The sequence below is a fragment of the Pseudoclavibacter terrae genome (genome assembly GCF_008831075.1).
Lineage (GTDB): Bacteria > Actinomycetota > Actinomycetes > Actinomycetales > Microbacteriaceae > Pseudoclavibacter > Pseudoclavibacter terrae.
This window is the reverse complement of record NZ_WBJX01000002.1, coordinates 112,587-168,121: the sequence shown is the minus strand read 5'-3', so window position 1 is coordinate 168,121 and position 55,535 is coordinate 112,587. Positions and strand designations below refer to the sequence as shown.

Below are 55,535 nucleotides of genomic sequence, written 5' to 3'. Positions count from 1 at the left end.
CCACCGGAGCGCGAGCCGGTGAACCCCACGGCCTTGATGCGCGGGTCGGCGACGAGCCCCTGTCCGATGACTCGGCCCGATCCGAACAGCTGCGAGAACACGCCGCTCGGCAGCCCGGACGCCTCGACGGCGCGCGCGATGGCGTGGCCGACGAGCGATGCGGTGCCGAGGTGGCCGCTGTGGGCCTTCACGATGACGGGGCTGCCGGAGGCGAGCGCCGACGCGGTGTCCCCGCCTGCGGTCGAGAAGGCCAGCGGGAAGTTGCTCGCCCCGAAGACCGCGACGGGGCCGAGGGGAATCTTGCGCTGGCGGATGTCGGCGCGGGGCAGCGGGGTCCGATCCGGCAGTGCCTCGTCGATGCGGGCGCCCTGCCAGCCGCCTTCGGCGACGACCTTCGCGAAGAGCCGGAGCTGGCCCGTGGTGCGACCGACCTCACCGGTGAGCCGCGCGACGGGCAGACCCGTCTCCTCGTGGGCGCGGGCGATGATCTCGTCCTTGTCCGCCTCGATCTCCGTGGCGATGCGTTCCAGGAACGCCGCCCGGTCGGCCGGTGACGTCGCACGGTAGACATCGAACGCGTCGTGCGCGGCCTGCACGGCCAGCTCAAGCTCCTCCGCGGTGTTGCTGCGGAAGGCCGGTTCGAGCACCGCCCCGTCTGCGGCGCGACGGGCGACAAGCTCGTCGCCTCCCCCGAGCTCGCTGCTTCCGGCGATGAGCGAATGTGGTGCCAGCGTCATTGCGTGCCTTTCGTCGTGCGTTGGAGCCTCGTGCGGTGACGAGCCTCGTGCGGTACTGAGTCCTTCTTCGAGGCTATGGCCGTCCGCCGACACTGGCGCTTCAGATTCGGCATGACCCGATGCAGTTTCGACATGCTCACGGCCTCCGCGCCGAGCGAAGAGACGGGCGCATGCTCGCTGCGCCTCTGGCGCGCGAGCGAAGGGACACCGGCACCACCCACCGCCCCAGAGCGACCAAACGGTGGGTTTTGTCGTACACTTCAGAGTCGATTCAGCGGGAACGATCCCCCAGGCGAGCCCTGGGTCGTGGGACGAGCATCCTCGTTCCCGAGATCAACGCGCGGCGAGAATCCAGGTTCCCGCCGCCCACCCTCCTAGGAGCATCCATGACCACCGATGTTGCAATCGCCGACGTCGCCATCGACCGCGCCCCGTCGACGGCCAGCCGCCTCGCCGCCGAGTTCTTCGGCACCTTCCTGCTCGTGTTCGGCATCATCAGCGCCGCGAACGGCGTCGCCGAGACCGGGATCGGCTGGGTCGGCGTGTCGCTCGCCGTCGGGATCACCGTCATCGCGGGCGCCTACGCGGTCGGCCACATCTCCGGCGGTCACTTCAATCCGGCCGTCACCGTCGGTGCCGCTGCCGCCGGCCGCTTCGCGTGGAAGGACGTGCCCCTGTATGTCGTCGCGCAGATCCTCGGCGGCATCCTCGCCACGACCGTCGTCTTCCTCATCGCCGCCAACGGCCCGGACGGCTTCCTCGCCGCAGCACAGGAGGGCGGCTTCGCGTCGAACGGCTACGGCGAGGCATCGCCAGGCGGGTTCGGTCTCGTCGCCGTCATCGTGACCGAGGTCGTCGCGACGGCGCTGTTCCTCTCCGTCATCCTCGGCGTCACCGACCGCCGCGCGCCGAGCGGCTTCGCTCCTCTCGCGATCGGCCTCGCGCTGACGCTCTTCCACCTCATGACGATCCCGGTGTCCAACGCCTCGCTCAACCCGGCCCGCTCCATCGCCACAGCCATCTTCGGCGGGTCGGTGCCGCTGTCGCAGCTGTGGGTGTTCATCCTCGCCCCCATCGTGGGCGCCCTCATCGCTGGCTTCGCGTACAAGCCCCTCTTCGAGGGGCTCCGCACGTAGCGACCTCCGCCTCGGGCGAGACGGCCGCGGGGCGGCACCAGTTCATGCTGGTGCCGCCCCGCTCTCGTTCACTCGCCGTTTCAGGCGTCAACATCAGCGTCAGCGTCAGGCGTCCACGTCAGGCATCGGTGCCGACGGTGCCCGCCGCGTACTCGGGCAGCTCTCCCGCCTCGCTCTCCCACGCCTCGAGCACGGGCGTCACGATGCGCCACAGCTCCTCGGCGACGTCGCCACGCACCGAGAGCAGCGTGTTGCCGGTGAGCAGGCCGGCGATGACCCGCGCGTACGGGTCGGCGCTGCTGTCGTCGGCCGGGGCGCGGAGCGGGATGCGCGTGGGCGCCGCCCCGTCTCCGGGTGTCAGCACGATCTCCTGCCGCGCCTCGCCGATGGCCTTCGCGGAGCGCAGCACGAACGGCACGCCGCGCCACCTGGGGGTGTCGACCCGGAGCGTGAGCTCGGCGAGCGTCTCGGTCCCCCGGTCGGCATCCACGTCCTCTTCATCGGCGTAGGCCGGGAGACGGTTCCCGTCGACCTCCCCCGCCGCGTAGCGGGCACGGCGGGCCGACACTGGATGCTCGTCCCAGACGCGGGTGGCTCGCAGGACGACCGCGAGGGCGTCGTCGAGCGCACCGGGCTCCTCGCCCGGCTGCTCCATGGCCGTCAACGCGAGCATGAGCATGAGGTGGCTCTGCAGCATGTCCCGCAGCGCCCCCGTGTCGTCGTAGAAGGCGCCCCGACCCTCGATGCCGAGGCCCTCCTCGAAGATGATCTCGACGCGGCCTCGCGACTCCGCGTCCCGCGTGTCCCCCGTGCCTTTCGTCGTCGACCCGACGTCGCCAACCGGCACACCGCTCGCCTCGATCCGTTCCCGTGACCGGATGAGCTCGACTGCGGCGGGGGTGCCGAGGAAGTGGTCGATGCGCCAGAGGCGATCCTCCGGCACGACGGCGGCGAGCGCCTCGTTGAGCGCCCGTGCGCTTTCCTCGCTCTCACCGAACGGCTTCTCGATCGCGATCCTGACGTCGTCGGGGAGGTCGAGTTCGGCGAGCGCCGCCGCGACCTTCTCGCCCATGACGGGCGGCAGCGCGACGTAGAGCAGCGGCGAGCTCGGGCACGCTTCGAGCAGCTCGCGCAGCTCCTCGGCCGAGGAGGCGTCTGTCGCCACGAACTCCGAGCGCGACACGAGCGAGTCGATCGTGCGCTGCGAGACCCCCGCATCGTCGAGGCTCTGCCTGACGACGTCCCGCCACTCGTCGCGCGTCTGCGGCGTGCGGGCGGCGCCGATGATGTGCAGCTCGACGTCGGGGCTCGCGTCGGCGACCTTCGCGATCCCCGGGAGGAGGAGGCGCTCCGTCAGGTCGCCACCCGCGCCGAGGATGGCGATCGTCCGCTTGACCTGGCCGCCGATGGCGACCTCTGGAATCTCGGTGCTCGTCTGCATGTGACCTCCGGGTGCTTGCTTCCGCGGTTGGGCTGTTCCGGCGCGAGACTACGCGTTCGCGCCCGAGAATCCGCCGGTCGTGTCAGGCTCGCTCGCGGGCACGACGGCGTACTCGAACTCGCCCACGTAGCGGAACACATCGCCGATGATCGGCGACCGCAGGCGCACGTCGACGCACTGGCGCCCGCTGCCGTCGGGGTGCGCCCGTTCGTCGAGCGTCATCGTGACGACCCGGGGCAGCGGCAGGCGTAGCACCGCTCCGCGCGGCTCGATGCTCCTGGAGGTCACGCTCCCGGCGGGCACAGCTGCGGTGCTCACGGTGGCAGCGGTGGCAGCTGGCACGTCCCGGGCAGGCACTTCTGCGCCAGTGACATCCCCGAGCGGCGCGACCTTCACACCCGCCGGCCACAGCGATCTGGGGGCGCCCGGGACCCGCATCCGCAGCCACAGGCGCGTCGAGCGCATCCGCAGGGCGCCCTCGTGCACGCTGACTTCGAGCTCGACCTCGAGCCCCCTTCGGCGCCCGAGCCGGTCGACGAGCCGCGGCTTGCCGCCCGCCCCGGGGACGACCCTCATGGTGTCCTCCATGACGCGGGTGACGAGCGGGAACGTGAACTCGCGCCTGGCGGAGAGCGCGCCGTCACCCTCCGGCCGGTTGCGGATGGTGAAGGGCACGTTGCGGCCGCGCTCGGGGAACAGGACATGCCGCCAGGCGAGCCAGGCGAGGACAGGCCGCAGCATCGAGTGCCGGCCTCCCGCCCACGAGTAGACCCCACTGCCCCGTCCCTCGTGCCCCGCGGGGATGGGGCCGAAGTAGCGGCGCAGCTGCGGGTGGAGGAGTTCGATCCGCGGCCCGAGGATCTGCTCGTAGACCGACTGCAGCGGCTTGGCGTCGTTCTCGTCGGCCGCGCTGCGTCCAGACAGGGCCGCGCTGCGTCCAGACAGGGCCGCGCTGCGTCCGGACAGGGAGGGCCGCATCAGGCGCGCACCTCCCCCGCGAGCGCGAGCAGCTCCCGCAGCGGGGCCCGAACGACGGGGATGCGCGTGAGCGGCAGCGTCATGCGCAGCAGGTTGAGGGCACGGTCGAGGATGCGGTGCGTGCGCTCGCGCCCCGGTGACGAGTCGTAGACCCAGAGGAGCGCCAGCAGCAGGTGGCTCAGCACCAGCACCTGCGGGAGGCCGGCCTTGAACTCGTCGGGGAGCGGCGACTTGGCGCCGTCGACGGCGCGTTCGAAGAGTCCACGGATCACCGCGAGCGCGGGCGCGGACTCCTCGGAGAGCGGGTTGATGGGTGAGCGGGGCGAGACCGCGGCGGCGAGGAACTCCGGTGCGTGCGGATGGTAGGGCTCGAGCTGCTCCAGGCCGGTGCGGTAGACGATCGCGAGCCGTTCGGTGAGCTCGCGGACGCCCTCCAGCTGCCCGATCGCAGCGTCTGCGTGCGATTCCTGGACGTCGAGGTACAGCTCCTGCACGAGGTGGTTCTTGGTCGCGAAGTGGTAGTTGGTGGTGCCGACCGACACGCCGGCCTCTTCGGCGATGCGACGAATGGTCGTCGCGTCGTAGCCGCGCTCGCGGAAGGAGCGGAGAGCGACGTCGCGGATGAGCGCTCGGGTGCGCTCCCGCTTGGTGGACGGCAGCGCTGGTCCTCGCTCTCCTCGGGGTGCCTCGCCGTCGGGGCCGTCCGAGTCGTCGCTGTGGCCACCGGGCTCAAAACTGAACATGTTCAGAAAGTACTACACTCAGCCTCATGGAACAGCACAACCACGCCAGCCGCGGGCAAGAGCGACCGCACGCGCGCCGCGTCGTCATCGCCGGGGCGAGCGGATTCGTCGGGCGAGCGCTCGCGTCCGACTTCGAGGGCGAAGGCTGGGAGGTCGTCCGCATCGGCAGGCGCGAGACCGTCCGATGGGGTGATGCAGACGCCATCCAGAACGCCATCGACGGCGCCGAGGTGCTCATCAATCTCGCCGGCAAGTCCGTCAACTGCCGGTACAACGACGCGAACCGGAACGAGATCCTGCGCTCCCGCGTGGAGACGACAGCCGAGCTGCGGCGCGCGGTCGCAGCCGTGCCGAACCCGCCGCGAGTGTGGTTCAACGCCTCCACCGCAACCATCTACCGCCACGCGACCGACCGGCCGAACACGGAGTCCGAGGGCGAGCTCGGGCAGGGCTTCTCCGTCGACGTGGCCCGCAACTGGGAACGTGCGTTCTTCGAGGGCACCCTCCCGAAGACGCGTCGCGTCGCGCTGCGCATGGCCATCGTGCTCGGCGACGGCCCAGCCGCGAGCACCCTCTTCACGCTGGCGCGCCTGGGCCTCGGCGGCCCGAACATCGACGGCTGGGCCCCGAACCACCGGCGCTACCGCGGCATCGGTCCCGCACCGAGCGGCGACGGGCGCGCCCCGCAGTACCGAACGCGGGGCCGTCAGAAGTTCAGCTGGGTGCACGTCGACGACGTGATCGGCGCCGTCAGGTTCCTGATCGAGCGGGACGACCTCGACGGTGCCATCAACGTGAGCAGCCCCAACCCGAGCGACAATCGAACGCTCATGGCAAGCATCCGCGGCGTCGTGCGTGCCCCGTTCGGGCTGCCGTCCTGGCGGTGGATGCTCGAGCCCGCGATGGCCGTGCTGCGCACCGAGCCCGAGCTCGTCTTGAAGAGCAGATGGGTCACACCGCAGCGGCTCACGGAGGCCGGCTACCACTTCGTGCACCCGGAACTCAACCCCGCACTGCGCCAGGTCGCGCGGGAGCTAAGATAACTCGCCCCCACCCACCTCGGCAGGTTCGGAGATCTCTCCCCTCGATGACGCACGCCACCGCACGCCTCACGCACTACGCAGACTTCTTCACGTCGGGAGGCGCCCCGGACCCTGCGGGCGACGACCGACCCATCGGTCTCACGATCGGCAACTGCCAGGCGGAGTCGCTGCGCCTCGCCCTCGGCGATGACGTGCGCTTCATCCGCACACCGCCCGTGCACGAGCTCGAGCCTGCCGACCTGCCGCACCTGGAGGCGTGGCTCGCCCGCGCCAGCTTCCTCGTCGCGCAGCCCGTGCGCGACGACTACCGTGGGCTGCCCGTCGGCACGAAGCAGCTCACCACCCGACTGCGGGCTGGTGCACGCACCGCCCTGTTCCCCGTCATCAGGTTCGCGGGGCTGTACCCGTTCCAGGCGATCGTCCGGCCACCGTCCGACACCTCGCTCGTCCCTCCCCTGGTCCCCTACCACGACCTCCGCACCCTCGCAGAGGCCGCGGGTCTGGATGCGCTGCCCCAGTCGCCGTCGCGCACCGCGATCAGGGCGGTCGGCGCCGACTCGATCGTGCAGCTGCGGGAACGCGAGGACCGACACGGCACCGTGCGCGTCTCCGAGCTCTTCGCCCGCCCCTCGTTCGCGCAGGCTCGCACGATCAACCACCCGGGAAACCCCATCTGGCTCGCGACCGCGGAGCGCGTCCGCGACCGCCTCGGCCTCCCGGAGCGGGAGCTCACGCTCGACCGGGAGATCCTGAACTCGATCCACGCGCCGCGCGAGCAGGCGGTCATCGACGCCTGGGGCCTCGACGCGGAGCCGACCGAGTCGTGGACACGCGACGGCGAGCCGATCGACGCCGACCGCATCCGGGCCGCGCACCTCGAGTGGTACGCCGAGCATCCCGACGCCGTTGCCGCCGGATTCGCGAGACACGGTGCGACGATCGAGACGTTGAGGGCCGCGTGAACGCCCCTCCGCTCCTGCTGCACCGCGACGACGAGACCCACGGTGTCGACCAGTACGCCCGCGCCGTGGCGACGGCCGTCGCGAAGCTCGACTCAGCCGTGACCTACCGCAGCGCGCACGGGCTCGTCTCGTCGCAGCTCGCGCACGTCCACTTCACCGACCGCCTCTGGGGCAGCACGCCCGAGCGGGCGGCCGAGCGGTTCGAGCGTCTCGCCGCGCGGGGACCCGTGAGCGTCACGCTCCACGATGTGCCGCAGGCTTCTGACGGAGCGAAGGGCTTCCCCCGCCGCTCCGAGTGCTATCGCCGAGTCGTCGCGGCAGCAGCCGGCACCGTCGTCAACAGCACGCACGAGCAGCGCCTCCTCGAGGCCGCCCTCGGCAGCCGCGTGCAGGTGCACGTCGTGCCGCTCCCCGCGCAGCCACCCCAGCCGCGGCCCGACGAGTGGCTCCCCACCGACGAGGTCGCCGTGCTCGGCTTCTACTACCCGGGCAAGGGGCACCTCGAGGTCGTCAACGCGGTCGCCGCCATTCCGAGCGAGCGGCGGCCGCGCGTCGTCGCGCTGGGATGCGCGTCCGCGGGGCACGAGCAGGAGCTCGCGGATCTGGAGCGGTACGCGCGCGGGCTTGGCGTGGAGTTCTCGAGCACCGGCTTCCTCTCACCCGAGGAGCGCCTCGAGCGCAGCCGCAGCGTGGCCGTCCCGATCATCGCCCACCAGCACGTCTCAGCCTCCGGTTCCCTCACCGACTGGCTCTCCGCGGGCCGCAGGCCGTTGACCGTGGACTCCGACTACTTCCGTGAGATGGACGCCATCCGGCCAGAGACCATGCATCTCGTTCGCTCCGGTGAGCTCGCGACGGCGCTGCAGCTCGCGCTCCTGCGGCCCGAGTCGACGTGGCTCGACGACGGGACGTCGACCTCCCCGAGCATCGACGAGATCGCCCGCGCCTACCTCAGCTGGTGGGCGGCGCTGTGACCCGCGGTGCTCCGAGGCTCCCGCCGTTCGGACGAACGGTTCCGGGCAACCGGTGGGATCTGGTCGACGCTCAGAGCGAGACCACAACCGCGACGCCGCGGTCGGTGTCGGTCATCGTCGCGCATTTCGAGCAGCAGGCCGAGCTCGACCGCACGATCGCGGCGCTCGCCAGGCAGACGCATCCGGCGCACCTCATGGAGGTCATCGTCGTCGATGACGGCTCCCTCGTGCCCCCGACGGTCCCGGTCGGCGTCCGCGTGCTGGCCCAGGAGAACCGCGGGTTCCGGGCCGGGTCCGCCCGCAACCTGGGTGCGAGGGCCGCGACGGGCGACATCCTGTGCTTCCTGGACGCCGACACGTCCCCGGAACCCGACTACGTGGCACGCATGGCGGCGCTTCCCTCGCTGCTGCCGGAAGCGGTCGTCGCGGGTCACCGCAGGCACGCCGACTTCACCGGCGCGGATGCGGATGCGCCCGTCGAGACCGCGGGACCGGCGCGGGAGCTCCCCGAGCCCAGCTGGCTGGCTTCCGCCTACCGCGCGTCGAGGAACCTGCTCGACGCTGACGACCGCTCCTACCGGTTCGTCATCGGGGCCGTCTTCTCCTGCACCAGGTGGTTCTTCGACGAGACCGGCGGCTTCGACGAGGACTTCCTGGGCTACGGCGGTGAGGACTGGGATTGGGCGAGCCGCGCCTGGCTAGCCGGCGCCGTGCTGGCATACGAGCCCCTCGCCGTGGCCTGGCACGACGGTCCGGACTGGGCGGGCAGGAGCTCGGCAGACGCCCGACGGCAGGAGCAGAAGAACCGAGAGACGATGCTGCTGGCGCAGAAGATCGGCGTGGCCGGCTCCCGCCCGCGTGCCCTGCACGGCGCGGCCCACGACGTCGTCGTCGTGCTGGATGCGGCGCCGAGCGACGGCGCGGCCTTCGTGTGCGTCGACACCCTGCTCGAGCAGCTGCCGCACGCGAGCGTCGTCGTCCCGGCCGGGACGCATCCCCTGTTCGCGGCGGACCCGAGAGTGCTGTCTGCCGCGGGGCCGACGCCGCGGGGCCGCGTCCGCATCGACCTCGACACCGCCGTGCACTTCGATGGCCGCGCTGAGGCTGTGTCGGGCACAGGGACAGCCCGGCTCGCGTCGACGGCCCTCCAGGACGCTGCGGCCAGCGTCGGCAGCTCCGACCTGGGCGCCGTGCGCATCGGCGAGCACGTCCTCGTGCGGTCCGAACGCGCGCTGCGCCGAGAGGAACGCTGGGGCGAGTCAGCGGGCTGGCGCACCGAGCAGGTGACGGACGACACGATTCGACCGCTCCCCGGCGATGTCAGCGTGGCAGCCCACCTCGGCGGGTGGCTTTCGCTCGACTGAGCGGGGGCGGCGTCTCGACCGCCTCATCCAGTCGCACGCCCGCGGGGAGGGGGCGGAATTCGCGAATGTAGGGAAAAATGGGGAGGTCGCCCTCACCACGGGCGTCGCTCGTTGCGGCTTCGCGCATCCGGAGCGCCCCGACCGAAGCCGCCAGGAGGCCGCCGCATGCCAGCAGCAATGCCAGCAGCCGCTCAGACGACGGGGCCGCGCCGCCTCATCGTGCAGACCGCGCTGAGCGTGAAGCGCTGGCTGGTGCCCGCGACCACCCTGTTCGTCTCGCACCAGCTGTGCGAGGTGGCGGTGCCGGTTGTGGTCGGGCTCGTCATCGACCGTGGCATCGTCGACCGCGACCTCCCGCAGCTCGCGGTCTGGGCCGCGGTGCTCGTCGGTGTGTTCGTGCTCCTCGCCTGGTCGTACCGGGCCGGCGTGTACTTCCTCGTCAACGGCATCCAGCGCGCCCACCACGAGCTGCGCATGCGCGTGAGCGAGCGCTCCCTCGACCCGCGCGGCTTCGGCGACCGGCAGCGGCCCACCGGCGAGCTGCTCGGCATCGGCGGCTCGGATGTGCAGCGCGTCGCGTTCGGCGGGCTCCTCTTCGTGCACCCGGTCGCCGAGCTGGCGGCGGTCGTGGCCGCCGGTGCAGTGCTGATCAGCATCGCCTGGCCGCTCGGCCTCGCCGTGATCCTCGGCGGGCCCGTGTTCCTGCTGCTCCTCGACCGCTTCGGCAGGCACCTCCGCTCGAGGGCAGAGCACCAGCAGCGGCTCACCGCGGACTCCGCGTCGCTGGCGGCGAACGCCATCGCCGGCTTCCGCACGCTCACCGCCCTCGGGGCCACTGGCCGCGCCTCCCGCACGTACGCGGACGCCAGCGAGCGCGCCAGAGTCGCCGCGATCGCGACGCGCAGAGCCGAGGCATGGTTCGTCGCCGTCTCGAGCACGGCGACCGGCATCTTCGTCGTCGCGATCGGCGTCATCGCCGCGCTCCTCGCCTTCCAGGGCGCCATCACCGTCGGCCAGCTGATCACCGTCGTCGGCGTCGTGCAGGTCGTCATGGGCCCGATGGAAGCGCTCGCCGTGAACGTCGGCGCCGTCTGGGCGCGGGCGGGCGCCTCCGCGAAGCGCGTGCTGTCGCTGCTGGAGGCGCCGTACGCGCGCGACACCCGAGCGGGCGAGCAGGCAGGACCCGCAGCGACCGTCCCGCCCGCGCCCGCGCTCGCGGTTGCCGGGCTCGCCGGGATCCACCTCCGTGGGCTCGACTTCGCGGTCGAGCGGGGCGAGATCGTGGGCGTCGTCGCGGAAGCCCACGACGCGGCCGAGCTGGTCGAGCTGCTGGGCGGGCGCATCCACCCGCCACGCGGCACCGTCAAGGTCCACGGCCTCCCGCTCGACGAGGTCGACGCCGACCGCCTGCACGAGCTCGTGACGGCCGCCCCGCATGCGGCGCACACCGTGCCCGGCACGGTCGCGGCCAACGTCGTCGGCATCGGGCGCGCAGCCAGCTCCCCGGGCGACGCCCTCGCGGCGGCTGCCTTCGACGACGTGCTCGAACAGCTCCCCCAGGGCATCCGGACCCCGCTCGGCGGCGCCGGCCGCACGCTCTCCGGCGGGCAGCGGCAGCGCCTCGCTCTCGCCAGGGCCCTCGCCGCCCCGGCACCCGTGCTGGTGCTCCACGAGCCCACGGGCGCGATCGACGCCGTCACCGAGCAGCACATCGGCGAGCGCATGCGCACGGCGACGGCAGGCAGAGCGACCGTGGTCGTCTCCTCCAACCCGCAGCTGCTGGTGCGGGCCGACCGGGTGCTCGTGCTCCGCGACGGGATGCTCGCCGCGGAAGGCACCCACGACGAGCTGCTCGCGACGCACCCCGAGTACGCGGAGGCCATCGCATGAGCGGCGCCACCTCTGGCCTGCAGGCCGAGACCCAGCCCGTCACACCCGGGCTCCCCATCGCAACGGGAAAGCGGTCCGCGCGCCTCGCCTGGCGCCTCCTGACGCTGCGCCCCTGGATGCTCGTGCTCGCGATCGTGCTGCTCGGCGCGGCCGCGGCGGCTGCCTTGCTGGTCCCGGCGGGGCTCGGGCGTCTCGTCGACGCGGTCACGGGCGTCGATCGGAGCCTCGTCGAGGTCGCCCTCATGCTGCTCGCCGGCGTCGCTGGCAGCGCGGCGCTCGGAGCGCTGGGTTCGATGGCGCTCGCGGCAGTCCTCGAGACGGCGCTCGCACGGCTCCGTGAGGACTTCGTGGCTGCGTCGCTCGCGCTCCCCGCCGTGCTCGTCGACGAGGTCGCCGACGGCGAGCTCGTCTCGAGGGCGACCGACGACGTCGACACGGTCGGCGAGGTCACGACGGGCGCCGTGCCCGCGGTCGTGTCCGCCAGCCTGGCGGTCCTCGCGACGGGCGTCGGGCTCGCCGTGCTGAACCCGTTCTTCCTGCTCGCCATGCTCACGGTCGTTCCGGTGCACGCGTTCGCGCTCTGGCGCTACCTGCGGAAGGCTCCCCGCCTCTACGCCGCGGAACGCGTCGCCATCGCGTCGCGGTCCCGCGAGATGGTCTCCGCCATACAGGCACTCCCGACCGTGCACGCCTACGGCTGGGGCGGGGCCATCACGGAGCGCATCCGCAACCGCTCCTGGAACGTGCTCAGGTGGGCGCTGCGCACCCGCATCGTGCAGAGCCGGTTCGGGTTCCGCATGAACATGGCGGAGGCGGTCGGGCTGACGTCCGTGCTCCTCGTCGGGGCGTGGCTCGCGTTCACCGGTGCCGCCACGATCGGCGAGGTCACGACGGCGGCGCTGCTCTTCCAGGCCCTCTTCGGCCCCTTCATCTCATTGCTCATGCTCGTCGACGACCTGCAGTCGGCGGGCGCCTCCCTCGCTCGCGTCGCGGGTGTCATCCAGCTCGCGCCGGTGCCACCGGACGAGCAGCCGCGTGTGCGCGTGGCCCTCGGGGAGAGTCTCGCGAACGCGGGCGCGGCGATCGCAGGCGCCGCCGCTGGCGACCCGCCGGCGCCGGAGATCACCCTCGAGTCCGTGGAAGCCGCCTACCCAGGTCGCCCGCCCGTGCTGTGGATCGGCGAGCTGCGCATCCCCGCCGGTCAGCGGGTCGCCGTCGTCGGTTCGTCCGGCGCCGGCAAGAGCACCCTCGCCCGGGTGCTCATGGGCCTCCTCGAGGTTCGCGCGGGGCACGTCGACGTCGGCGGCCTCGACCCCGCCGAGATGAGCGAACTCGAACGCGCGAGCCGCATCGTCATGGTGAGCCAGGACGTGCACGTCTTCTCGGGCACCCTGCGGCACAACCTGCTCATCGCGAGGGAGTCGGCGAGCGACGACGAGCTGCGGGACGCACTCGAGTCGGTCGCGGGCCCCCGCTGGCGGCACACCTTCACGGATGGCCTCGACACGATGGTCGGCGAGGGCAACGCAGACGTGAGCGCGACGGATGCGCACCGCCTCGCCCTCGCGCGTGCGCTCGTGACGCGGGCGCCGATCGTGATCCTCGACGAGGCGACAGCGGACGCCGACACCGCCGACGCTCGCACCCTCGAGGCCGCCGCTCGGCGCGCGCTCGCCGGGCGGACGGTCGTGACCATCGCCCACCACCTGTCGCAGGCGAGCAGCGCCGAGCGGGTGCTCGTCATGGAGCACGGCCGCGTCGTCGAAGATGGAACGCACGACGAGCTGCTCGAGATCGAGGGACCGTACCGCGAGCTGTGGGCTGCCTGGACCTCGCACCGCGCACCAGCAGTGGATCCCAGCGAGGGGCACCACTGAGCGCGGTCCCGGCAACCGCGGGGCCGGATCGCCCGCCGTCCGCTCAGAGGGGCCCGAGCACGACCGCCGGGTCCGCGTCGAGGGCCAGTGTCTCCAGCACGTCGAGCAGCTGACGCTCCTCGTATCGGAAGTGCGACTCCATGATCGCCGCGATGCCCTCCAGGTGCCGGTCGAGCTGGCTTGCAGGCTCCCCCGCCTCCACTGAGGCCTGGAGGCCGGAGAGGAGGTGCGCGATCATCGAGTGGTCCTGCTGCAGTCGGGTAAGCGTGTCGCGCAGCTCGGGATGCGCCGCGGCGATCGCGGGGAACAGCTCGCGGTCCTCGCCGCGGTGATGACCATCGAGCGCGGTGCAGAACCCGTGGCAGTAGAGCAGCAGGTCGCGGGCGGCTGGCCCGGCCGGGTCGCCGCGCTTCACCGCCTCGTGCGTGACGGCGAGAGCCTTGCGCAGACGCGCGTGGACCGCCCTCAGCTCGCTGCTCCACGCAACGAGCCGCTCCTGCTCCTGTGCACTCATCTGATCGCCTCGGTCACCAAGATAGCCATCGCAGGCGAAGTACGCTCGAGGGCATGCGCGCCGCCGACACCAAGACCCTCAGCGATCGCTGGACCTCCCAGGAACTCTCCTCGCTGCGAACCCAGCTCGCGCGGCTCTCCGAGGTGGTTCCGGGGCCGCACCGCATCATGCCGAGCTGGCACGACCCGGCATCGGCGGCGACCGACCTCCGAGGCCTGCAGGCCGGCAGCCTCGGCGTGAGCATCACCCACCTCGAGCTCACCGAGGTCGACGCGAGCGGCCTCACGGGTGGCCTCACCATCAGGGACAGCACGCTCACGCACGTCCGCTTCGAGCGCGCGAAGGTCACGGCGCACGCACGACTCGAAGGCGCCCTGCGCGCCTGCACCTTCACGGGGGCCAACATCCCGCAGGCGTCCATCGGCCCCGAAGTCTCCGACTGCTCCTTCGCCGACGCGAAGCTGCGACGCCTCCGCGCGGTGCCAGGAACCGTCTTCTCGAACTGCACCTTCGACGGCGCGGAACTGTCGGGCGCGGAGTTCACCAACACCCGGTTCATCGACTGCAGCTTCACCGGCGCGAAGTTCAATGCGGCCACCACGTTCCGCGGATGCACGTTCGTTGGCGCGGTTCCGAAGTTCGGCAAGGCGAGCGAGACGGGCACCAGCGTCGAGCCGCTCGGCTGAGCATCCCAGGCGGCGCAACGCCGCAACGCCGCAACGATCTCTGCCGAGCTGCCGAGCCGGTCGTGCGTCGCCGTGCGCCGCCGTGAGCCACGCCCGGCGCACGAGGGGCCACCGCGAGTCATAGGAAAGTCATACGGTCTCCGCGCTCCTGACGCGCCGCTCACCGGGCTGGGCGCTTCGTGCGCAGGGAGACCGGCAATTCCCCGTGGAATCGAGTGAACCCCGGCTCTCAGGCCGAACTCATGGCGCGGAGCCGGCGGCTGGCCCCATGGAGCACGACCGGCCAGGCTTCCCAGGTTCCGGCGGCCCGCCGTTCCTACCGTCGAGCGCATGTCATCTTCAGCGAACGCCGCACTGCTCATCCTCCGTCTCGCCCTCGGCGCCACCATGCTGCTGCACGGCATCCAGAAGCTCACGACGACCGGGATCGGCGGCGTGCAGGAGATGCTCGCGGGCCTCGGCGTGCCCCTCGCCGACGTCGCCGGAGCAGCGCTCCCCTTCGTCGAGATCGTCGCGGGAGCCCTGCTCATCGTCGGTCTCCTCACGCGCGTCGCGGCCGCCCTGCTCGCGATCGTCTCCCTCGGGGCCATGTTCACCGTGCACTTCACCGCCGGCTTCTTCGCCCAGGACGGCGGATACGAGTTCGTGCTCGTGCTCGCACTGATCGGCATCGCGCTCGTCCTGACCGGTGGCGGCCGATGGGCGGCGGATGCGCTCGTCCGCCGCCCGCGCACCAGCCGCGAGCTCCGCTCCGAGCGCCAGACGGCAGCCCGGGTCGCATAATACCTAGCCTGCCTAGGTAAGTTCCGGCGGGTCGTGCTCATCCGCCCTGGGTTTGCGATACGGTCCAATCCACCGGCCCCCCTGCTCCGAACCTCCTCGCATACGGGTGAAGTGACCCGGCGCGCGAAAGGCGGCTGCAGTGCTGGAATCGACCACCCCTCTCCTCGTGGGCCCCGAGACCATCGGGGCAGCGGGCACCTACCGGAACGTGACCGACCTGCTCGTCCGCCGCCTCGAATCGGCTCCCGACCATGCGGCGTTCGACGTTCCGATCGAACCCGCCGCTCCGTCCGGCGCCTGGCGCCAGGTCTCGACGCGCGAGTACACCGACACGGTGCGCGCCGTCGCGAAGGGCCTCGTCGCGCTCGGGGTGCGCCCTGGCGACTCCATCGCCATCATGGCCCCGACCCGGTACGAGTGGGCCGTCGCAGATCTGGCGGTCTGGTTCGCGGGCGCCGTCGTCGTGCCGATCTACGAGACGTCGGCGCCCACGCAGGTCTCCGCGATCATCCACGACGCCCGCGTCGTGCTCGCCTTCGGCGGCAGCACCCAGCACGTGCAGCTTCTCGAGGCGCCGCTCTCCGAACGCGGCTCGGATGCACTGGGCGTGTGGTCGCTGGATGCCGCGTCCGGCCAGGGCGAGGGCCGCGACCTCGAGCGGCTCGCCGCGCTGGGGGCAGGCGTCGCCGATGAGGCACTCGAAGAGCGGCGACTGCTCGCGGCGCCCGACTCCCCCGCCACCATCGTCTACACGTCCGGCACGACCGGCGAGCCCAAGGGCGCGGTGCTGACGCATGAGAACTTCCTCGGTCAGGTGCTGAACATCGCGGCCGCCTACGGCGAGGTCGTGCACCCGGCTGGCAACACGATCATCTTCCTGCCCCTCGCCCATGTGCTCGCGCGAGGCCTGCAGCTCATCTGCCTCGCCAGCGGCATGCGCATCGCGCACCTCGCCGACCCGGCCGCTGTCGTCGGGACACTCGGCCAGCTGACGCCGACGTTCCTCGTCGTCGTGCCCCGCGTGCTGCAGAAGATCCAGGCCGCAGCAGGAGCCAAGGCCGCCGGCAGCGGCCTCGCCAGAGTGTGGGCCTCAGCGCAGCGCACCGCCATCGGGTGGGGCGAGTTCCAGGAGACGACCACCCCAGGGACGCGGGCCCCGCTCGGCCTGCGCCTGCGCCACGCCGCCTTCGATCGGATCTTCTTCAGCCGCCTCCGGCAGGTCATGGGCGGCCGAGTCACCCACGTGCTCTCCGGCGGTGCGACGCTCGACGCCGACCTGTCCCTGTTCTTCGGCGGTATCGGCGTGCCCGTCATCGAGGGCTACGGCCTCACCGAGACGACGGCGCCGCTCACCGGGAACCTGCCGAGCGACATCCGCTCCGGCACCGTCGGCCGTCCGCTCCCCGGCTCCACGGTCCGCATCAGCGAGGATGGTGAGATCCTCGCCCGCGGCATCGGCGTGTTCAGCGGCTACCGGAACCCGGAGCACAACCGCGACGCCTTCATCGACGGGTTCTTCCGGACGGGCGACCTCGGCCGGCTCGACGAGCAGGGCCGGGTTGTCCTCGAGGGGCGCCTCAAGGACGTCATCGTCACCTCGAACGGCAAGACCATCGTGCCCATGAGGTGGGAGTCGTCGGTCGAAGCCGACCCGCTCGTCTCGCACGCCGTCATGATCGGCGAGGGGCGCAACTACCTGTCGGCGCTCATCATCCTCGACCCTGAGGCGCTCGCCGAGTTCTCGGCCGAGATCGCCGCAGCCACCCACCCGGACCCCGCGCACCACGAGCTGCTCACCGTCGTTGATGCACGAGCGCGGGACCACGTGCAGGCGGCCGTCGACCGGGCAAACGCGCTCGTCGCCCGGAGCGAGCAGGTCCGACGCTTCACGCTCATCGCGACGGACCTCGAAGACCCCACCTTCATCACGCCGACACTGAAGCTCAAGCGCGCCGCCGTCCTGCAGCGCAGCACCGACGCCGTCGCGGCCCTGTACGCCTGACGCACGGCCACCCACTCCCTCCTTTTCCCGTTCACCGGCCACCGCGCCCGACGCCTCGAGAGGCACCAGCATGAGCAGCGAGACCACCGCGAGCAGCAGCACCACCGCAGGAAAGAAGCACACGGCGACGATCGTCACGATTCTCATCGCGGTCGCCATCGGGGCCCTCGTCGCCCTCGCCGGGAGCCAGGGCGGGACGCAGCTCGCCGGCGTCCCCCTCTACGCGTGGGCGGTCGCGGCGGCCTTCCTCATCCAGGTCCTCGTGTACCTGCCGTCTGCAGCTGCGAAGACGGAGCGCTTCTTCGACCTCACGGGAAGCGCGACGTTCATCATCGTGACGGTTGGCCTCCTCGTCGCGGCGCCCGAACCGGATGCACGCGCCTGGGTCCTCGGGGCCATGGTCGCCCTGTGGGCGCTTCGCCTCGGGTCGTTCCTGTTCGCACGCATCCACCGCTCCGGCTCCGACGACCGCTTCGACGGCATCAAGGGCGACAAGCTGCGCTTCCTGCGCGTCTGGATCATGCAGGGGCTGTGGGTGAGCCTCACCGCGGCCGCCGCGTGGATCGCGATCGCGGGTGGTACCGACGACCGCGAGCCGTTCGGCTGGCTGGGGATCGTCGGCGTGGTCGTGTGGGCGGCCGGGTTCATCATCGAGGTCGCTGCCGATCTGCAGAAGAACGCCTTCACGGCTGACCCCGCGAACAAGGGCCGCTTCATCCGCACGGGCCTGTGGTCGCGTTCCCGCCACCCCAACTACTTCGGCGAGATCCTCCTGTGGGTGGGCGTCGCGGTCGTCGCCGCGCCCGTCCTCGTGGGCTGGCAGTGGGTCGCGCTCATCTCGCCGGTCTTCGTCGCGCTCCTGCTCCTCCGCGTGAGCGGCGTGCCGCTCCTGGAAGCGAAGGCTGACAGGAAGTGGGGCGGCGACGCCGACTACGAGACGTACAAGCGCGAGACGCCGGTGCTGCTGCCGCGGCTCACGAGTCCGAAGGCGTAGCGCCCGGACGGGGATCCTCGAGACCGGGGTCCCCTTGGCGCCGGCCACGCTTGGCGAGTCGGTCGAGGACCGCGCCTGTCACGATGCCGAGAACCAAGCCGACCCCCAGACCGATCGCCCAGCTGTCGAGGATGAGGGCGAGGGCGACTCCGACGGCGAGCCCGACGGCGATGCCGGTCCCCATCTGGGTCGAGCCGTTGGCGCCGCCACCTCGAGTGCCGTCCTGCTGCGTGCTGTCCATGTCATCTCCCATCGTCGTTTCCGTTGCGGTCAACGCTACGGAGCCGACGCGGGCGGGGCTTCCCCCGGGCGACCGACATCCCTCCTCCTGGTGCCGGAGATGCTCCTCGCCACGTCGGAGGACGGAGGTGCAGCTGCGGGCGGATGCCTGTCAGCACCCGCCCGCCTGTCTGCCGCCTCGTGGGGTCCTACGAGAACTCGGGAACGACCTTCTCGATGAACAGCTCGAGCGAGCGCTTCTTCTGCTCGTGGGAGAGGGAGTTGTCGCTCCAGAAGCTGAACTCGTCGACGCCGAGCGCCTCGTACTCGCGGAGTCGGGTGATGACCTCGTCCGGGGTGCCGATCATCGCCGTCCGGTGCAGCGACTCTGGCGTGAACTCGGGTCGTTCGGCGAACTTCGCCTCAGGGCTCGGCTCGAGGAACCCGTCGACGGGGTCGGTCTTGTTGCCGAACCAGGCGTCGAACGTCCGGTAGAACTTGTTGACGCCTTCGGCGGCTGGACGCCACCCCTCAGGGTCGGCCTCGTCGTGCACGAACGTGTGGCGCAGCACCATGATCTCGGGGCGCGCAACCTCGGGATGGTTCGCCACGGCCGTCTCGAACTTGCTCACGAGGTCCGCGACTTCCTCGTCGCCCTTCATGAGCGGCGTCACCATGACGTTGCAGCCGTTGGCGACGGCGAAGTCGTGCGTGTCGGGGTCGCGCGCGGCCACCCACATCGGCGGCGTCGGCTGCTGCACCGGCTTGGGCACGCTCGTCGAGACGGGGAACTGCCAGATCTCGCCGTCGTGCGCGTAGTCGCCCTGCCACAGCTCGCGCACGGCGGGGATGAGCTCGCGCAGGTGCTGCCCGCCTTCCTTGCCCGGCATGCCGCCGGCGAGACGGTCGAACTCGAACTGGTAGGCGCCTCTGGCGAGACCCACCTCGGCGCGGCCGCCGCTGATGACGTCGAGCAGCGCCGTCTCGCCAGCCACCCGGAGCGGGTTCCAGAAGGGGGCGATGATCGTGCCGGCGCCGAGACGGATCTTCGTGGTGACCGCGGCGAGGTACGCGAGCTGCGGCATGGGGCTCGGCGAGATCGTGTACTCCATGGAGTGGTGCTCGCCGATCCAGACCGTGCTGAAGCCGGCCTTCTCGGCGAGCAGCGTCAGCTCGACGAGCTCCGCGAACAGCTGCTCGGTGCTGACGGAGTCGTCCCAGCGCTCCATGTGGATGAACAGAGAGAAACGCATTGTCGTGTCCTTTCGAGAGTGGATGTGCTCCGCGGTCAGCTGCGGCGGGCTCGTTCTGCGATCGTCGTGTTGCCGCGCGACCAGTGCTCGTGCTCGATCTCGCGGACGACGACGGTGATGTTCTCGGGCGCTGCCCCGACGGTCTCTTCGGCGACGCGGTGGACGCCGTCGATGAGGGCGCGGAGCTGCTCGGGCGTGCGCCCCTTGGCGATGGAGATGTCGATGAGCGGCATGGCCCCTACCCCCGCATCACGAAGGGGTCGGCGACGGGCGACTCGTCGGTGTTGATCCACACGCTCTTGAGGCGCGTGTACTCGTGCATCGACTCGATGCCGTGCTCGATGCCGACGCCGGAGCTCTTGAACCCCTGCCTCGGCGACATGGGTGACATGGCGCGGTAGGTGTTGACCCAGATCGTGCCGGCCTCGAGCCGCCGCGACATGCGGTGGGCTCTCGCGAGGTTCTGCGTCCAGACGCCGGCGGCGAGACCGAATTCGGTGTCGTTGGCGAGGCCGACGACCTCGTCCTCGGTGTCGAAGGGCATGATCGCGGCGACTGGTCCGAAGATCTCCTCGCGGACGACGCGCATGCTGTTCGTGACGTCGGTGAGCACGGTCGGCTCGAAGTAGTACCCGGGAAGCGCGACGTTTGGCCGGCCTCCGCCCGCGTAGAGGGTTGCGCCCTCGTCGACGCCGATGCCGACGTAGGAGCGGACCTTGTCGAGCTGGTCGCCGAACGCGAGGGGTCCCAGCTCGGTCGCGTCGTCGAGGGGGTCGCCGATGACGATCGACTTCGCGCGCGTCGAGACGCGCTCGAGCAGCTCGTCGTAGACGGACCTGTGCGCGAAGACGCGGCTGCCGGCGATGCAGGTCTGCCCCGCGGCCGCGTAGATGCCGGCGATGACGCCCATCGCCGCGTTCTCGATGTTCGCGTCGCCGAACACGATGTTCGGGCTCTTGCCGCCGAGCTCGAGCGTGCATCCGATGAAGCGTGCCGCGGCGCTGGCTGCGATCGCGGACCCCGTGCGGGTCGACCCGGTGAACGAGATCTTCGCGATCGTTGGGTTCTCGACGAGCGCGGCGCCCGCCTCGGCTCCGTATCCCGTGACGACGTTGACGACGCCGTCTGGGAAGCCCGCCTCGCTCGCGAGCTGCGCGAAGCGGAGCACGGTGCGAGATGTGTACTCGCTCGGCTTGATGACGGCGGTGTTCCCGGCGGCGAGCGCTGGGGCGAGCTTGGACGTCGTGAGGGTGAGCGGAGAGTTCCATGGCGTGATCGCGCCGACCACGCCGAGCGGTTCGTGCTGCGTGTAGTTGAGGATCTGCAGGTTGCTTGTCGGGATCTGCGAGCCCTGGATCTTGTCGGCGAGCCCGCCGTAGTAGTAGAGGTACTCGGGCAGGGAGGCGAGCTGGCCGCGCATCTCGCGGAGGAGCTTGCCGTTGTCGAGGCTCTCGAGGCGGGCGAGCTCGTCGGCGTTCTCAGCGACGAGGTCGCCGAGGCGGCGGAGCAGCTTCCCCCGCTGCGTCGCGGTGAGGCCGCTCCAGCTGGGCGCTTCGAACGCGCGCCTTGCAGCTGCGACGGCCAGCTCGACGTCGGCCGCATCGCCGCGGGCCGCCTCGTAGAGCACCTCCAGCGTGGCCGGGTTGATGCTCTCGAAGTAGGCGCCACCGGCGGGGTCGCGCCAGGACCCGTCGATGAAGTGGCCGTAGCGGTCAGTCATGGTGTGCTCCTTCGTGATGCCTGGGGGTGGGGTGAGGTGGGGCGCCCGCCGATGAGCGCTTCGAGTTCGTCGACGAGCGTCGAGGGTGCTTCGACCGGGAGCATGTGCCGGACCCCGGCGACGGTGCGGGTCCGCGCCGCGGGGATGGCCTCGGCCAGCCTGCGGGTCATGTCCGGGGTCGATCCTGGGTCGAGCTCGCCCGTGATGGCGAGGGTCGGCGCCGTGATCGCGCCGAGTGCCGCCGACACCTGCTGGTCGCCGGTCGCGAAGATCTCGTAGGCGTGCCCGAACGACTCGACGTCGTTGGCTTCGAGCACTCGCCTCGTCTCGGCGACCGTCGCGGCGCCAACGCCGCTGCCCGAGTACCAGCGCTCGAGCGAGCGCTCGACGGTCGCGCCGAAGTCGGTGCGCGCCGACGCGAGACGCGCGAGCACCGCGGCACGCTCATCCGGTGTGCGCCTGCAGACCGAGCTGACGCAGGTGAGCGTCGCGACGCGCTCCGGTGCGCGGCTCGCGATGTGCTGCGCGACGAGCGCGCCGAGCGAGAAGCCGACGAGGTGGATCGGCCCGTCTGGGAGACGCCGCTCGACGTCGGCCGCGAAGTCGGCGAGCGACGTGGGGGTGCGCAGCGGCGACTGGGCTCCGTGGCCAGGGAGATCGAGTGCGACGGCCCGGGGGCCGAGGAGCTCCGCGACGGGAGTCCACATCGTTCGATCGAGCCCCACTCCGTGCAGCAGCACGATGGGGGTCTGCGCCTCGGTCGAGCTCACGGCGGGTTCTCGCCTACAGCTCGGTGGAGAGCGCCGCGAGCCGCTGCTGCGGGCGCCCCTGCGCCGCACCGGCGAGGGCGATGAGGATCTCGTCGGGATGCGGCGCGTCAGCGATCCGCACCTCGAACGACTGGTGGTGGGATCGGATGGTGGCGTCGGTGAAGTGCTTGAGGGGGATGTCGAACGCCACACCGGCGGGTCCGCGCTTCTCGACGGCGGGGAGCAGCGTGCTCGCGTTCGCCGCCTTGCGGAAGTGGTCGCCGAACTTGAGCGTGTGGATGATCGCGGAGCCGTGCTCGATCTCCCCGTTCAGGCCGATGATGGCGGCCTTGCCGTAGGCCTCGAGCGGAGCGCCGAGCGCTTCGATGACGCGGGGCGCGAGGAGGGCGCCGAGGTCGGAGGCGACCGCGTCGATGCCGGCGCTGAGGTCGTCGACGAAGCCCTGGCCGGCCCACGGGTTGTCGATGATGGCCGCGACGACGGCGGTGCGCGCCGACGGGGAGACCTCTCGTCCGCCCTCGATGAGCGTCTCGTCGACGATGGTGATGATCTTGCGAACCTTCATGCTTCGATTCCTTTCAGGATGTCGGAGGTGACCGGCACGTCCGTGGTCCGGTCGCCGATCCGGGGGTGGGGTCGGGGGCCGGAGGATGCGACCGCGATGACCGCGATCTCGTCGCGGTGCGGCGCATCCGCGAGGTGCACGTCGAGTGACTGGTAGTGGCTGCGGGTGGCTGCGGCCGTCTTGTGCCACAGGGGCACCCGGAGGTCGCCGCCCGCGTCGGCTCGCGTGTCGGAGAAGCAGATGATCGAGGTGCCCTCGAGGAACTCGCGCAGCAGGTTGCCGAAGTACGGGGTGTGGATGAGGGCACCGGCGTGCTCGATCTCGCCGTCCAGGCCGACGACCGCCGCCTTCCCGAACGCTTCGACACGGTCGGCACCGCCGATTGCGGCGAGCAGACGGTCGCTGAGGAGCTTCGCGACGATGGGAGCGACCTCGGCCGTGGCCTCGGTGAGGTCGGCGAGCGGTCCCTCGCCGATCCACGGGTTGCGGACGACGGCGACCGCGCTGGCCTGGCGGATGGCGGTGGGCGCGTCGACGCCGCCGTCGGAGATGACGTCCTCGTAGGCGGTGAAGATTCTGCGGACGCCGAGCGCGAGCGCTCGGTCCGTGATTGCATCCCCGCGCGGCGCTGCCGCTGTGACGGTGGTGGTCATGGTGACTCCTGGTGGTCGGTGCTGATCATCTGAGCGTGGGGTGCTCGGCGCGGTTCAGGCGTGCGCGGGCTCGCTGTCGGCTGGGTTGCCGTGGTCGGCCGGGGCGAGCGCTGCGCGGCTCGAGGCCTCGACGTGGGTGCGCATCGCGAACTCGGCCCCGATGGCGTCCTTCTCGACGATGGAGCGCACGACGGCGCGGTGCTCGTGGTTGGAGGCGAGCAGTCGGCCCGGCCGCTCGATGGTGCGGAGCACGATGCGGTGGTAGGCGAGCTGGTTCATGAGCCGCTCGTAGTGCTCGGCGAGCTTGGCGTTGTCGGCTCCGAGCACGATCGTCCAGTGGAACTCGTGGACGAGCCGTGCGTACTCGGCGGTGTCGCCGGCGTGGACCGCGGCGTCGCTCTCGTCGAGGTTTCGCGAGAGGGTCGCCAGCTCGGAGGTCGGCCCGCGGCGGGCGAGCAGGTTGGCGGCGAGGCCCTCCAGGGACTCCTTGAGCTGGAAGAGCTCGACGATCTCACGCCGGGTGGGGGTGCGCACGAACGTTCCGACGCGCGGACGGATCTCGACGAGCCCCTCGTTCTCGAGCTGCTTGAGCGCCTCCCTGATGGGTGTTCGGCTCACCCCGAACTCCTGAGCGAGCACCAGCTCGGGCATGGGATCGCCCGGAGGGTAGGTGCCGCTCGTGACCAGGCGGCGGAGTCGCTCGAGGAGCGGGAGGTCGGCGTAGGCCTCATCGCTGAGCCCCAGGGGCGTGATCTGTTGCATACAAGAACGCTATCTGGCATGCCACAGAATTGTCAACGAACGGAGCATTTCCCAGGAAACACAACGTTTACAACCAATCGTTGACGCATGCATGACCACGGGGTTACGCTCCGTTGCATGCAAGCAAACATCAAAGATGCTGTCGCAGCTGCATGGTCCGACGCGTGGGATCGGGGTGACTTCGGTGCGTTCGAAGCCCTCGTGACCCCGGACTACCAGCGCGAGAGCACAAGGTCAGGTCGAGTCTCGACACTCGACGAGTTCAAGCAGGAGGTCACCGAGGTGCGCGCCGCGTTCCCCGACCTGGTCACGCGCATCGATCGCGTCCTCGTGGAAGACGACGCGTTGGCCGTCTTCTGGACCTCAGACGGAACGTTCACGCAGCCGCTCGGCACCGTCCCCCCGACCGGCAAGCGCGTCATCACGAACGGATCCAACTACGCCACGCTCCGAGACGGCCTCATCTCCCACGAGCGCGTCACCTGGGACTCCGCCGAGCTCCTCACGCACCTCGGACTCCCGTCCCTGCATTCCGCGTTCGAGGACGCCGACGCCGACTACGCGGACGAGTCCACGGCTCCCCCGCGCGAGATGCTCAAGGCGTTCAACAAGCAGTTCATCTCCGGCGTCACCGTCGTGACGACCAAGGATGAAGACGGAAAGCCGCGCGGGCTCGCCGTGAGCGCCTACTCCTCGGTCTCGCTCGACCCGCCCCTCGTGCTCGTGTGCGTGCAGAAGTCCTCCTCCACCTACCCGTCGCTCTTCCGCTCCACGAACCTCGGCATCAACATCCTCTCGAGCGAGCAGCAGGACGTGCTCGCGACCTTCGCCTCGAAGAGCGCAGACAAGTTCGCCGACATCACCTGGCACGAAGCGCCCGAGGGAAGCCCGCTCATCGACGGATCCTCAGCCTCGATCGAGGTCGAGATCAAGGAGCGCTTCCAGGCGCTCACGCACACCATCTTCATCGGCCGCGTGCACCACGCGACGACCACCGACGACGCGCCCATCCTCTACAAGGCCGGCAAGTTCTTCGACGGACGCGGGCTCTCGCAGCTCTGATCCCCCACGGCCGCGCGCAGCTGCGCGCGGCCACCTGCCCACCTGGGCCATGCCACATCACGAAGTGGAGCAACACATGAACTCTCGACGCACCTCCAGCAAGGAACGGTGGTCGGGGCGCGGACCCGGCTTCTCGGATTACGCGGATCCCAGCGACCAGGACGACCCGCAGTTCGCGGGTCACGGCCTCGAACCGCTGGGCGCCCCGAGCCGCGCGCAAGCGGCCGCGGACGCGCTCCGCCACCGGCCAGGCGTCGTCTTCTGGTCGTCGATCGCCCTCATCCTGGCGTTCGTCTCCTGGGCCGCGATCTCCCCTGACACCCTCAACGGCTCCATGACCGCCGCCATCAACTGGGCCTCAGCCACGGTCGGCTGGTCGTACCTCCTCGTCACCATGGGCTGCATCGGGCTCCTGGTCTACCTGGCCTGCAGCCGCTTCGGGCGCATCCGCCTCGGCGCGGACACGGACCGCCCCGAGTTCAGCACGTGGGCGTGGCTCGCGATGATCCTCTCCGCCGTCATGGGCGTGGGCCTCATCAGCTACGGCGTCGCAGAACCCATCTCGCACTTCGTGACGCCCCCGCACGGGCTCGCCGAGTCCGGCACGGTCGAGGCCGCCGTCGTCGCGATGCAGTTCTCCTACTTCGACTGGGGCCCCCACGCGTGGGCCGTGTTCGGGGTATTCGGCGTCGCGATCGCCTACTCGACGCACCGCAAGGGCAACACGGGGCTCGTCTCCCCCATGCTGCGGCCGATCTTCGGCGACCGCGTCGACGGGGTGCTCGGCAACGTCATCGACGTGTTCGCCATCATCGCGACGCTCTTCGGCACGACGACCTCGCTCGGGCTCGGCGCCTCCCAGATCACGGAGGGCCTCAACCGAGTGATGGGCCTGCCGACGGACACGTTCGTCCAGATCCTCGTCATCGCCGTGATCACCATCATCTTCACGCTCTCGGCCCTCTCCGGCGTGAACCGCGGCATCAAGTACATCTCCCAGGCGACGATGCTGGCCTCGGTCGCGCTCGGCATCTTCGTGTTCTTCGTCGGGCCCACGAACTTCATCACGAACCTCTTCGTGCGCTCCACCGGGGCCTACGTGAGCAACTTCTTCGAGATGAGCCTCACCACGCCGCTCACCGCGGACGACGGGCAGTGGATGCAGTGGTGGACCTATTTCATGATGGCCTGGTGGCTGAGCTGGGGTGCGTTCGTCGGCGTCTTCCTCGCGAAGATCTCACGCGGGCGCACCATCCGCCAGTTCGTGCTCGGCGTCATGGTCGTGCCGAGCCTCGTGTTCTTCGGCTGGTTCACGATCTTCGGCGGTTCCGCGATCAAGTTCGACCTCGACGGCGACGGCAGCATCGGGACCGCAGCCACTGCCGACGTGAACTCGGCCTTCTTCGAGATGCTCTCGAACCTGCCGCTCGTGGAGATCACCTCGGTGATCGCGATCGTCCTCGTCGTCCTGTTCTTCATCTCAGGCGCCGACGCGAACACGTTCGTGCTGAGCATGCTCTCGTCTCGAGGTGCGCTCGAACCGGCCAAGCCGGTGCTCACCGTGTGGGGCCTCCTCACGGGCCTCTGCGCGTCGCTGCTGCTCCTCACGGGCGGGCTCGCGGCGCTGCAGCAGGCAGCGATGCTGTCGGCGCTGCCGTTCACGATCATCGTCGCGCTGCTCGGAGTCTCCCTCATCCTGCAGCTGCGCGAGGACCCGCACTTCGACTACACGAAGGACGTGCGCCGCGAGGATCTGCGCACGGGCGTCCTGCGCCTCCCAGTGCACGGCCCCGCGCGGAAGCCCGCGGCGTCGTCGACGACGCTCGACGCCGATCCGCAGCCGGAGCCGGAGCCGGAGCAGGAGCCGGAGCAGGAGCAGCCGACCCCAGCCGGCCGCTGATCCGCAGCCGGGGCGTGTGCACGGCCTCGGCCGATGCGCACGCCCCGACGTCGCCGGATTCGAGCTGCGTCGCAGGATTCGAGCTGCAGAGGCGGCGCGCGCTCCCGCCCTGGATGGCGGTCAGCCCGATCCCGGCAGACCACGAGTGCGTGCTCGAGCAGGATCGGGCTGGATCGCCGAGCAGGATCGGGCTGGATCGTCGAGCGGGATCTGCGCTCGCTATTCGACGAGCTTGCCCTCGACGGAGACCTCGCCGATGAGCTCGGCGATCTCGGCGGGCACTGGTGGGATCTCCTCGCGCGTGATGCCGCCGTTCGGCGACCACACGAGGTTCACCTGCATGGCCGGGTCGAGCTCCGGGAAGTCGCTGCGGTTGTGGCAGCCGCGCGTCTCGCGGCGCTCGAGGGCAGCCTCCAGCGTGGCGCGTGCGGCGAGCGCCGACGACTTGAGGTCGAAGGCGTGCGCGAGGTCCTGGAAGCCCGCGATGTCCGGGTGGATGCCGACGTCCTCCATGCGCGACTCGATGACGTCCAGCGCCGCGATGCCCGCCTTCAGCCCGTCCTCGTCGCGCACGACGCCCGCGTACTCCGTCATCGTGTCGCGGATGGCGCGCTGCAGGGCGCGCACGTTCTCGCGTCCGTCGGCCGAAAGCAGGTCGTTGATCTCGCCGCGCGCCTGCGCGACGGCGGCTGCCGAGCGGCGCTGCGCATCCAGTCCCCCGGAGTGGGCGACGGCTGCCTGGCCGACGATGCGGCCGAACACGAGCAGCTCGATGAGCGAGTTGCCGCCGAGGCGGTTCGCGCCGTGCAGTCCGCTGGAGGCCTCGCCGATGGCGTAGAGGCCGTCGACGTCGGTGCTGTGGTCGTCGGGTCGCACCCAGACGCCGCCCATCGAGTAGTGCGCGGTCGGGGCGATCTCGATCGGCTTCTCCGTGATGTCGAGCATCTGCAGCTCCAGCATCTGCTGGTAGATGCGAGGGAGGCGGTTCATGATGGTCTCGCGGGGCAGGTGCGACACGTCGAGCCAGACGCCGCCGTTCGCGGTGCCGCGCCCCTCCTTGATCTCCGTGTACGCGGCGAGCGCCACGCGGTCGCGGGTCGAGAGCTCCATGCGCTCGGGGTCGTAGCGCTCCATGAAGCGCTCCCCGAGGCCGTTGGTGAGGATGCCGCCCTCGCCGCGGGCGGCCTCGGAGACGAGGGTTCCGGCCGCGTTCTCTGGCTCGATGATGCCGGACGGGTGGAACTGCACGAGCTCCGGGTCGCGGAGTCGCCCGCCGGCCTCGACGGCGAGGCGGAACGAGTCGCCCGTGTTCTCGTCGCGGCGGGAGGAGGTGCGTCGCCAGATGCGGTTGTGGCCGCCCGCGGCGAGGATCACGGAGTCGGCGTGGATGAGGTACCGGGTTCCGTCGTTGATGTCGAAGCCGTAGGCGCCGAAGACGACGTTGTCGCTCACGAGGATGCGCGTGATGTAGACGGTGTCGAGGATCGGGATGTCGAGCTGCTCGCTGCGGGCGACGAGGGAGCGCTGGATCTCGAGTCCGGTGTAGTCGCCGGCGAAGGCGGTGCGGCGGAACTTGTGGGCGCCGAAGAAGCGCTGCGAGATGCGTCCGTCGCCCTCGCGTTGGAAGCCCATGCCGTAGCGCTCGAGGTCGCGGATGCCCTGCTCGGCGCCGCGGGTCACGATTTCGACGGTGTGCGGGTTGGCGAGCCAGTAGCTTTCCTTGATGGTGTCGGCGGCGTGCTGCTGCCAGCTGTCCTCCTCGTCCATGGTTCCGAGCGCGGCGTTGATGCCGCCCGCGGCGAGGGACGTGTGCGCGTCATGCTTGGGGCGCTTGCCGACGGCGAGCACGTCGACGCCCTGCTCGGCGACTTCGATGGCGGCGCGCAGGCCGGAACCGCCGGTTCCGATGACCAGCACGGTGGTGGAGATCTGGCGTTCGATGGACTTGGTCGCTGTCATGTCAGCAACGGTAGAGAGCCCGGCGTGATTACTCCAATGCATAGTGCTGTTCGTGGTGATGCGCGTAGGCTATGGCCATGAACTTGGACCAGTTGCGGAGTTTCGTCGAAGTCGCCTCGCAGGGGCATTTCACGCGGGCGGCCGAGGCGCTGCACCTCGCGCAGCCCTCCCTGAGTCGACAGATCTCGACCCTCGAGCAGGACCTCGGGGCGCCGCTCTTCAACCGCACGCCAGGCCGGGTCGCGCTCACCGACGCCGGCGAATCCCTCCTCCCGCTCGCGCGGCGCATGCTCGCCGACGCCGACTCGGTGCGCCGCGAGATGGCGGAGCTCGCCGACCTGCAGCGCGGCACGGTGCGCCTCGGGGCGACCCCGTCGCTCTGCGTCAGCCTTGTCGCGGATGCGCTGCAGTCGTTCCACGCGTCGCACCCCGGCATCGAGCTGCACGTCTCGGAGAGCGGCTCGCAGGGGCTCATCGAGCAGCTCGCGGAAGGCGCACTCGACCTGGCGCTCATCACGACCCCCGAGTCCCGGCAGACGCCGCGCGCGACGCTCTCGAGGGTTCCTCTGCTCAACGAGGAGCTGCTCGTCGTCTCCGCGGCGCAGGGCACGGCCGCGCTCGACTCCCCCACGCTCACGCTCACGGAGCTCGCCGCCAAGCCGCAGGTCGTCTTCCATCGCGGCTACGACCTCCGCGCGACCACGGAGGCCGCCTACGTCGAGGCTGGCCTGCAGCCGAACGTGATCGTGGAGGGCCCCGAGATGGATGCGGTGCTCCGGTTCGTGGAGCTGGGCCTCGGCGTGGCGGTCGTGCCGGCCATGGTGCTGCGTGGGCGGCAGGGCTTCCGCTCGGCCCGCCTCACCGACTCGAACCTGCAGCGCACCGTGAGCCTCGCGCACCGGAGCGACGTGCCCCTCTCACGCGCCGCACGCGCCATGGCGGCGACGATCGAATCGATCGCCGCCGCCATGGTCGGCCAGACGCCGGGAACCAGCAGCGTCTGAACCCTCGCGTCCCTGACAGCTATCGTGCTGAGGAGCTCACGAGCTCCTCTTCCTTCTGCTCCTGCTTCGCACGCTTGCGAGCCACCAGGCGGCCGCGCACGGTGAAGGCGAGCACCAGCGCCAGGAGGGTGTAGAGCGCGATCGCGATCGGCCCCTGCACCAGCACGGAGAAGTCGCCGTTGGCGCTCATCGCCGCATCCCGCAGGCTCGTCTCGGCCAGCGGGCCGAGGACCATGCCGATGATGAGCGGTGCGATCGGGAAGTCGAGAGCCCGCATCAGGAAGCCCAGCAGGCCGACCCCGAGCAGCATGAGCAGGTCGAACGTCGAACCCGACGTGGCGTAGATGCCGAGCGCGCAGAAGATCGTGATGCCCGCGTACAGGTAGGGGCGAGGGATCAGGAGCAGCTTCGCCCACAGCATCGCGAACGGCAGGTTCAGGACGAGCAGCACCACCATGGCGATGAAGAAGCTCGCGAGCAGCGCCCAGACCAGCTCGGGGGCGCGGTCGAAGAGCAGCGGGCCCGGCTGCAGGCCGTACTGGCGGAACGCGGCGAGCATGATCGCCGCCGTCGCCGAGATGGGGAGGCCGAGCGCCAGGAGCGCACCCATCGCCATGCCCGTCGTCGCGTTGCCAGCCGCCTCCGGGGCTGCGAGGCCCCTGATCGCGCCCTTGCCGAACTGCGGGTCCTTGCGGCGCGCATCCAGTCGCTTCTCCAAGCCGAAGGCGAGGAACGTGGGGATCTCGGAGCCACCGGCCGGCACCACACCGAACGGAAGACCGATGACGGTGCCACGCAGCCAGGCCGGCGTGGCCTCCTTGAATTCCTTGCGGCTCAGCCACGGGCGACCCTTCGGTCGGATCAGGCCCTTGTCGCTGACGTGCCGCTCGAGGCAGGCGACGTAGATGACCTCACCGAGCGCGAGGACCGCGACCGTCACGGTCACCAGCGAGATGCCGTCGAACAGCTGCGGGGAGTCCATCGTGAAGCGCGGGGCGCCGGAGACGCCGTCGATGCCGATGACCGCGATGCCGAGGCCGATGAACAGGGCCGTGAGCCCCTTGACGACGTTGTCGGTGACCACGGTGGAGGTCGCCGCGAACGCGAACACTGCGAGGGCGAAGAACTCCGCCGGCCCGAAGCTGCTGGAGAAGTCGGCAAGCGCAGGGGCCAGGAAGACCACCACGATCGAGGCGACGAAGCCACCGATGAATGCGCCGATGGCAGCCGTCGCGAGCGCCTGAGCGGCTCGGCCGTTCAGCGCCATCTTGTGCCCCTCGAACGTGGAGGCGATGGCTGACGCCTGGCCTGGCGTGTTCATCAGGATGCCCATGGTCGAGTCGCCGAAGAGGCCGCCGAAGTAGACGCCGGCGAACATGATGAACGCGGCCGTCGGCTCGAGCGAGAACGTGACGGGCAGCAGGAGGGCGACCGCCATCGAGGACCCGAGGCCCGGCAGGACGCCGACGGCGGTGCCGAGGAGGCAGCCGACGAAGACCCACACGAGGTTCTGCCAGGTGAGGGCACCGGCGAACCCCTCCATGAGGAGTTGGAGCGTTTCCATGTCAGATACCTCCGAGGATGCCGGACGGGAGCGACATGCCGAGTGCCATGTCGAAGGCGATGTAGGCGAGCGAGCTGAGCGTGAAGCCCACGACGAGGCTCGCCACTGGCTTCGTCGAGCCGAAGCCGCGGGCCACGCACCAGAAGAGGAGGGCGGCTGCGATGACCCAGCCGAGCACGTCGAGCGTCAGCGAGAACACCAGGAAGGAGCCGACGACCCAGGCGAACGATTTCACGTCGACGCGCACCTTGCGGGGGGCGTCTGCTGCGCCCGCCGCGGCAAGCGCCTCGTCGTCGGCCAGTGCGCGGGCGAGGAGCTCCTCCTCGGTCATCGTCGACGGAGTGGCCGTGGTCGCGCGCATCTCCCGGACGGCACCGACGGCGAGCAGCACCGCGAAGAGGTACAGGCCGGCGGCGATGAGGCCGGGGAAGAACTGCGGCCCAGGGAAGTCGGCCCCCTCTGGCACCTTCATCGTGAAGATGCCGAAGACGAGGTAGGTGGCGAAGGCTGCGATGACGAGCGGCATCGTCAGTCCCTTGAGGAGGGTGGCCGTCTTGCTTGGGCCGGCGGCGAAGGTCAGGTCTCCGCCGATGACCGCCGACGCGGCCGTCGGGTTCGCGTGGTGCGTCATTGTCCCATCTCCTCGTAGAGCTCCTTGATGCGCAGTTCCTCGTCAGCGAGGAAGGTGTCGAGCTCGTCGCCGGTGATGAGGCGCTCGTTCCAGTGGTACCTGTCGATGGCGTCCTGCCACTCGGGTGTCTGGGTCGTCTCGACCACGAGTTCGGCGAGGGCGTCCGTCTGCTCCTCGGTCAAGCCGGAGGGAGCGTGGATCGAGCGCCAGTTCGTGAGCGAGATGTCGTAGCCCTGCTCGGCGGCCGTCGGAATGTCGACGCCTTCGATGGGCTCCTTCGCCACGACCGCGAGGGCGCGCAGCCTGCCGGCCTCGATCTGGTCGATATTGTCCGCGTAGCCTCCTGCCGCGGCCTGCGCCGTTCCGTTGAGGAGCGCCTGGATGGCCTCGCCGCCGCCGTCAGATGAGATGTAGGTGGTGTCGACGGGCTCGATGCCTGCGCTCAGCGCGAGGTCGGTCACCACGAGCTGGTCGAACGAGCCGCCGCCCGTCCAGGGGATGGACTTCGGGTCGGCCTTCCATGCCGTCGCGAGGTCCTCGAGGGTCTCGTACGGGGAGTCGGCTGGGACGACGATGACGTCGTACTCCTCGACCAGCACCGCGAGCGGCGTGACATCTTCGAGCTTCGCCGCGGAGTCGTACTGGATGGTGGCGGCCAGCAGGCCGGTCCCACCGACGAGGAGGTTGTTGGGTTCACCGTCCAGCACAGCAACATTGCCGAGCGCAATCGTTCCGCCGGCCCCTGGCATGTTGACCACCTGCACGTTGTTGACGAGCCCGTTGGCCTTCTGCGCCTGCTGCAGTTCGCGGGCGACGGTGTCCCATCCACCACCGGCAGCCGCCGGGGCGATGATCGTCATCGACGCGTTGATGTCCTGACCCGCCGCGGCGGAGGTGATCGAGCCGAAGCTCGCGACGGCGATCGACGCGGCGGCGACGACCCCGCCGATGACGCGGCCGACGACGCGCCTGCCGCCGGACTTGGCCTGCCTGCCCGGTTCGTCCGGTGCCGCCGGCTCGTTCGTTTCTCGGATCATCATCGCTCCATTCGCGCGGACATCGTTGTCTCCGCAATATCGCCCTAGGATTGCATCGCGCTCCAACGCGGGGAGCTCCACGAGGAGTTGTGCTCATAAGTGCTCGTGAGCCGCGGTGCGAAGAGGCATCGCCTGGGGGTGGTCGAGGCGCAGCACGGAGCCCTGGGGCGCGGGAGGTGAGGATGACGATGCCGTTCAAGCTCAGCCAGCGGGCCGTGCGCCTCGGGATGCTCGTGGTGCCGAGTCTCATCACGCTCGCCTCCGTCTCGATCACGGCCGTGATCGCCTTCTCGGCGCAGGAGCGAGAGCTGCGCGAGACGACCGCCGAGCGCGTGCAGGAGGTCGCGTCGAGCCTCGCGGAGCTGGACGAGGTGCGGGACGGGCTCGAAGCCGTGGCGAACGCGGGCACCACGTCGGCGCTCGCGAACGCGGACGACCTCGCCGGGGCCACCGATGACCTGCAGCCGCTCGCCCACCTCGTGGAGAACGCGACGGGCGTCTACTACGTCGTCGTCACCGATGACGAGGGCGTGCGCATCACGCATCCGGACCCCGCCGAACGCGGCGTGCAGGTCTCCACGGCCAACGCGTCCGTGCTCGCCGGGGAGCCGTATCTCGGGACGCAGGAAGGTGCATCCGGCCCTTCGTTGCGCGCGAAGGTCCCGGTGTTCGGGGACGACGGCACCATCGTCGGCATGGTCGCCGTCGGCGTCCTCGAGTCGAGCATCTCCGCGGAGAGCGCCGAGGCCCTCGGGGAGCTCCTCCCCTGGACGATCAGCGCGCTCGTCCTCGGCACGCTCGCCAGCTCGGCCCTCGCCTTCGCCGTCGAGCGCCGCTTCCGCCGACTCGACGCGCTCGCCGCCGAGCACGCGCAGATGCAACGGACCACAACCGCCCTCCGGGAGCAGTCTCACGAGTTCAGCACCCGCATGCACGTGGTCCACGGCCTGGTCTCGAGAGGCGACACCCAGGACGCGCTCGAGTACATCGACGAGGTCGTGCCGGTTCGCACGGCAGGGGCCGGTGCCCCCGACAGCACCGACGCGAGCATCCACCAGCCCCTCCTCGACGCCACGACACAGGCGGTGCGGGCTGAGCTGCACGAGCTGGGAGCGCACGCGAGCTTCGATCTTGACCTCGACGAGGACATCGACGACGGGGTCGTGACCGTCATCGCGAACCTCTGCCGGAACGCGGGCGAGGCAGGCGCATCCCAGGTGCGCTGCACGCTTCGCGAGAGCGGCAACCGCATCTTCGGGCTCGTCGACGACGACGGTCCAGGTCTGGACGCCGAAGCGAGCGGCCGCATCTTCGCTCCCGGGTTCTCGTCCAAGGCGGACCCCACGGGGCTCGGGCGGGGCATCGGCCTCGAACTCGTGCGCCGCACGGTCACCTCGCGCGGTGGCACCATCGAAGTCGGGCCGTCACGACTCGGCGGAACGCGCTTCAGCTTCGAGATCGAGCGGCCGGCGTGACCGCGATCGAAGCGGAAGCAGCCATGAGGAGAGGAGCGCGATGAGTCACAGCACCGAAGAGAGCGTGCGTCCGGCTGCGACCCCGATCCGGGTACTCGTCGTCGACGACGATCGCGGGGCTCGGGCGCTGCACAGCGGGTTCGTCGCCGAGACACCCGGGTTCTCGCTCGCCGGCACCGCCAGCACGGGTGAAGCTGCACTCGCGCAGAGCATGAACGGGGTCGACCTCATACTGCTGGACATGCGCCTCCCCGACATCAGTGGCGTCGAGGTGCTGCACCGGCTCAGGACCCTCGGAGCGAGGGTGCCGGACGTGCTGGTGATCAGCTCGTCCCGCGACCAGACCACGGTGAGACAGGCCCTCGCGGCGCACGTCGTCGGCTACCTCATCAAGCCGTTCACCCAGGCGGCCCTCCAGGAGCGACTCGACCTCTACAGCGCCGAGCGTCGAGCGAGCTCCGAGAGCGACCGAGAACGACCACTCGCCCAGGGCGAGATCGACCGGCTGCTGGCCACCGGGAGCATCCGCCAGCACGCCTCGCCGCGGAGCCACTCGAGCGCGGGCCGGACCGGGGCCCCGCCGCCGGCCAGCCTCCCGAAGGGGCTAGCCCAGGTCACGCTCGAGCGGGTCGTCGCGGCGCTCGACCCGGTGATCCCCGCGACGGCGCTCGACGTGGCAGAGGCGTGCGACATCTCCCGTGCGACGGCGAGACGCTACCTCGACCACCTCGTGGAGACGGGCGTGATCGATCTCGCGCACCGGTACGGCAAGCGCGGGCGGCCGCAGGTGCTCTACCGGTTGTCTCCCTCCCCCGAGCGCTGACCGGCGGCCACGGGGAACGTGCTGCGCGTCTCCTACGTGCAGCGCTTCGTGTGGATGTCGGAGACGAGGTCGGTGGTCGTGCCGATGATGCTGTAGTTCGCGCCCGGGTACTTCGCGGTGACGGCGCTCGCCTCCGCGGGGACGCAGGTCTGCTTGGCGAGCACCAGTGGATACCCGGTGCGCGCTGTGACGAGGAGGGCCACGGCGATGTCGGCGGCGCTCCCGGAGTTCGCGAGCGTGAAGCCCTTGGGGCGGATGCTTCCGGCGTCGAAATCCCTCAGCAGCGCCGCGTTGACGCCGAAGGCGTCCGAGGAGTTGACCCGAGTCGTCGCCGCGACCTTGGCCTTCACCTCGCCGAAGACGGTGGCTGAGATCGACGTCGCCGTGCCGATGACACGGGCCGAGGTGACCTTCCCGGTCGCGAAGTAGGCCTTGAAGTTGGCGCTGGTCTGCGTCGGGCCGGTCAGGAGCAGCGGCGCCTTAGCGAGGGCGGCCCTCCCGGCGGCGTTGGCGATGTCCGTCGCCATGCCGCTGTTGGCGATGTACACGCTGGGATCGTTCGGGAAGAACCGCTTCGCCACCGCCAGGGCGGTCTCGGACTTGTCGGCGGCCGCGACGACCTCGAGCCTCGGCGTGAGCTTCCCGAGCGCGGTCTTCTGCGCCTCGGAGATCTGCCCGATGACGAAGATCGCCGAGGGCTTCAGTCTCGTCAGCTCCGCGGAGACGTTGGCGGGCAGGGCGTTGGGTTTCGTCAGCAGCATGCTGCCGCCGATCTTCGCGGCGACCGGGGCCGCGAGCAGCGCATCCACTCCCCCATCTCCGCTGGCGATGACGAGCTTGCTGCCCACCGTGTTGAACTTGCCGGACGCGGTGACGGCGTTCGCGTACGTGTCGGTCGAGCCGATGCGCTCGGCGACCCCGGGCTGCGCGGTCGGCGTCGGCGTGGCTGTCGGGTTCGGGGTGGGCGTGGGGGTCTGTGTGGGCGTGGGGGTCTGTGTGGGGGCGCCGAACTGCGGAAGCTTCGTGCTCGAGGTGATCTCTCCCCACTTGGTGAGGGTCCACGGGATCTTGTTGATCAGGTCGACGTTGCCGTGCTTGTTGTGCACGATGCCGCCAGGCAGGTACGGGTTGGGCTTGCCCTGGGCGGTGAAGGTCACGGGATGCTGCAGGTTGAGCGCCATGGTCCAGTAGTTCTGGTCGGTGACGATGCCCCCGTACTCCTGCAGGTTCTTGACGACGACCTTCTCGAAGCTGGAGAGGCCGAGGGCCGCGATCTTCGCGTTGGTCGCGGCGTCGTTCGGGATCCAGAACCGCTGACCCATCTTCGGCGCGTGCGCTTCGCTCAGCTTCCCGTCCGTCTGATACGCGGGCCACATCGAGGCCCCCGCGCGGGTGGATGGGAAGGTCCAGCTGGTGATGTGGTCGATCGAACCGGCCGCGATCTCCTCGGCGCCTGCCATGAGGAACTCGTTCATGACGCCGCCCACGGAGCTCGTGCCGCGCTCCGTCTTGAGCCACTCGTTCTGGTCGAACCAGTTCGTGGACTTCGGCGAGTTGAGGGTCGTGAGGTAGCCGCCGCCCATGAGCCAGGATCCGTCGGTCTGCTTGTCGGCGACGTAGTAGCCGCGCACGATGCCCGTCGCGATGTCGACGACCGTCATCGACTTGTCCCCTCCGGGCAGCGGTCCGCCCGGTTCGGCGTGCGCCGGGATGACGACCTTGCCGTAGTTCTTCGCTGTCGTCGCGAACGGCGTGATCTGGAACCCGTAGGTGCCACCGGTGGCCGAGGCCGTCGCCTTCCCCTCCATCACGGGGTGGATGTCCGGGTAGAGCGCGTAGTCCCGCATCTTGACGGTCACCCAGTTGGCGTCGGCTCTCGAGCTGTCGACCGTGTAGATGGGGATGGTGAAGTTCTCGCGGTTGGTCGAGGTCTTCAGCCGTCCCTTCCAGTAGTCGCTGAGGTAGCGGTCGGGCAGGGTGTCGACCATGGCCGCGGTCTGGGCGGAGAGCGACGAGACCGGCGCCCCCTGGGGTGTGGTGGTCGCGTAGCTGCCCTTGGCGACGTAGTTCGCGGGCGACATGACGTCCTGGTTCACGACCCCGAAGGATGCGGCCTGAGCGGGCGCGGTTCCGAGGAACGTGAGGGCCGAGGCCGAGAGCAGAAGGGCGACGAAGAGGGAGAACGCCTTTTTCATGGTCACATCCGGGTTGTGTGATCGAGCGGTGGTCCCCCCAGGGTGAATCGTAGGGTGATTTCTGGAGAAACCGACGTGTTGCTTGCAAAATCACGTGACACGGGACCCGCGGCGGCGCAATAGCCTTGCGTCTATGGGCGAGCTCGATGGACACCTCGATGTCGGCGGATGCACGCTCCGCTTCTCCGACGCCGGTCGCGGCCCGACGGCGGACGCGGCGAACGCGGCCGACACAGCCGGCGCAGCGGGCGCAGCGGGCGCAGCGGGCGCGAGAGCGGTTGTGCTCCTGCACGGGGCTGGCGCTGACCACACGATGTTCGAGAAGCAGGCGGCCGCCCTCGGTGGTGCCGGCCTTCGGGTCGTGCTCGTCGATCTGCGGGCGCATGGGCTCTCGCGGCCCTCTGCGATCCCGCTGGCCCCCGAGCTGCTCGCGAGTGACATCGAACGCCTCATCGACCATCTCGACCTCGGGGAGGTGTCGCTCGTCGGGCACTCGCTTGGAGGCAACCTCGCCCAGGAGCTCGTCCGCCGTGCACCCGAGCGCTATGGGAGCATCGCGGTGCTCGATGCGACTTGGAACGCGGGCCCGCTGACCGTCGGCGAACGCGCCGCGCTCCGGCTCGCGGAGCCGATGCTGCAGCTCATCCCGTCCGCCCGGCTTCCGAAGCTCATGGCGGACGCCTCGGCGACGTCGGAGCGCGCACGAGCGGCGCTGGCTCGAACGTTCGGCGCCATGTCGAAGCGCGAGTTCATCGACGTCTGGCGCGCGACGACCGAGTTCGTGCATCCCGATGCCAGCTACCGCACCCCGGTGCCGACCCTGCTGGTGCGGGGTGAACGCGACACGACCGGCAACATCGCGCGCGCCATGCCAGCGTGGGCCGCCGCAGACCAGCTCACTGAGGTGGTGGTTCCCGGCGCGGGGCACGTCGTGACGCTGGATGCGCCGGGCGAGACCGCCGACGCCCTGGTGGCCTTCCTCCGCTGAGGGGACGCCGAGGGATCCCCTCACAACGCGGCGGAAGACGCGCGAGCAGCTGCACGGCGCCGGCACCGGCACCAGCGCCACCCGCGCCGGCACCGCAACCTGCACCAGCACGTGCAGGTCAGTGGCGCACGCGCAGGCGGTGGCTACGCGGCGATGGCGCGCCCGCCGGGGCCGCGGTACTGCGATGAGCCGTAGCCGACGATGAAGTAGCCGATGAGGGAGAACAGCCACAGCAGGAAGAAGCTGAAGAGGCCGCCTCGCCCGAAGGCCTTGCCGATGCGCATCGCGACGAAGATCGAGAACACGACGTTGACGAGCGGGATGAGGTACAGCAGCACGGTAGCGCCGTGGTAGCCGGCGATCTTGACGAGGATGTAGATGTTGTAGATCGGGATGATGGCGCCCCAGCCCGGGTAGCCAGCTTTCCGGAAGACGGGCCAGAGGGCTGCGATGAGCAGGATCCAGCCGATGAAGCCGCCTGCGGTGCCGCCGGGTGAGAGCGCCTCCCACTGCCAGGAGTCCATCTGGGTGGAGTTTTCGAGCGTGAGCATTGTGTTGTCCTTGGGGTGCGTGGAGCTGTCGGGTCCCGTGGAGGGTTCGGGGAGCGCACACACGCTACCGCGAGTCGACCGCTTCCTGTGAGCTTTCAATGAGCGGCGAGCGCTGACAGCACCTCGCTCTGATGTCCGGGTGGAGGCGAGAGCCGACCGCGGGCACGGCCGACGTGCACGGCGAACGCGAGGAGACCGGCGATGGCGGCGGCGGCGAGCGCAGGGGGTGCGAGCTCCCCCGCGAGCGGAACGAGCAGCATCCTCGCCAGATCAGTCATGAGGAGCACGTCCCCGAAGGCGTTCCGAGTGCCGAGCGCGTACTGGACCGAACCGAGGACGACGGGCAGCAGCCAGACCGCGGCGAGCGATCCCGCCCAGACGGCGATGCGTCCGAGCGACGAGACGCCGAGCATCCCGAGGACGACACCGACCGCGAGGCCGGGCGTCCACCGGACGAGCTCGTTCGAGGCCAGCCCACCCCCGGCCGGGCCGACAGAGAGCATGGTCCAGACGCCGAGCCACGTGCCGATGGGGATCACGCCGAGGCACAGGCCGAGGGCCGAGATCGGCGCGGAGCGCGAGCTCGTCAGCCAGTACACCGCTTGAGATGCGCCGACGACGGCGAGCGTGCCGACGAGCATCCCGGCGAAGAAGAGGAAAGCTCGCAGGCTCCCGCTCATGGCGAGGCCTCCCGCGAGCGCGACGAAGCTCTCGAAGACGGCGAGGAGCTGGACGCCGGCCAGCCCGATGGCGGCGGCCCTGCGCACCTCGGTCGCGCGCTCCCGGAGGAGGCGGACGGCGAAGCCTGCCAGGGTCCCGCCGAGCACCAGCAGGGCGACGAGGTCGACGACGAAGTACTGGTGGATGGGCAGGAACGCGATCGGCATGTCGCCTGGCAGCGTCTCGGTCGACCACAGGTTCTGCCCGGGCAGGTTCGCACCCGTGGCGAGCCAGGGCGCCAGCCCGAAGGCCCCGGCGACGGCGCCGATGATGCTTCCGATAGCGGGGCTTCTCATCTCGTCATCCTCGCACCAGCCACCGACACGGGCGCGGACTCTCGGCCGGTGACCCGACCCTGCAGCCGCAGCTGGGGCCAGTGCTCGACGTCGCGCAGCAGCTGACGGTCGTGCGTCGACAGCACGACGGCGGCCTGCGTCGCGCCGAAGGCCTCCGTGAGCTCGTCGACGAGCGCGATCGAGAGGTGGTTGGTCGGCTCGTCAAGCAACAGCACGTGTGGCCGCGAAGCGAGGACCACTGCGAGATCCAGGCGCCGCCGCTGACCCATCGACAGGTCCCCGACTCGCTTCCCGGCCTCCCTCGGGCGCAGGAGCCCGAGGCGCGACAGGCCGACGTTGTCGCTCGCAGCGAGCACGCCAGATGCCTCGAGTCTTCCGAGATGCGCCTCGAAGAGCTCGGCCGCGCGGCGGTCAGCAGGGAGTGACGATTCCTGCGGCAGGACCCCGACCCTGGTGCCGGGCTGGACCCGCACGACCCCGGAGTCCGGGGGCAGGCTGCCGGCCAGCAGGCTCAGCAGTGTCGACTTGCCCGCGCCGTTTGGCCCCGTGATCGCCAGCCGCCCCTCCCGTGAGAGCGCCAGCGAGACGGGCTCTGCGAGACGTTCGGCGACGGAGACACGCACCGCCGTCAGCAGTTCGGCGCCCGCCCTCGCTTGGAGCTCCGGGAAGCGGAACCGCTGAGGGGGCACCGGCACCGTCACGGCGTGCGCCTCGAGCGCCTCCTGCCTGCGGTGGACGCTCTGCGTCAGGCCGGCGGCTCGGGTCGCCCGCCCGTGCTTGTCCGCTCCCTTCTCGGGCCGCCACCCCGTGACGAGCCGGTTCTGCGCGGCGCTCAAGCTGTCCTGCAGCCGGGCCTGTTCGAGCTGCTGCCGCTCGTACGCCTGCTCCCACCGCTCGCGCTCCGCGACCCGACCCTGGCGGTAGCCGTCGAACCCATCCCCGTAGACGCGCGGCAGCTCGTCCGGTGTCGGGTCCAAATCGACGATCGTCTCGGCGACGTCTGCGAGCAGGGCACGGTCGTGGCTGACGAAGACCACCCCGCCCTTGCGGGAGCGGAGCTGGGCGGTGAGGAAGTCGAGGCCGGAGCGATCGAGGTGGTTGGTGGGTTCGTCGAGGAGCAGGAAGTCGTGGTCGGCGCCCAGCAGGCAGGCGAGGCGAACTCGGTACCGCTGGCCGACCGAGAGCTCCGCGAGCAGTCGCGTCTGATCGGTCTCGGCGTCGAGGGCTTCCAGGGCGATCAGCACCCTGCGTTCGGCGTCCCACGCGTCGAGCGCTTCAGCGGTTTCGAGGGCCGCCGCGTAGCGGTCGTCAGCACCGGGTCCGCCTTCGGCGAGGGCGGCTCCGGCCAGGTCGAGTGCGGCGAGGGCCGCGACCGGCTCGGCGATGGCGTCTGCGATGGCCTGCCCCACGGTGCGGCCGTCGTCGGCGCTCATCTCCTGTTCGGCGATGCCGAGCGTCCCGACCCGGTGCACGGTGCCGCTGTCTGGGGCGAGAGTGCCGGCGAGTACGTGGAGGAGGGACGACTTGCCTCGCCCGTTCTCGCCGACGATCGCGGTCCGCGATGTCGGCGTGACCGTGAGGTCGACGGAGGTGAGGACGGGTGTCGCGCCCCGCATCAGCGAGACGTCCGAGAGGGTGAGCTGCGCGCGATGGCGCGCTGGAAGAGCGATGGGGGTGGCGTGCATGGGGGTTCCTTCGAGCAGGTGCACACAGCGCTGCCGGGCCAGGCGAAAGCTGGCCTGCGGCAGGGTGCGCAGAACGGCGACCCGGGAGGGTCAGAGCTTTCGGCCGCCGCCTGCTCGGAGGGTCTCGGAGAGACCGAGCTCAACGAGCGCGGAGGGCCTGCTCAGCCGTTAGGAGAAAAGCAAAAGGAACACGCGTTCACCGTATCAGCGGGGTCGCGGCTCGTCGAGAGTCCTCAGCGCGTCGGGAAGGGATGCGCTGGACAGCGAGGTCAGCCGCGCAGGCGAGCACGCCGGTGAGCGCGTAGACGAGAAGGTCGCGCGGGTCGAACCCCGCCCCGAGCACCAGGCGGGCTGGCGCGAACACCTCGGCGGCGCGGTGCGGCAGCTCTGTGAGCTGGAGGAGCTCGACCGCGAAGGACCATCCGACCGCGATCGTCGCGAGCAACCATGGTCGAGCCCGGGGCGCGAGCAGCATCACGCCGAGGTAGACCGCGCCCGTGTACAGGGCGTCGCCCGCGATGTCCGAGATGGCGCCGTCCGGAAGCAGGAAGTGGGTCGCGAGGCCGAGTGCGACCGTCGCGGCGAGGAGCACAGCTGCGGCACCGCGACGACGACGGCCGGCTGACGTCTCCCGTTCGGCGCTGTCTGGCAGTTGGGCGCGGGGCTTCATCGCGCGCCGCGCGCAAGTGCGCCTGCGGGCCCAAGCGCTCGAGCCGCGCGCAGCCCGGAGACGACGGCACCGTTGAGGGTCTGCTCGACGCCCGTGTGCTCGCCGGCGAACGCGACGCGTCCGGCTGGCGCGTCGAACGCGCGGAGGTCGGCGGGGGTCCAGTCGAGGGACGCCGCCGAGTACGAGCCGAGCGTCCACGGGTCGGCCGTCCAGTCGGTGAGCAGCACGTCGCCGTCGATGACCAGCTCGGGGCGCAGGGCGCGCAGCTGGCCGACCCAGGTGTCCGGCCCGTCAGCCGTGCGCAACGCGTCGAGCGTTGCGCGGCTGCCCGCGAAGCACGAGAGGGCTGGGATGCGGTGCTCCCCATCCGCAGACAGCGACCGCCACGACCACCAGGTCAGGTTCGCGCTCTGCAGCGCAACGTCGTCGTCGACGGCTGTCAGGGGCACGCCGAGCTTGGCGGCGGTGCCCATGAGGCGGTGGCCGAGTGCCGCCCGTTGCGCATCCGGCAGCTCGAACCCGAGCCGCAGTCCGCGCAGGATCGGGAGCGGCACCGCGATGACGGCCGCGTCGCCGTGCAGCGCGGAGCCGTCAGCCAGCGTCACCTCGACGCCGGCCGCGGACTGGTCGACGGCCGTGATCGGATGTTCGAGCCGCACGGCCGCCCCCAGCCGGTGCGCGAGCTCGATCGCCAGCGATTGGTTGCCGGCGACGAACCGCCCGCCGTCGTCGATGAACGGCTGGCCGGCGTCTGGGTCGTGGAGGAAGGCCGATTCGGCGCTGACGAGGGTCGGGTCGTTCGCGAGTGACGTGACCATGCGCCGATACACCGGGTCGTGTTGGTAGCCGGGGCCGAGCGCCTCCCTGTGCGCTTCTTCGACGGAGACTCGCGTGGCCCCGTCGGCGAGCATCCGTCGCAGTGTCTCGGTGACGTGCGCCGTCGTGGCCTCGAGCTCGGCGAACGACACGTCCCTGCCGTCGACGGTGCGCCTGGCGTAGCGGACGTTGTGGCTGAGGATGGGCACCTCGACCTCGGCGGCGAGGCGGCGGATCGCGAACTCGGTGGGGAACACGTACTCGCCGCCGCGCTCGGTGAGCTGACCGTTGCCGAGCCGCTGCGACCAGGTGCGGCCGCCGACGCGGTCCCGCGCCTCGAGCACCGTGACCTCGTGGCCGAGCTTGTGCAGTTCCCAGGCGGAGGTGAGGCCGGCGAGGCCCGCTCCGACGACGATGATGCGCATGCGTTTCCGGCCGCCTTTCTCAGCGGCCGCAGTTCGGTCGCCTCCCGATTCTCGCGCAGCTGAGCCGCGTCTGTGCTCCGTTGGCGGAACGCGACCCGCCTGGCTGAGCCGAACCTGTCTGGAGAAGTCGCGTCCGTCAGCTCTGGAGCTGCGCGAGGCGACCGTCGACGAGCTGCACCGACGAATGCAGGCTGGGGAGGTGCGTGAGGTCGTGCGTCACGAGCAGGGTGGCGGTGGCGAGCTCCTTGCTGAGGCGCAGGACGAGCTCGATGATGGCCGCTCCCCGCTCCTGGTCGAGGGCGCTGGTCGGCTCGTCGACGAGCAGGGCGCTCGGACCGTTCAGGAGGGCTCGCGCGATGTTGACGCGCTGCCGCTGGCCACCGGAGAGCTGGTGGGGGCGCTTCGCCCGGTGCTCGGCGAGGCCGACCGCGTCGAGCAGCTCGTCAGCGCGGTCGGAGACGTCCCGCCGGCGCCCGCGGCTGCCCCGCTCACCGAGCTCGTTCATGACGAGGAGCTGCTCGCGTGCCGTCAGCGAGGGAAGGAGGTTCGGCTGCTGGAAGACGATGCCGATGGAAGACCGACGCAGGGCGGCCGACTCGGAGCGGCTCAGCGTGCTGGCGTCGACGTCGCCGATGCGCACGCCGCCTGAGTCGGGGCGGATGAGCGTGGCCGCGACGGCGAGCAGGCTCGACTTTCCCGAGCCGCTGGGCCCCGTGATGCCTGTGACGGTGCCTGGGGCGGCCGTGAGGCTGACGCGGTCGAGCGCGGTGAGGCGGCCTGCGCCGTCCGGGAAGGTGAGCGTGACGTTGTCCAGGGCGATCATCGGTTGCCTCCGAGGGCGGTGAGCGGGTCTGCTGAGGTGACGGATCGCAGCGCGAACGCTGCGCCCGCGAGGCCGAGCGCGATCATGATCGCGCCGGGAACGAGGGTCGTGAGGGGGCTGATCAGGAACGGGAGCGCCTGGCCCGCGAGGGCGCCGAGGATCGCGACGAGCCCGATTCCGGTGCCGATGCCGACGAGCAGCACGAGGAGCGCCTGCCCGAGCGCATCCCGAGCCAAGGACCGTGTGCTCGCGCCGAGCGCCTTGAGGACCGCGACGTCGCCCTGGCGCTGCATCGTCCAGACGGTGAAGAACGCGCCGATCACGAGGCCGGAGATGCCGAAGAGCATGGCCACCATGAGCAGCAGAGACCCCACTTCGGAACGGAACGCGGAGAGAGCGGTGAGGGACCCGACCAGGGTCTCCGAGACGACGCCGGCCTCCGCATCCACGGCACCCCAGTCGGGGTTGCCGGAGATGGCGAGCACGGTGGCGAAGGCGTCGGGCGACCCGGTCGCCTCGGCGATTTCGCGCCAGTCGGTGATGCCGACTTCGACGACGGGGGTGTGGCTGTACCAGGCGTCGGGGCCGACGGTCTCGACCCGGAAGGACGTGCCGGCGATCGTCACCTCGTCCCCCACGCCCGCGTCGAGGTCTGCTGCCGCCGTCGCCGAGAGGGCGATCGTGCCCTCCGAGGGCGCGGAGAGGGCGTTCGTGCCGGGTGCCGGCTCGGAGATGGTGTTCGTGCCGTCCGAGGATGGTGAGCTGGCGTTCGTGCCCTCCGCGGGTGCGGAGAAGGTCTTCGTGCCGGGTGTCGGCTCGGAGGTGGTGTTCGTGCCGTCCGAGGATGGGGAGCTGGCGTTCGTGCCCTCCTCGGGTGCGGAGAAGGTCTTCGTGCCGTCCGAGAGTGCGGAGCTGCCGGTGGTGTCGCCCTCCGCGGGCCCGGACATGCTGAAGTCTGTGGGGACGCCGAAGACGGCGACTGCGGCGCCCGTGGTCGGGCTCTCCGCGCGGAGCTGGCTGATCCCGAGCGGGTCGACCCGAGTCACCCCCTGCATGGCGGCGATCGTGTCGGCCTGGTCTCGGGTGGGCGACGACGTCGAGAAGCTCGGGGCGTCGTCACCGCTCGGCACGGTGAACGCGAGCCGGTCGGCGGGAAGGGCGAGGATGCCCGAGATGTTCTGGGTGGCGAGGCCGCCGGTGAGGCCGCTGAGGAATCCGACGAGCACGGTGATGAGTGTCACGACGGCGCCGATAAGCAGGAATCGGCCGCGTGCGAAGCGGAGGTCGCGGAGGGCGACGAACATGGGGGGTCCTTTCCCGTCGCCGGTTGCGGCGACTCAGGCAACCCTCCCGCTGAGTGCCGGGGGCGGGCATCGGCCGTCGGCACGGCCCTTCCGCTCCACACGGCGGAGCGTTCCGTCCAACTTTCGAAGGATGCCGGCGCTCCCGCTCGTGTCTAGGCTGAGCGGCATGTCCCCCTCCGCGCTCACCCCTGTCTTCGTGGGGTTGCGCACGGGGCTCCACGTGCTGCTGTTCGGCCTGCTCGCGCTCGTCGCGGCTCGGGCACTCCTGACGCCCGAACCGAACACGGCAGTCGTGCTCGGCGCGGTTGCGCTGTTCGGTGCGACGTACGCCCTCGGGATCGTCGCGGGCTCCCGTGCCGGCGCCGGGCCGGGCACCCGCGTCGTGCCGGTAGCTCGTTTCGAGCCCGGCGCTCGCGTCGAGCGTCGGCGTCTGCTGTGGCTGACCGCGCTGACGCTCGAGTGGATGCTGCTCCTCTGGCTGTCCCGGGAGGCCGCGTACCTCGTCTTCCCGCTGTTCTTCGTGGTCCTGCACCTGCTCGGTCGGCGTGCCGGGATGCTCGCCGTCGCCGCGATGACCGCCGTCGCGGTCATCGGTCTCGGCGTGCATGAGGGCTGGTCGGTGGCTGGGGTCATCGGCCCGTGCATCGGGGCCGGTGTCGCCGTGCTCATCGGGCTCGGCTACGCGGCGCTCGCGAAGGAGGCGAGGGAGCGGGAGGCGCTGATGCGGGAGCTGCTCGAGACGCAGGCCCACCTGGTCGCGACGGAGCGGGAGGCGGGGACGCTCGCGGAGCGGGCGCGGCTTGCCCGCGAGATCCACGACACGGTCGCGCAGGGGCTGGCAAGCATCCAGATGCTCCTGCACGCCGCCGAGCGCGCGGACCCGGAGGGGCCCGGCGTCGGGCACGTTCGTCTCGCCCGGGACACCGCCTCGGCCGATCTTGCGGAGACGCGGCGCTTCATCCGCGAGCTCTCGCCGCCGGACCTCGACGGTGCCGACCTGGAGCAGGCGCTCCGTCGGCTCGCCGAGGCGACGACCGCGGCGCACGGTCTGCGTGTCGACGTGCGGGCGAGCGCCCACCCGCTGCCGATGCCCGTGCAGACTGCGCTGTTGCGCATCGCCCAGGGTGCGCTCGCGAATGTCACCCAGCATGCTGGTGCTCGCCGCGCGACGATCACGCTCGACGAGACGGATGCCGGCCTGGTGTTCACGATCGCCGACGACGGCCAGGGGTTCGATGCGGATGCGGCGTCGAGGTCGGCGCGCCCGAGCCCTGATTCGTTCGGTCTCGTCGCGACCCGCGACCGCGTGCAGCAGCTGGGCGGCACTCTGGCGGTGGCGTCCACGGCGGGCCGGGGCACGACCCTGACCGTCACGCTCCCCCGCGAGGTCGCCGCATGATCCGTCTCGTCATCGCCGACGACCATCCTGTGGTCCGGGCCGGCCTCAGGGCTCTGCTCGGCGGCGAGTCCGACATCGAGGTCGTCGCTGAGGCTTCGACCGCGGAGGAGGCAGTGCGCGCCGCGGCGGACACGCGGCCGGACCTGGTGCTCATGGACCTGCAGTTCGGGGCACGCGAGAACGAGACGGGGGCTTCGGCGACGAAGCGCATCCGCGCCCTGACGACTCCCCCGCACGTGCTCGTGGTGACGAACTACGACTCGGATGGTGACATCCTCGGTGCTGTCGAGGCCGGTGCCAGCGGGTACCTGTTGAAGGATGCGCCCCCGCACGAGCTGCTCGCTGCGGTGCGCGCGGCGGCGGGAGGCGTGAGTGCGTTGGCCCCGCCGATCGCGTCGCGCCTCATGGATCGGCTGCGGGCGCCGCAGCAGAGTCTGTCGCCGCGGGAGATCGAGGTGCTCGAGCTCGTCGCGGCCGGCCGCTCCAACACGGAGGTCGCCGCAGCCCTGTTCGTCACGGAGACGACGGTGAAGTCGCATCTCGCGCACGTCTTCACGAAGCTCGGCGTGACGTCGCGCACGGCGGCGGTTTCCGAGGCGAGGGCGCGCGGCGTTCTCCGCTAGCCCCCGTTAGTCCCGGCTAGTCCCGGCGGCGGCCCTTGCGCGCAGGCGAGACCGCGTGTCCGCGTGCTCCGGACCTCGGTTGCTCGCAGGCCAGCACGCCCGCACGCCCGTGCGGCCGAGCGGCCGAGCGGCCGAGAGTTCGGTGCCTGGCGCCAGGTGCGCGCGAACCGCGCAGCGCCGCACTTGAAGCCATCACCCGCTCCGACAATGGGCTGAACGAACTCGCGCAGGAGCAGCAGCATCGGCATCGGCATCGGCATCGGCATCAGCATCAGCATCAGCATCAGCATCAGCGGCAGCGGCAGCGGCATCAGCATCAGCATCAGCATCAGCGACAACAGGAAGAGCAACTGCTGCGCCGGGGCTGTCGTCGGTGTTTGAACTAGAAGGGCGGACGGGTGGTGTCGTCCTGCCGCGTCGAGGGACCGTCGCTGGCGGGACGCGCGCGTTCGCGTCGCTCCGAATGAACGGGCTCGCCTCTCCTGGGCATGTCCGTCGGTCTGAAGAGTTGGTCGCTTGGTCTGAAGACCACCCCGTGTGGTTCGGGGCTGCTGATGTAGATCTTGCCGCTTGGTGTGGTCCATTCGAGGACGCCGCCACCGAGTTGTCGCACTTTCCAGGCGGTGTGGTGTTTGACGATGTGGTGGTTCTTGCAGAAGTCGCTGAGGTTCCAGACCGCGGTCTTGCCGCCGTGCTGGTAGTCCTCGGTGTGGTCGAGCTCGCACCTCACCGCGGGTTGTCGGCAGCCGATGAAGCGGCAGTGGACGTCGCGGGCCTGCAGGAACGCGCGCATCGCCGCGGTCGGCTTATAGGAGTCAACGGCCTGCACGGCCCCGGTGATGGGATGCGTGAGCACGCGGATGAAGGCTGGTGCGGTCGCGGCGAGGCGCTTCGCGTCCTCGATCGGCATTGGCGTCATCCCGTCGAGCAGCGCCGGCGCCTGTCCGGCCCCGGGGGTGTCGGCGAGGACGGTCGTGATCGGGATCGAGAGCTGCACGTTCGCCTGGATACCAGCGGCCGCGGAGTTGCCCATCGGGTCACTGGTGAGGAGCATGTCGGCGACGACGTCGGACATGACCTCGTTCAGACTCCGCTCGTCCAGGGCCGCGGCACTCTTCGCCCCGCTGTCGACACCACTCTTCAGCTCAGACGCAAGGGCAGGGTCATCGCCTGCGCGAGCGTGGTCGACGGCGGCCCCGAACGCACTCGCGGATTCGGGCGCGGAACTTGCCGACCCCGAGCCGTCTTGGTCTCCGGGCTTCTGCCTCGCCTTGATGATCGCGAGCGCCTGCTTCCGCACCCGGTCCCGGATCGCGTGCGCGACGAACGTGTCGGTTGTGACCCGGATGATGCTCATCCCGTCGCCAAGATCTTCGACCGTTGCGCGGCGTTGCCGCCTCGCCCGCGCGTGCCGTTGATCGATGGACTCACCGGTCAGCTCCTCCGCGACCCGCTCCGCGGCCTTCCGCAACGCCTGCGGCGGCAGAGGTTCCCGGCGCACGCGCTCGAGCATCACCTCCACGAACAGCGCCCGCCGCTCGGCCTGCTCGACCGGGTCCTCGTGGTTCACTTTGAACCCCACCTCGACGAGCTTGTGCACTTGCGCGGGCGTCACGACGTTCTCGTCCAACGCGACCGCCAGAGCAGGGAAGTCCTGCTGCGCTTTCGAGGAGAGCGCCAGCTGCCCCTGAGCCACCCCGCACGACACCTGCATGACCAGCGCCACCTCGTTCGCGATGGACCGCACGTGCATCGCCGACTCCGCGCACCCCTCAGCAACGTCCAACGCGTGGCCGAAGTCGTACGCCGCCGCATGCGCCCGCAACTGCAACGCAGCGCCGCTCGCGATCATCGCCGCCGCCCGCTCCTCCAACGCGAGGATCTCCGCCCGCCGCGCCGCAACCGACGCCGGATCCGCAGGGTCAAACCCCGGGTCCGGAAGGTCGTGCTCGCGGTGCTGTTGCATGTCCCCAACGCTACGGACGACCACCGACATTCTGCAGAGCCGAGGATAACTTTCTCCGACACGCTTGCTTCCAGACCACCAACCTCGGGATTCATCCCCAGATCTGACCGGAACCGAGAATTCACACTTCCGAGAGACCGTTTCGAACGACCTGGCGGATCGGCACGGAGATTCCCTCCACCTAGATCTTCTGCGCGCCACCCGACTCGGTTGGCGCGGATCCAAGCGTCCCCTCGTTCACCTCGCCGCGCAGCAGCTGCACGGGGTCGACGCCCTGCCTGCGCAGGTGCCGGTTGGTGAGCGCGCAGGCGACAGCGATGACGGCGGTCATGCCGAGGGTCGCGAGCAGCTGCTCCCTCGAGCCCTCGTTGAGCATGGTCAGCACGACGATCACGATGAGGATCAGTGCGGCGAGGATGCTCAGCCAGGGGAAGCCGGGCATGCGGGCCGTGAGGGTCTCGCCGCGCGCATCCGCTCGCCGCCGCAGCACGAGCTGGGAGGCGGTGACCGTCGCCCACAGCACGATGAGGGTCGAGCCGACGATGTTGAGGAGTGTCGGCAGGACGGCGTCTGGCGCGAGGAAGTTGAAGATGACGGTGAGGAAGCCGACCCCGACGGAGACGAGCACGGCCACGGTGGGCGTGCCGTTGCGGGCGAGGCGCTGCATGCCGCGTGGCGCGAAGCGGCGCTCGGACAGCGAGTAGACCATGCGAGAGGCGCCGTAGAGGTTGGCGTTGAGCGCCGAGAGCAGGGCGATGACGATGATCGCCGACATGATGAGGTCGACGCCGGGGATGTTCGTGAGGGCGAGCACGGCGGCGAACGGGCCGGCGACGACGGCGGGATCCATCCACGGCAGGGCGGCGACGATCACGAACACGGAGCCGATGTAGAAGAGCAGGATGCGCCACAGCACGCTGCGCACGGCGCGGCGGATGCTCGTGGCGGGGTCGCGGGTCTCGGCGGCGGCGATCGCGGTGAGCTCGGTGCCGCCGAAGCTGAACATGACGATGAGGAGGGCGGCGGAGATGCCGAGGATGCCGGTCGGCGCGAAGCCGTCGTGTGCGACGAGGTTCGACAGGCCGGGTGAGGGCACGTCGGGGATGAGCCCGAAGAGGAGGGCGACGCCGAGGGCGAGGAAGCCGATGATGGCCGCGACTTTGAGCACCGCGAACCAGAACTCGAAGGAGCCGTAGCGGCGCACGCCGAGGAGGTTGATGAGCGTGAAGGCCACCATGAAGGCGAGCGCCCAGACACCCTGCGGGACGCCGGGCGTCCAGGCGGCGACGATGGCGGCGGCGCCGGTGGCTTCGGCGGCGATGACGATGACGAGCTGCATCCAGTAGAACCAGCCGAGCGTCGCACCCGCGGTGGCGCCGAAGGCCTTCGCGGCGTACACGGAGAAGGCGCCGCTCTGCGGGTCGGCGGCGGCCATCTCCGCGAGCATGAACAGCACGAGGATGACGAGCAGGCCGGCAACCGCGTACGACACGATCACGGCAGGGCCGGCGACCGCGATCGCCTGCCCTGAGCCGACGAAGAGGCCCGCGCCGATCGCCCCGCCGAGGCCCATCATCGCGAGCTGCCGCGGCGTCAGCGAACGCTGCAGGTGCTGCGCGTCGCTCTTCTGGCCGGCGACGGCCTGCGGTTCGCGCGCGGCCTCATGCGGAGTGCTGTTCTCGGATGCGCTTGCGGAAGTCACAAGCCGGAAGTCTCTCACGAATGGCGAACTCGGCCCGGCGCCTGTGGAATCCGCCGACCCGGCGGGTATCGTCCGCGTATCGAAACCCGCATACGCCACCGCAACACGCCCCTCGAGAGGCTGTAGCAATGAGCTACAGCCGCGCAGACCAGACCCTCGAACTCCCGACGACCGGTCCCTTCGTCGACGCTCGGCGCGTGCCGCAGACCCATCGGACGTCCCGCGCGCCGCGCTTCCTCGTGGCCGTGCTCTTCCTCGCGTACCTGGTGCTGCTCACGTGGCTCATCGTGTGGAAGCTCGAGGCCCCGTTCGTCGGATGGGGTGAGATGCGGGCACTCAAGCTCATCCCGTTCGTTGCCAGTGAGGGGTACGCGGCGAGCCTCCCGCTCGAGGTGCTCGCGAACGTCGCCGTCTTCATCCCGTTCGGGCTCTGCACGGGCTACCTGTGGCGTCGCGCGCCGGGCCCGAAGACGTTCTTCGCGGCCGGGTTCGCGAGCCTCGCCATGGAGACGACGCAGTTCGCGCTCGCCGTCGGCAGCTTCGACACGAGCGACATCATCGCGAACACCGTCGGCGCCCTGATCGGTGCCGCGGTCGTCGCGCCGAGCGTGCGTCGCTCGGCGTTCAGCTAGATCGAGTGCGGCACAACGAGCTCAGCACCTGAGGCGGCAGCGTGATGGGTTTCCGTACCACTGATGGGTTTCGTGGACGCCCGTGCGGGCTTTCGGCGGAGGGTGGTGGGTAAAAACCCATCACGCGCATCGAAAGTCAGCACAGCCCCTCCGCGACCGCGAAACAAAGCCCCAGCATGACCTAAATCCCGTCCGTCGACCCGGCGTCGACCGCCAGCGGCAGCCGCACGGTCACCCGCAGCCCGCCGCCGTCTCGCGCCGCGAGTTGCATGGACCCGCCGTGCGCCTTGACGACGCTCTTCACGATCGCCAGCCCAAGCCCGACACCGGCGTGGTCGCTGCGCGCGCGCTGCTCGCCCCGCTGGAACGGCTCCGTCAGGGTAGCGAGCAGGTCATCGCCGATCGGACTGCCCGTGTTCTCGACGACGAGCGTCGCCGCAGCTTCAGCCTCAGCCGCAGCCGCAGCCGTCGCCCCAGCCGCCGCATTCGTCGCCGCCACCGCATCCGTCGCCGAACTCGTCGTGAGGGTGACCGAGCCGCCCTGCGGGAGGTTGTGCACGATCGCGTTGTGCAGCAGGTTCGTGGTGAGCAGGGAGATGAGCGCGGGCGAGCCGATCGTGGTCGCGGCCTCCCCCGCCGTCTCGATGGCGACGCCGCGCTTCTCGGCGAGCGGCAGGAGCGTCTCGGCGGCCTCCTCGGCGACGAGCGACAGGTCGACGTGCTCGGTCGCGAACGTGCCGTGCTCGGTGCGGCTCAGCACCAGCAGCGCCTCGGTCAGCTCGATGGCGCGCGCGTTCACCGAATGCAGGCGCCCGAGGACCGCGTCGTGGTCGTGGTCCGGGTCCTTGCGGGCCACGTCGAGGAGCGTCTGCGAGATGGCGAGGGGTGTGCGCAGCTCGTGCGAGGCGTTCGCCGCGAACCGCTGCTGCTGGGCGACGTGCGCCTCGAGCTGCGCGAGCATCGCGTCGAAGCTGTCGGCCAGCTCGGTGAACTCGTCACTCTTCCCGTCGAGGCGGATGCGGTGCGACAGCGACCCGGCGGCGGCGGCCCGCGTCGCGGAGGTGATGCGGGTGAGCGGGGCGAGCATCCGCCCGGCGAGGAACCAGCCGCCGACGAGCGCGAAGACGAGCAGGAAGAGCAGCGCCCAGGCAGCGGCGGGCACGAACGCGCGCACGAGGTCGGTGCGGCCGGGGAAGAACGTCCACTCGCTCGCCATCGCCTCGGCCGGCACGTAGCGGAGCAGGAACGCGTAGACGACGGCGAGCAGCAGCGCGCCAGCGATCATGAGGAAGGCGGCATAGCTGAGGGCGAGCTTGAGGCGGACGCTGAGCCCGCGCTGCCTGGTCACCGGTGGTCGTCCTCGTCGAGCACCGAGTTCGCTTCGGCGTCGATGCGGTAGCCGACGCCGGGCACGGTCACGATGAGCCAGGGCTCGCCGAGGCGCTTGCGCAGGGCGGAGACGGTGATGCGGACGGCGTTCGTGAACGGGTCGGCGTTCTCGTCCCACGCCTTCTCGAGCAGCTCCTCCGCGCTGATCACTCCCCCGCCCGCGCTCATGAGCACCTCGAGCACCGCGAACTGCTTGCGCGTCAGCGCGACGTAGCGGCCGTCTCGGTACACCTCGCGGCGGAACGGGTCGAGCTTCAGGCCGGCGATCTCGTGGATGGGCGGGCGGCTGTGCGCGCGGCGGCGGTTGAGGGCGCGCAGACGCAGCACGAGCTCCTGCAGCTCGAAGGGCTTCGTGAGGTAGTCGTCGGCGCCGAGCTCGAAGCCGGACGCCTTGTCATCGAGGCGGTCGGCGGCCGTGAGCATGAGGATGAGCACACCGCTGTTCGACGCGACGATGCGCTTGGCGACCTCGTCGCCGGAGGGGCCAGGGATGTCGCGGTCGAGGACGGCGACGTCGTAATCGTTGACGCTCAGCAGCTCGAGCGCGGAGTGCCCGTCCCCGGCGATGTCGGCGGCGATCGCCTCGAGGCGCAGCCCGTCGCGGATCGCCTCCGCCATGTAGGGCTCGTCCTCCACCAGCAGCACACGCATGAGCCGATGATACGAGCCGCGGCATATCGCGGGCGTATGGGAAAGACGGAACGCCCCGGCAACGTGCGCTCACGTGGACTTGTCCCATGACGCTCACCAGCCCGCCCCGCCACCAGCGCACCGACGACGACCAGCCACCCCGCAGGCGCGGCGTGCGGCGGCTGCTCGGCGGCGCATCCCTCGTCGCCCTCGCCGGCGTCGGGGTTGCGCTGTTCTCGGCGCAGCTCGGCGAGACGACGGCGTCGCACACCGAGCTCCCGGTGCAGGACACGGTGCTCGCGGAACCATCCGAGCTCGGGACCGGCGAGTCCGGCGACTCCCCTGCCTCGGAGGCAGACGGCGCCGAGAACCCGGATGGGCGCCTCCAGTTCGGCACGACCGCCTTCGACACCGAATACGCAGGCATCGGCAAGCTGTCCCCTGGGCTGCGTGACGCGCTCCAGGCGGCAACGCGCGACGCCCAGTCCGCGGGCGTCTCCGTCATGGTGAACAGCGGGTGGCGCTCGGTCGAGCTCCAGGAGCAGCTGCTGCAGGATGCGGTCGCCGAGTACGGGTCGAAGGAGGAGGCGTCGCGGTGGGTCGCCTCGCCCGAGACCTCGCTCCACGTGTCGGGCGACGCCGTCGATGTGGAGGGCAACGGCGCATCCGACTGGCTCGCCACCAACGGTGCCAGCTACGGGCTGTGCCTGACCTACCTCAACGAGCCGTGGCACTTCGAGTACCAGGCCGCCGCATCCACGAACGAATGCGCGCAGCCGTACGCAGACCCGACGCACGACTCGCGGCTGCGCGGGTAACTCGGAATGACGACCGGGCCAGGTGCCGCTCCCAACCCACCGGAACTGCCGCCGACGTCCTGCGGCGCGACTGTTCCGATAAGGAGCACTCGACTGGCAGCGACGTCCGGAAGGAAGAGGTCAGTCGGCGGTCGGGCGCCGGCGTTGCGCTTTCGTCGCGGAGCGCTGGCCTTTCGATTCGAGCCTCCGCCGCTGCGAGCCCTTCGTCGGCTTCGTAGCCCGACGCTTCGGCCCGGGCGGGGCGAGGCCCTCGCGCACGAGGTTCGCGAGCTTCTCGAGCGCCGCTTCGCGGTTGCGCAGCTGCGAACGGCGTTCGGAGGATGCGACCGTGAGCACCCCGTCGACGAGGCGCTTCCCGAGTCGCTCCAGGAGCATCCGCCGT

Annotated in this window: 52 protein-coding genes (2 of these 52 cut by a window edge); 21 read left to right on the top strand and 31 right to left on the bottom strand. The window is 70.5% G+C overall.

Translation table 11 applies throughout. From position 1 onward, the window contains the following. Positions 1–737, bottom strand: partial view of an aldehyde dehydrogenase (NADP(+)) gene (locus F8O03_RS07005; protein ID WP_151423250.1) — the start only. The gene continues 844 nt to the left of window position 1, outside the view; 737 of the gene's 1,581 nt are visible here — the first part of the coding sequence; the start codon lies at positions 735–737; its stop codon lies beyond the left edge, outside the window. A 386-nt stretch (positions 738–1,123) separates the two neighbouring features. Here F8O03_RS07005 and aqpZ point away from each other — a divergent pair, with 386 nt between their 5' ends. After that, positions 1,124–1,873, top strand: a complete 750-nt coding sequence (gene aqpZ, locus F8O03_RS07000) for an aquaporin Z (protein WP_151423249.1) — start codon at positions 1,124–1,126, stop codon at positions 1,871–1,873. A gap of 118 nt (positions 1,874–1,991) precedes the next feature. On the opposite strand, the gene F8O03_RS06995 is transcribed toward aqpZ, so the two are convergent. The 3 genes from F8O03_RS06995 to F8O03_RS06985 are packed head-to-tail and all read right to left on the bottom strand — an operon-like array spanning position 1,992 to position 5,035. Further along, positions 1,992–3,314 carry a glucose-6-phosphate dehydrogenase gene (locus F8O03_RS06995; protein ID WP_151423248.1) on the bottom strand — a complete coding sequence of 441 codons (1,323 nt, stop codon included), beginning with the start codon at positions 3,312–3,314 and terminating at the stop codon, positions 1,992–1,994. A gap of 48 nt (positions 3,315–3,362) precedes the next feature. Then, complete coding sequence (locus F8O03_RS06990; RefSeq protein ID WP_151423247.1) at positions 3,363–4,292, bottom strand: DUF4166 domain-containing protein; 930 nt, start codon at positions 4,290–4,292, stop codon at positions 3,363–3,365. After that, positions 4,292–5,035, bottom strand: coding sequence for a TetR/AcrR family transcriptional regulator (locus F8O03_RS06985; RefSeq protein WP_151423246.1), 744 nt, complete (start codon positions 5,033–5,035; stop codon positions 4,292–4,294). Before F8O03_RS06985 ends, F8O03_RS06990 begins: the two co-directional genes overlap by 1 nt. Before the next feature lie 26 nt (positions 5,036–5,061). Here F8O03_RS06985 and F8O03_RS06980 point away from each other — a divergent pair, with 26 nt between their 5' ends. From F8O03_RS06980 to F8O03_RS06955, 6 genes are all read left to right on the top strand, one after another. Then, positions 5,062–6,078 carry an epimerase gene (locus F8O03_RS06980; RefSeq protein ID WP_151423245.1) on the top strand — a complete coding sequence of 339 codons (1,017 nt, stop codon included), beginning with the start codon at positions 5,062–5,064 and terminating at the stop codon, positions 6,076–6,078. A gap of 44 nt (positions 6,079–6,122) precedes the next feature. Beyond that, positions 6,123–7,040: a WcbI family polysaccharide biosynthesis putative acetyltransferase gene (locus tag F8O03_RS06975; RefSeq protein ID WP_151423244.1), complete on the top strand. Its 918-nt coding sequence runs from the start codon at positions 6,123–6,125 to the stop codon at positions 7,038–7,040. Beyond that, positions 7,037–8,014: a glycosyltransferase family protein gene (locus tag F8O03_RS06970; protein ID WP_151423243.1), complete on the top strand. Its 978-nt coding sequence runs from the start codon at positions 7,037–7,039 to the stop codon at positions 8,012–8,014. Before F8O03_RS06975 ends, F8O03_RS06970 begins: the two co-directional genes overlap by 4 nt. Then, complete coding sequence (locus tag F8O03_RS06965; protein WP_151423242.1) at positions 8,011–9,378, top strand: glycosyltransferase family 2 protein; 1,368 nt, start codon at positions 8,011–8,013, stop codon at positions 9,376–9,378. The genes F8O03_RS06970 and F8O03_RS06965 overlap by 4 nt, the downstream gene beginning before the upstream one ends. A 165-nt stretch (positions 9,379–9,543) precedes the next feature. Then, on the top strand, positions 9,544–11,268 hold the full coding sequence (locus tag F8O03_RS06960; protein WP_151423241.1) for an ABC transporter transmembrane domain-containing protein: 1,725 nt from the start codon (positions 9,544–9,546) through the stop codon (positions 11,266–11,268). Further along, positions 11,265–13,145 (top strand): ABC transporter ATP-binding protein, encoded by a 1,881-nt coding sequence (locus F8O03_RS06955; protein ID WP_151423240.1) that lies wholly within the window; start codon positions 11,265–11,267, stop codon positions 13,143–13,145. Before F8O03_RS06960 ends, F8O03_RS06955 begins: the two co-directional genes overlap by 4 nt. Before the next feature lie 43 nt (positions 13,146–13,188). Here the strand turns inward: F8O03_RS06955 and F8O03_RS06950 are convergent, their stop codons facing one another. Then, on the bottom strand, positions 13,189–13,659 hold the full coding sequence (locus F8O03_RS06950) for a hemerythrin domain-containing protein (protein ID WP_151423239.1): 471 nt from the start codon (positions 13,657–13,659) through the stop codon (positions 13,189–13,191). 53 nt (positions 13,660–13,712) lie between these two features. On the opposite strand from F8O03_RS06950, the gene F8O03_RS06945 reads away from it, so the two are divergent. The 4 genes from F8O03_RS06945 (at position 13,713) to F8O03_RS06930 (ending at position 18,124) form a co-directional block, all read left to right on the top strand. Next, positions 13,713–14,345, top strand: a complete 633-nt coding sequence (locus F8O03_RS06945) for a pentapeptide repeat-containing protein (RefSeq protein ID WP_151423238.1) — start codon at positions 13,713–13,715, stop codon at positions 14,343–14,345. 330 nt (positions 14,346–14,675) lie between these two features. Beyond that, on the top strand, positions 14,676–15,128 hold the full coding sequence (locus tag F8O03_RS06940; protein WP_151423237.1) for a DoxX family protein: 453 nt from the start codon (positions 14,676–14,678) through the stop codon (positions 15,126–15,128). Positions 15,129–15,267: 139 nt separating this feature from the next. Further along, positions 15,268–17,130 carry an AMP-dependent synthetase/ligase gene (locus tag F8O03_RS06935; RefSeq protein WP_151423236.1) on the top strand — a complete coding sequence of 621 codons (1,863 nt, stop codon included), beginning with the start codon at positions 15,268–15,270 and terminating at the stop codon, positions 17,128–17,130. A gap of 70 nt (positions 17,131–17,200) precedes the next feature. Continuing rightward, positions 17,201–18,124 (top strand): DUF1295 domain-containing protein, encoded by a 924-nt coding sequence (locus tag F8O03_RS06930; protein WP_151423235.1) that lies wholly within the window; start codon positions 17,201–17,203, stop codon positions 18,122–18,124. Here the strand turns inward: F8O03_RS06930 and F8O03_RS06925 are convergent. From F8O03_RS06925 to F8O03_RS06890, 8 genes are all read right to left on the bottom strand, one after another. After that, entirely contained in the window at positions 18,105–18,365 is a 261-nt protein-coding gene (locus F8O03_RS06925; protein WP_151423234.1) for a glycine zipper domain-containing protein, read from the bottom strand. The two genes, F8O03_RS06930 and F8O03_RS06925, sit on opposite strands and share 20 nt — an antisense overlap. 187 nt (positions 18,366–18,552) lie before the next feature. Beyond that, positions 18,553–19,596, bottom strand: coding sequence for an LLM class flavin-dependent oxidoreductase (locus tag F8O03_RS06920; protein WP_151423233.1), 1,044 nt, complete (start codon positions 19,594–19,596; stop codon positions 18,553–18,555). 35 nt (positions 19,597–19,631) lie between these two features. After that, complete coding sequence (locus tag F8O03_RS06915) at positions 19,632–19,829, bottom strand: tautomerase family protein (protein ID WP_104252646.1); 198 nt, start codon at positions 19,827–19,829, stop codon at positions 19,632–19,634. Positions 19,830–19,834: 5 nt separating this feature from the next. Then, positions 19,835–21,316: an aldehyde dehydrogenase gene (locus F8O03_RS06910; RefSeq protein ID WP_151423232.1), complete on the bottom strand. Its 1,482-nt coding sequence runs from the start codon at positions 21,314–21,316 to the stop codon at positions 19,835–19,837. Then, complete coding sequence (locus F8O03_RS06905) at positions 21,313–22,086, bottom strand: alpha/beta fold hydrolase (RefSeq protein WP_244296004.1); 774 nt, start codon at positions 22,084–22,086, stop codon at positions 21,313–21,315. The genes F8O03_RS06910 and F8O03_RS06905 overlap by 4 nt, the downstream gene beginning before the upstream one ends. A 13-nt stretch (positions 22,087–22,099) precedes the next feature. Further along, positions 22,100–22,651: an amino acid synthesis family protein gene (locus F8O03_RS06900; RefSeq protein ID WP_104252644.1), complete on the bottom strand. Its 552-nt coding sequence runs from the start codon at positions 22,649–22,651 to the stop codon at positions 22,100–22,102. After that, the gene (locus F8O03_RS06895) at positions 22,648–23,304 is read right to left on the bottom strand and encodes an amino acid synthesis family protein (protein ID WP_151423231.1); all 657 of its coding nucleotides are present in this window, start codon (positions 23,302–23,304) and stop codon (positions 22,648–22,650) included. The genes F8O03_RS06900 and F8O03_RS06895 overlap by 4 nt, the downstream gene beginning before the upstream one ends. A gap of 54 nt (positions 23,305–23,358) precedes the next feature. Beyond that, positions 23,359–24,066: a GntR family transcriptional regulator gene (locus tag F8O03_RS06890; protein WP_151423230.1), complete on the bottom strand. Its 708-nt coding sequence runs from the start codon at positions 24,064–24,066 to the stop codon at positions 23,359–23,361. A 117-nt stretch (positions 24,067–24,183) separates the two neighbouring features. Between F8O03_RS06890 and F8O03_RS06885 the strand changes: the two genes are divergently transcribed. Both F8O03_RS06885 and F8O03_RS06880 read left to right on the top strand, forming a co-directional pair. Continuing rightward, positions 24,184–25,128 carry a flavin reductase gene (locus F8O03_RS06885; RefSeq protein ID WP_151423229.1) on the top strand — a complete coding sequence of 315 codons (945 nt, stop codon included), beginning with the start codon at positions 24,184–24,186 and terminating at the stop codon, positions 25,126–25,128. A gap of 76 nt (positions 25,129–25,204) precedes the next feature. Continuing rightward, complete coding sequence (locus F8O03_RS06880) at positions 25,205–27,028, top strand: BCCT family transporter (protein ID WP_151423228.1); 1,824 nt, start codon at positions 25,205–25,207, stop codon at positions 27,026–27,028. A gap of 219 nt (positions 27,029–27,247) precedes the next feature. Here the strand turns inward: F8O03_RS06880 and F8O03_RS06875 are convergent, their stop codons facing one another. Then, on the bottom strand, positions 27,248–28,987 hold the full coding sequence (locus tag F8O03_RS06875; protein WP_151423227.1) for an FAD-binding protein: 1,740 nt from the start codon (positions 28,985–28,987) through the stop codon (positions 27,248–27,250). A gap of 71 nt (positions 28,988–29,058) precedes the next feature. Between F8O03_RS06875 and F8O03_RS06870 the strand changes: the two genes are divergently transcribed. Beyond that, entirely contained in the window at positions 29,059–29,991 is a 933-nt protein-coding gene (locus F8O03_RS06870; RefSeq protein WP_151423226.1) for a LysR family transcriptional regulator, read from the top strand. 19 nt (positions 29,992–30,010) lie between these two features. On the opposite strand, the gene F8O03_RS06865 is transcribed toward F8O03_RS06870, so the two are convergent. Genes F8O03_RS06865 through F8O03_RS06855 form a run of 3 tightly spaced genes read right to left on the bottom strand, consistent with a single transcriptional unit; the run spans position 30,011 to position 33,226 of the window. Next, on the bottom strand, positions 30,011–31,555 hold the full coding sequence (locus F8O03_RS06865; protein WP_151423225.1) for a tripartite tricarboxylate transporter permease: 1,545 nt from the start codon (positions 31,553–31,555) through the stop codon (positions 30,011–30,013). Between the two features lies 1 nt (position 31,556). After that, complete coding sequence (locus tag F8O03_RS06860) at positions 31,557–32,186, bottom strand: tripartite tricarboxylate transporter TctB family protein (RefSeq protein ID WP_151423224.1); 630 nt, start codon at positions 32,184–32,186, stop codon at positions 31,557–31,559. Beyond that, entirely contained in the window at positions 32,183–33,226 is a 1,044-nt protein-coding gene (locus F8O03_RS06855) for a tripartite tricarboxylate transporter substrate binding protein (protein WP_151423223.1), read from the bottom strand. The genes F8O03_RS06860 and F8O03_RS06855 overlap by 4 nt, the downstream gene beginning before the upstream one ends. Before the next feature lie 185 nt (positions 33,227–33,411). Between F8O03_RS06855 and F8O03_RS06850 the strand changes: the two genes are divergently transcribed. Together F8O03_RS06850 and F8O03_RS06845 are read left to right on the top strand one after the other, a co-directional pair. Beyond that, on the top strand, positions 33,412–34,698 hold the full coding sequence (locus F8O03_RS06850; protein ID WP_151423222.1) for a sensor histidine kinase: 1,287 nt from the start codon (positions 33,412–33,414) through the stop codon (positions 34,696–34,698). A gap of 40 nt (positions 34,699–34,738) precedes the next feature. Then, positions 34,739–35,521, top strand: a complete 783-nt coding sequence (locus F8O03_RS06845; protein ID WP_151423221.1) for a response regulator — start codon at positions 34,739–34,741, stop codon at positions 35,519–35,521. 32 nt (positions 35,522–35,553) lie between these two features. On the opposite strand, the gene F8O03_RS06840 is transcribed toward F8O03_RS06845, so the two are convergent. Continuing rightward, positions 35,554–37,716 (bottom strand): cell wall-binding repeat-containing protein, encoded by a 2,163-nt coding sequence (locus tag F8O03_RS06840; RefSeq protein WP_151423220.1) that lies wholly within the window; start codon positions 37,714–37,716, stop codon positions 35,554–35,556. Positions 37,717–37,849: 133 nt separating this feature from the next. Between F8O03_RS06840 and F8O03_RS06835 the strand changes: the two genes are divergently transcribed. After that, positions 37,850–38,704, top strand: a complete 855-nt coding sequence (locus tag F8O03_RS06835; protein WP_151423219.1) for an alpha/beta fold hydrolase — start codon at positions 37,850–37,852, stop codon at positions 38,702–38,704. A 143-nt stretch (positions 38,705–38,847) separates the two neighbouring features. Here the strand turns inward: F8O03_RS06835 and F8O03_RS06830 are convergent, their stop codons facing one another. The 7 genes from F8O03_RS06830 to F8O03_RS18240 all read right to left on the bottom strand — a co-directional run bounded on the left by F8O03_RS06830 (position 38,848) and on the right by F8O03_RS18240 (position 45,994). Beyond that, positions 38,848–39,255: a DUF5684 domain-containing protein gene (locus tag F8O03_RS06830; RefSeq protein WP_208851815.1), complete on the bottom strand. Its 408-nt coding sequence runs from the start codon at positions 39,253–39,255 to the stop codon at positions 38,848–38,850. 95 nt (positions 39,256–39,350) lie between these two features. Further along, the gene (locus F8O03_RS06825; protein ID WP_151423218.1) at positions 39,351–40,271 is read right to left on the bottom strand and encodes a hypothetical protein; all 921 of its coding nucleotides are present in this window, start codon (positions 40,269–40,271) and stop codon (positions 39,351–39,353) included. Then, the gene (locus F8O03_RS06820) at positions 40,268–41,956 is read right to left on the bottom strand and encodes an ABC-F family ATP-binding cassette domain-containing protein (protein WP_151423217.1); all 1,689 of its coding nucleotides are present in this window, start codon (positions 41,954–41,956) and stop codon (positions 40,268–40,270) included. Before F8O03_RS06820 ends, F8O03_RS06825 begins: the two co-directional genes overlap by 4 nt. A gap of 196 nt (positions 41,957–42,152) precedes the next feature. Beyond that, complete coding sequence (locus F8O03_RS06815) at positions 42,153–42,626, bottom strand: ribosomal maturation YjgA family protein (RefSeq protein ID WP_151423216.1); 474 nt, start codon at positions 42,624–42,626, stop codon at positions 42,153–42,155. Further along, entirely contained in the window at positions 42,623–43,867 is a 1,245-nt protein-coding gene (locus F8O03_RS06810; RefSeq protein WP_244296002.1) for a flavin monoamine oxidase family protein, read from the bottom strand. The genes F8O03_RS06815 and F8O03_RS06810 overlap by 4 nt, the downstream gene beginning before the upstream one ends. A 136-nt stretch (positions 43,868–44,003) precedes the next feature. Beyond that, complete coding sequence (locus F8O03_RS06805) at positions 44,004–44,690, bottom strand: ABC transporter ATP-binding protein (protein ID WP_151423214.1); 687 nt, start codon at positions 44,688–44,690, stop codon at positions 44,004–44,006. Then, the gene (locus F8O03_RS18240; protein ID WP_208851814.1) at positions 44,687–45,994 is read right to left on the bottom strand and encodes an ABC transporter permease; all 1,308 of its coding nucleotides are present in this window, start codon (positions 45,992–45,994) and stop codon (positions 44,687–44,689) included. The genes F8O03_RS06805 and F8O03_RS18240 overlap by 4 nt, the downstream gene beginning before the upstream one ends. A gap of 166 nt (positions 45,995–46,160) precedes the next feature. Between F8O03_RS18240 and F8O03_RS06795 the strand changes: the two genes are divergently transcribed. Together F8O03_RS06795 and F8O03_RS06790 are read left to right on the top strand one after the other, a co-directional pair. After that, positions 46,161–47,393, top strand: coding sequence for a sensor histidine kinase (locus tag F8O03_RS06795; protein WP_151423213.1), 1,233 nt, complete (start codon positions 46,161–46,163; stop codon positions 47,391–47,393). Beyond that, positions 47,390–48,016 (top strand): response regulator transcription factor, encoded by a 627-nt coding sequence (locus tag F8O03_RS06790; RefSeq protein WP_151423212.1) that lies wholly within the window; start codon positions 47,390–47,392, stop codon positions 48,014–48,016. The genes F8O03_RS06795 and F8O03_RS06790 overlap by 4 nt, the downstream gene beginning before the upstream one ends. Here F8O03_RS06790 and F8O03_RS06785 read toward each other — a convergent pair. From F8O03_RS06785 to F8O03_RS06775, 3 genes are all read right to left on the bottom strand, one after another. Further along, positions 48,013–48,366, bottom strand: a complete 354-nt coding sequence (locus F8O03_RS06785; RefSeq protein WP_151423211.1) for a hypothetical protein — start codon at positions 48,364–48,366, stop codon at positions 48,013–48,015. The two genes, F8O03_RS06790 and F8O03_RS06785, sit on opposite strands and share 4 nt — an antisense overlap. A 32-nt stretch (positions 48,367–48,398) precedes the next feature. After that, positions 48,399–49,982 (bottom strand): HNH endonuclease signature motif containing protein, encoded by a 1,584-nt coding sequence (locus F8O03_RS06780; RefSeq protein ID WP_167516513.1) that lies wholly within the window; start codon positions 49,980–49,982, stop codon positions 48,399–48,401. 181 nt (positions 49,983–50,163) lie between these two features. Further along, complete coding sequence (locus tag F8O03_RS06775) at positions 50,164–51,591, bottom strand: amino acid permease (protein ID WP_425280951.1); 1,428 nt, start codon at positions 51,589–51,591, stop codon at positions 50,164–50,166. Between the two features lie 221 nt (positions 51,592–51,812). Between F8O03_RS06775 and F8O03_RS06770 the strand changes: the two genes are divergently transcribed. Next, positions 51,813–52,316 carry a VanZ family protein gene (locus F8O03_RS06770; RefSeq protein WP_167516512.1) on the top strand — a complete coding sequence of 168 codons (504 nt, stop codon included), beginning with the start codon at positions 51,813–51,815 and terminating at the stop codon, positions 52,314–52,316. Between the two features lie 181 nt (positions 52,317–52,497). Here the strand turns inward: F8O03_RS06770 and F8O03_RS06765 are convergent, their stop codons facing one another. Both F8O03_RS06765 and F8O03_RS06760 read right to left on the bottom strand, forming a co-directional pair. Next, positions 52,498–53,664, bottom strand: coding sequence for a sensor histidine kinase (locus tag F8O03_RS06765; RefSeq protein ID WP_151423208.1), 1,167 nt, complete (start codon positions 53,662–53,664; stop codon positions 52,498–52,500). Beyond that, positions 53,661–54,356: a response regulator transcription factor gene (locus F8O03_RS06760; RefSeq protein WP_151423207.1), complete on the bottom strand. Its 696-nt coding sequence runs from the start codon at positions 54,354–54,356 to the stop codon at positions 53,661–53,663. Before F8O03_RS06760 ends, F8O03_RS06765 begins: the two co-directional genes overlap by 4 nt. A gap of 86 nt (positions 54,357–54,442) precedes the next feature. Here F8O03_RS06760 and F8O03_RS06755 point away from each other — a divergent pair, with 86 nt between their 5' ends. Beyond that, on the top strand, positions 54,443–55,153 hold the full coding sequence (locus tag F8O03_RS06755; protein WP_151423206.1) for a M15 family metallopeptidase: 711 nt from the start codon (positions 54,443–54,445) through the stop codon (positions 55,151–55,153). Between the two features lie 120 nt (positions 55,154–55,273). On the opposite strand, the gene arfB is transcribed toward F8O03_RS06755, so the two are convergent. Then, positions 55,274–55,535, bottom strand: partial view of an alternative ribosome rescue aminoacyl-tRNA hydrolase ArfB gene (gene arfB / locus F8O03_RS06750; protein WP_151423205.1) — the 3' portion only. It continues 161 nt past the right edge of the window; only the last 262 of its 423 coding nucleotides appear in the window; its start codon lies off the right edge, out of view; it ends in the stop codon at positions 55,274–55,276.

Bases quoted from the DNA above. Each gene is read 5' to 3' on its own strand.
- aqpZ (WP_151423249.1), top strand. From the start codon at position 1,124: ATGACCACCGATGTTGCAATCGCCGACGTCGCCATCGACCGCGCCCCG.
- F8O03_RS06995 (WP_151423248.1), bottom strand. From the start codon at position 3,314: ATGCAGACGAGCACCGAGATTCCAGAGGTCGCCATCGGCGGCCAGGTC.
- F8O03_RS06990 (WP_151423247.1), bottom strand. From the start codon at position 4,292: ATGCGGCCCTCCCTGTCCGGACGCAGCGCGGCCCTGTCTGGACGCAGC.
- F8O03_RS06985 (WP_151423246.1), bottom strand. From the start codon at position 5,035: ATGTTCAGTTTTGAGCCCGGTGGCCACAGCGACGACTCGGACGGCCCC.
- F8O03_RS06980 (WP_151423245.1), top strand. From the start codon at position 5,062: ATGGAACAGCACAACCACGCCAGCCGCGGGCAAGAGCGACCGCACGCG.
- F8O03_RS06975 (WP_151423244.1), top strand. From the start codon at position 6,123: ATGACGCACGCCACCGCACGCCTCACGCACTACGCAGACTTCTTCACG.
- F8O03_RS06960 (WP_151423241.1), top strand. From the start codon at position 9,544: ATGCCAGCAGCAATGCCAGCAGCCGCTCAGACGACGGGGCCGCGCCGC.
- F8O03_RS06955 (WP_151423240.1), top strand. From the start codon at position 11,265: ATGAGCGGCGCCACCTCTGGCCTGCAGGCCGAGACCCAGCCCGTCACA.
- F8O03_RS06950 (WP_151423239.1), bottom strand. From the start codon at position 13,659: ATGAGTGCACAGGAGCAGGAGCGGCTCGTTGCGTGGAGCAGCGAGCTG.
- F8O03_RS06945 (WP_151423238.1), top strand. From the start codon at position 13,713: ATGCGCGCCGCCGACACCAAGACCCTCAGCGATCGCTGGACCTCCCAG.
- F8O03_RS06940 (WP_151423237.1), top strand. From the start codon at position 14,676: ATGTCATCTTCAGCGAACGCCGCACTGCTCATCCTCCGTCTCGCCCTC.
- F8O03_RS06930 (WP_151423235.1), top strand. From the start codon at position 17,201: ATGAGCAGCGAGACCACCGCGAGCAGCAGCACCACCGCAGGAAAGAAG.
- F8O03_RS06925 (WP_151423234.1), bottom strand. From the start codon at position 18,365: ATGGACAGCACGCAGCAGGACGGCACTCGAGGTGGCGGCGCCAACGGC.
- F8O03_RS06920 (WP_151423233.1), bottom strand. From the start codon at position 19,596: ATGCGTTTCTCTCTGTTCATCCACATGGAGCGCTGGGACGACTCCGTC.
- F8O03_RS06915 (WP_104252646.1), bottom strand. From the start codon at position 19,829: ATGCCGCTCATCGACATCTCCATCGCCAAGGGGCGCACGCCCGAGCAG.
- F8O03_RS06910 (WP_151423232.1), bottom strand. From the start codon at position 21,316: ATGACTGACCGCTACGGCCACTTCATCGACGGGTCCTGGCGCGACCCC.
- F8O03_RS06900 (WP_104252644.1), bottom strand. From the start codon at position 22,651: ATGAAGGTTCGCAAGATCATCACCATCGTCGACGAGACGCTCATCGAG.
- F8O03_RS06895 (WP_151423231.1), bottom strand. From the start codon at position 23,304: ATGACCACCACCGTCACAGCGGCAGCGCCGCGCGGGGATGCAATCACG.
- F8O03_RS06890 (WP_151423230.1), bottom strand. From the start codon at position 24,066: ATGCAACAGATCACGCCCCTGGGGCTCAGCGATGAGGCCTACGCCGAC.
- F8O03_RS06885 (WP_151423229.1), top strand. From the start codon at position 24,184: ATGCAAGCAAACATCAAAGATGCTGTCGCAGCTGCATGGTCCGACGCG.
- F8O03_RS06880 (WP_151423228.1), top strand. From the start codon at position 25,205: ATGAACTCTCGACGCACCTCCAGCAAGGAACGGTGGTCGGGGCGCGGA.
- F8O03_RS06875 (WP_151423227.1), bottom strand. From the start codon at position 28,987: ATGACAGCGACCAAGTCCATCGAACGCCAGATCTCCACCACCGTGCTG.
- F8O03_RS06870 (WP_151423226.1), top strand. From the start codon at position 29,059: ATGGCCATGAACTTGGACCAGTTGCGGAGTTTCGTCGAAGTCGCCTCG.
- F8O03_RS06865 (WP_151423225.1), bottom strand. From the start codon at position 31,555: ATGGAAACGCTCCAACTCCTCATGGAGGGGTTCGCCGGTGCCCTCACC.
- F8O03_RS06860 (WP_151423224.1), bottom strand. From the start codon at position 32,186: ATGACGCACCACGCGAACCCGACGGCCGCGTCGGCGGTCATCGGCGGA.
- F8O03_RS06855 (WP_151423223.1), bottom strand. From the start codon at position 33,226: ATGATGATCCGAGAAACGAACGAGCCGGCGGCACCGGACGAACCGGGC.
- F8O03_RS06850 (WP_151423222.1), top strand. From the start codon at position 33,412: ATGCCGTTCAAGCTCAGCCAGCGGGCCGTGCGCCTCGGGATGCTCGTG.
- F8O03_RS06845 (WP_151423221.1), top strand. From the start codon at position 34,739: ATGAGTCACAGCACCGAAGAGAGCGTGCGTCCGGCTGCGACCCCGATC.
- F8O03_RS06840 (WP_151423220.1), bottom strand. From the start codon at position 37,716: ATGAAAAAGGCGTTCTCCCTCTTCGTCGCCCTTCTGCTCTCGGCCTCG.
- F8O03_RS06835 (WP_151423219.1), top strand. From the start codon at position 37,850: ATGGGCGAGCTCGATGGACACCTCGATGTCGGCGGATGCACGCTCCGC.
- F8O03_RS06830 (WP_208851815.1), bottom strand. From the start codon at position 39,255: ATGCTCACGCTCGAAAACTCCACCCAGATGGACTCCTGGCAGTGGGAG.
- F8O03_RS06825 (WP_151423218.1), bottom strand. From the start codon at position 40,271: ATGAGAAGCCCCGCTATCGGAAGCATCATCGGCGCCGTCGCCGGGGCC.
- F8O03_RS06820 (WP_151423217.1), bottom strand. From the start codon at position 41,956: ATGCACGCCACCCCCATCGCTCTTCCAGCGCGCCATCGCGCGCAGCTC.
- F8O03_RS06815 (WP_151423216.1), bottom strand. From the start codon at position 42,626: ATGAAGCCCCGCGCCCAACTGCCAGACAGCGCCGAACGGGAGACGTCA.
- F8O03_RS06810 (WP_244296002.1), bottom strand. From the start codon at position 43,867: ATGCGCATCATCGTCGTCGGAGCGGGCCTCGCCGGCCTCACCTCCGCC.
- F8O03_RS06805 (WP_151423214.1), bottom strand. From the start codon at position 44,690: ATGATCGCCCTGGACAACGTCACGCTCACCTTCCCGGACGGCGCAGGC.
- F8O03_RS18240 (WP_208851814.1), bottom strand. From the start codon at position 45,994: ATGTTCGTCGCCCTCCGCGACCTCCGCTTCGCACGCGGCCGATTCCTG.
- F8O03_RS06795 (WP_151423213.1), top strand. From the start codon at position 46,161: ATGTCCCCCTCCGCGCTCACCCCTGTCTTCGTGGGGTTGCGCACGGGG.
- F8O03_RS06790 (WP_151423212.1), top strand. From the start codon at position 47,390: ATGATCCGTCTCGTCATCGCCGACGACCATCCTGTGGTCCGGGCCGGC.
- F8O03_RS06780 (WP_167516513.1), bottom strand. From the start codon at position 49,982: ATGCAACAGCACCGCGAGCACGACCTTCCGGACCCGGGGTTTGACCCT.
- F8O03_RS06770 (WP_167516512.1), top strand. From the start codon at position 51,813: ATGAGCTACAGCCGCGCAGACCAGACCCTCGAACTCCCGACGACCGGT.
- F8O03_RS06760 (WP_151423207.1), bottom strand. From the start codon at position 54,356: ATGCGTGTGCTGCTGGTGGAGGACGAGCCCTACATGGCGGAGGCGATC.
- F8O03_RS06755 (WP_151423206.1), top strand. From the start codon at position 54,443: ATGACGCTCACCAGCCCGCCCCGCCACCAGCGCACCGACGACGACCAG.